This is a genomic window from Jannaschia seohaensis (assembly GCF_900116765.1).
Taxonomy (GTDB): domain Bacteria; phylum Pseudomonadota; class Alphaproteobacteria; order Rhodobacterales; family Rhodobacteraceae; genus Jannaschia; species Jannaschia seohaensis.
In genome coordinates, this window is sequence record NZ_UETC01000011.1 from 54,899 (window position 1) to 110,690 (window position 55,792).

The 55,792-nt window shown below is 68.6% G+C and carries 53 protein-coding genes (1 of these 53 only partly in view); 23 read left to right on the forward strand and 30 right to left on the reverse strand.

What is annotated here, in order from left to right; translation table 11 throughout:
* Positions 1-174, reverse strand: the 5' end (the start) of a protein-coding gene (locus DTQ71_RS17780; RefSeq protein WP_146204890.1) for an SHOCT domain-containing protein. 258 nt of this gene lie to the left of the window's left edge; the window shows 174 of its 432 coding nt (coding positions 1-174); its start codon is at positions 172-174; its stop codon lies beyond the left edge, outside the window.
* Positions 175-216: 42 nt separating this feature from the next.
* Here DTQ71_RS17780 and DTQ71_RS17785 point away from each other — a divergent pair, with 42 nt between their 5' ends.
* The 7 genes from DTQ71_RS17785 (at position 217) to DTQ71_RS17820 (ending at position 7,768) form a co-directional block, all read left to right on the forward strand.
* Positions 217-1,293 (forward strand): branched-chain amino acid ABC transporter permease, encoded by a 1,077-nt coding sequence (locus tag DTQ71_RS17785; RefSeq protein WP_109565651.1) that lies wholly within the window; start codon positions 217-219, stop codon positions 1,291-1,293.
* Positions 1,294-1,363: 70 nt separating this feature from the next.
* Complete coding sequence (locus DTQ71_RS17790) at positions 1,364-2,650, forward strand: ABC transporter substrate-binding protein (protein ID WP_109565652.1); 1,287 nt, start codon at positions 1,364-1,366, stop codon at positions 2,648-2,650.
* Positions 2,651-3,337: 687 nt separating this feature from the next.
* Complete coding sequence (locus DTQ71_RS17800; protein ID WP_109565654.1) at positions 3,338-4,189, forward strand: ABC transporter ATP-binding protein; 852 nt, start codon at positions 3,338-3,340, stop codon at positions 4,187-4,189.
* Entirely contained in the window at positions 4,189-4,671 is a 483-nt protein-coding gene (locus DTQ71_RS17805; protein ID WP_109565655.1) for a hypothetical protein, read from the forward strand. Before DTQ71_RS17800 ends, DTQ71_RS17805 begins: the two co-directional genes overlap by 1 nt.
* 190 nt (positions 4,672-4,861) lie before the next feature.
* Complete coding sequence (thpR, locus tag DTQ71_RS17810) at positions 4,862-5,404, forward strand: RNA 2',3'-cyclic phosphodiesterase (RefSeq protein ID WP_109565656.1); 543 nt, start codon at positions 4,862-4,864, stop codon at positions 5,402-5,404.
* Between the two features lie 199 nt (positions 5,405-5,603).
* Positions 5,604-6,602, forward strand: coding sequence for a phosphatase domain-containing protein (locus DTQ71_RS17815; protein WP_170125486.1), 999 nt, complete (start codon positions 5,604-5,606; stop codon positions 6,600-6,602).
* On the forward strand, positions 6,599-7,768 hold the full coding sequence (locus tag DTQ71_RS17820; protein WP_109565658.1) for a phenylacetate--CoA ligase family protein: 1,170 nt from the start codon (positions 6,599-6,601) through the stop codon (positions 7,766-7,768). Before DTQ71_RS17815 ends, DTQ71_RS17820 begins: the two co-directional genes overlap by 4 nt.
* Positions 7,769-7,831: 63 nt before the next feature.
* On the opposite strand, the gene DTQ71_RS17825 is transcribed toward DTQ71_RS17820, so the two are convergent.
* Positions 7,832-9,289: a trehalase family glycosidase gene (locus tag DTQ71_RS17825; RefSeq protein WP_109565659.1), complete on the reverse strand. Its 1,458-nt coding sequence runs from the start codon at positions 9,287-9,289 to the stop codon at positions 7,832-7,834.
* Positions 9,290-9,531: 242 nt separating this feature from the next.
* On the opposite strand from DTQ71_RS17825, the gene ptsP reads away from it, so the two are divergent.
* The gene (gene ptsP / locus DTQ71_RS17830; RefSeq protein WP_109565660.1) at positions 9,532-11,760 is read left to right on the forward strand and encodes a phosphoenolpyruvate--protein phosphotransferase; all 2,229 of its coding nucleotides are present in this window, start codon (positions 9,532-9,534) and stop codon (positions 11,758-11,760) included.
* A 78-nt stretch (positions 11,761-11,838) separates the two neighbouring features.
* Here the strand turns inward: ptsP and rsgA are convergent, their stop codons facing one another.
* From rsgA to DTQ71_RS17860, 6 genes are all read right to left on the reverse strand, one after another.
* Positions 11,839-12,858 (reverse strand): ribosome small subunit-dependent GTPase A, encoded by a 1,020-nt coding sequence (gene rsgA / locus DTQ71_RS17835; protein ID WP_245947637.1) that lies wholly within the window; start codon positions 12,856-12,858, stop codon positions 11,839-11,841.
* 378 nt (positions 12,859-13,236) lie between these two features.
* Entirely contained in the window at positions 13,237-14,004 is a 768-nt protein-coding gene (locus DTQ71_RS17840; RefSeq protein ID WP_109565661.1) for an FCD domain-containing protein, read from the reverse strand.
* Between the two features lie 81 nt (positions 14,005-14,085).
* Positions 14,086-14,733: a YiaD family glycine zipper/OmpA-like lipoprotein gene (locus DTQ71_RS17845; RefSeq protein WP_109565662.1), complete on the reverse strand. Its 648-nt coding sequence runs from the start codon at positions 14,731-14,733 to the stop codon at positions 14,086-14,088.
* Positions 14,734-15,042: 309 nt separating this feature from the next.
* Positions 15,043-16,227 (reverse strand): amino acid aminotransferase, encoded by a 1,185-nt coding sequence (locus tag DTQ71_RS17850; RefSeq protein ID WP_109565663.1) that lies wholly within the window; start codon positions 16,225-16,227, stop codon positions 15,043-15,045.
* Positions 16,228-17,079: a 3-mercaptopyruvate sulfurtransferase gene (gene sseA / locus DTQ71_RS17855; RefSeq protein WP_109565664.1), complete on the reverse strand. Its 852-nt coding sequence runs from the start codon at positions 17,077-17,079 to the stop codon at positions 16,228-16,230.
* A 112-nt stretch (positions 17,080-17,191) separates the two neighbouring features.
* The gene (locus DTQ71_RS17860; RefSeq protein ID WP_109565665.1) at positions 17,192-17,854 is read right to left on the reverse strand and encodes an MOSC domain-containing protein; all 663 of its coding nucleotides are present in this window, start codon (positions 17,852-17,854) and stop codon (positions 17,192-17,194) included.
* Between the two features lie 181 nt (positions 17,855-18,035).
* Between DTQ71_RS17860 and DTQ71_RS17865 the strand changes: the two genes are divergently transcribed.
* Positions 18,036-18,683 (forward strand): 50S ribosomal protein L25/general stress protein Ctc, encoded by a 648-nt coding sequence (locus DTQ71_RS17865; protein WP_109565715.1) that lies wholly within the window; start codon positions 18,036-18,038, stop codon positions 18,681-18,683.
* A gap of 299 nt (positions 18,684-18,982) precedes the next feature.
* Here the strand turns inward: DTQ71_RS17865 and DTQ71_RS17870 are convergent, their stop codons facing one another.
* The 3 genes from DTQ71_RS17870 to DTQ71_RS17880 all read right to left on the reverse strand — a co-directional run bounded on the left by DTQ71_RS17870 (position 18,983) and on the right by DTQ71_RS17880 (position 21,875).
* The gene (locus DTQ71_RS17870) at positions 18,983-20,059 is read right to left on the reverse strand and encodes a YeeE/YedE family protein (protein ID WP_109565666.1); all 1,077 of its coding nucleotides are present in this window, start codon (positions 20,057-20,059) and stop codon (positions 18,983-18,985) included.
* Positions 20,060-20,146: 87 nt separating this feature from the next.
* On the reverse strand, positions 20,147-20,839 hold the full coding sequence (locus tag DTQ71_RS17875; protein WP_245947639.1) for an NAD(P)-dependent oxidoreductase: 693 nt from the start codon (positions 20,837-20,839) through the stop codon (positions 20,147-20,149).
* Between the two features lie 49 nt (positions 20,840-20,888).
* A complete protein-coding gene (locus tag DTQ71_RS17880; RefSeq protein WP_109565667.1) occupies positions 20,889-21,875 on the reverse strand; it encodes a Gfo/Idh/MocA family protein in 987 nt (328 codons plus the stop codon).
* Positions 21,876-22,041: 166 nt separating this feature from the next.
* Between DTQ71_RS17880 and DTQ71_RS17885 the strand changes: the two genes are divergently transcribed.
* Positions 22,042-22,497 carry a GAF domain-containing protein gene (locus DTQ71_RS17885; RefSeq protein WP_146204892.1) on the forward strand — a complete coding sequence of 152 codons (456 nt, stop codon included), beginning with the start codon at positions 22,042-22,044 and terminating at the stop codon, positions 22,495-22,497.
* 331 nt (positions 22,498-22,828) lie between these two features.
* On the forward strand, positions 22,829-23,344 hold the full coding sequence (locus DTQ71_RS17890) for a VPLPA-CTERM sorting domain-containing protein (protein WP_170125487.1): 516 nt from the start codon (positions 22,829-22,831) through the stop codon (positions 23,342-23,344).
* Between the two features lie 54 nt (positions 23,345-23,398).
* On the opposite strand, the gene DTQ71_RS23600 is transcribed toward DTQ71_RS17890, so the two are convergent.
* The 9 genes from DTQ71_RS23600 to DTQ71_RS17935 all read right to left on the reverse strand — a co-directional run bounded on the left by DTQ71_RS23600 (position 23,399) and on the right by DTQ71_RS17935 (position 32,727).
* Positions 23,399-23,563 carry a hypothetical protein gene (locus DTQ71_RS23600; RefSeq protein WP_170125488.1) on the reverse strand — a complete coding sequence of 55 codons (165 nt, stop codon included), beginning with the start codon at positions 23,561-23,563 and terminating at the stop codon, positions 23,399-23,401.
* Between the two features lie 3 nt (positions 23,564-23,566).
* Positions 23,567-25,024 (reverse strand): NAD-dependent succinate-semialdehyde dehydrogenase, encoded by a 1,458-nt coding sequence (locus DTQ71_RS17895; RefSeq protein ID WP_109565670.1) that lies wholly within the window; start codon positions 25,022-25,024, stop codon positions 23,567-23,569.
* Positions 25,017-25,985 carry an aldose epimerase family protein gene (locus tag DTQ71_RS17900; protein WP_109565671.1) on the reverse strand — a complete coding sequence of 323 codons (969 nt, stop codon included), beginning with the start codon at positions 25,983-25,985 and terminating at the stop codon, positions 25,017-25,019. Before DTQ71_RS17900 ends, DTQ71_RS17895 begins: the two co-directional genes overlap by 8 nt.
* 209 nt (positions 25,986-26,194) lie before the next feature.
* Complete coding sequence (locus DTQ71_RS17910) at positions 26,195-27,097, reverse strand: hydroxyacid dehydrogenase (protein ID WP_109565673.1); 903 nt, start codon at positions 27,095-27,097, stop codon at positions 26,195-26,197.
* 99 nt (positions 27,098-27,196) lie between these two features.
* Complete coding sequence (locus tag DTQ71_RS17915) at positions 27,197-28,291, reverse strand: Gfo/Idh/MocA family protein (RefSeq protein WP_109565674.1); 1,095 nt, start codon at positions 28,289-28,291, stop codon at positions 27,197-27,199.
* Positions 28,288-29,616, reverse strand: a complete 1,329-nt coding sequence (locus tag DTQ71_RS17920; protein ID WP_109565675.1) for an L-fucose/L-arabinose isomerase family protein — start codon at positions 29,614-29,616, stop codon at positions 28,288-28,290. Before DTQ71_RS17920 ends, DTQ71_RS17915 begins: the two co-directional genes overlap by 4 nt.
* Positions 29,613-30,641: a tagatose 1,6-diphosphate aldolase gene (locus tag DTQ71_RS17925; protein WP_109565676.1), complete on the reverse strand. Its 1,029-nt coding sequence runs from the start codon at positions 30,639-30,641 to the stop codon at positions 29,613-29,615. The genes DTQ71_RS17920 and DTQ71_RS17925 overlap by 4 nt, the downstream gene beginning before the upstream one ends.
* Positions 30,638-31,474 carry a PfkB family carbohydrate kinase gene (locus DTQ71_RS17930; protein WP_109565677.1) on the reverse strand — a complete coding sequence of 279 codons (837 nt, stop codon included), beginning with the start codon at positions 31,472-31,474 and terminating at the stop codon, positions 30,638-30,640. The genes DTQ71_RS17925 and DTQ71_RS17930 overlap by 4 nt, the downstream gene beginning before the upstream one ends.
* Entirely contained in the window at positions 31,471-32,727 is a 1,257-nt protein-coding gene (locus tag DTQ71_RS17935) for a cytochrome-c peroxidase (protein ID WP_109565678.1), read from the reverse strand. Before DTQ71_RS17935 ends, DTQ71_RS17930 begins: the two co-directional genes overlap by 4 nt.
* Before the next feature lie 33 nt (positions 32,728-32,760).
* Here DTQ71_RS17935 and DTQ71_RS17940 point away from each other — a divergent pair, with 33 nt between their 5' ends.
* Complete coding sequence (locus tag DTQ71_RS17940; protein WP_109565679.1) at positions 32,761-33,231, forward strand: tetratricopeptide repeat protein; 471 nt, start codon at positions 32,761-32,763, stop codon at positions 33,229-33,231.
* A 117-nt stretch (positions 33,232-33,348) separates the two neighbouring features.
* Positions 33,349-34,857 (forward strand): methyl-accepting chemotaxis protein, encoded by a 1,509-nt coding sequence (locus DTQ71_RS17945; protein ID WP_170125489.1) that lies wholly within the window; start codon positions 33,349-33,351, stop codon positions 34,855-34,857.
* Between the two features lie 34 nt (positions 34,858-34,891).
* On the opposite strand, the gene DTQ71_RS17950 is transcribed toward DTQ71_RS17945, so the two are convergent.
* The 8 genes from DTQ71_RS17950 to DTQ71_RS17985 form a co-directional block, all read right to left on the reverse strand.
* A complete protein-coding gene (locus DTQ71_RS17950; RefSeq protein WP_245947641.1) occupies positions 34,892-35,962 on the reverse strand; it encodes a TRAP transporter substrate-binding protein in 1,071 nt (356 codons plus the stop codon).
* A 196-nt stretch (positions 35,963-36,158) separates the two neighbouring features.
* On the reverse strand, positions 36,159-36,737 hold the full coding sequence (locus DTQ71_RS17955) for a c-type cytochrome (protein ID WP_109565681.1): 579 nt from the start codon (positions 36,735-36,737) through the stop codon (positions 36,159-36,161).
* The gene (locus tag DTQ71_RS17960; protein WP_170125490.1) at positions 36,734-37,999 is read right to left on the reverse strand and encodes a PQQ-dependent sugar dehydrogenase; all 1,266 of its coding nucleotides are present in this window, start codon (positions 37,997-37,999) and stop codon (positions 36,734-36,736) included. The genes DTQ71_RS17955 and DTQ71_RS17960 overlap by 4 nt, the downstream gene beginning before the upstream one ends.
* 113 nt (positions 38,000-38,112) lie before the next feature.
* Positions 38,113-39,405, reverse strand: coding sequence for a TRAP transporter large permease (locus DTQ71_RS17965; protein WP_109565683.1), 1,293 nt, complete (start codon positions 39,403-39,405; stop codon positions 38,113-38,115).
* A gap of 76 nt (positions 39,406-39,481) precedes the next feature.
* On the reverse strand, positions 39,482-40,060 hold the full coding sequence (locus tag DTQ71_RS17970) for a TRAP transporter small permease (protein WP_109565684.1): 579 nt from the start codon (positions 40,058-40,060) through the stop codon (positions 39,482-39,484).
* 86 nt (positions 40,061-40,146) lie between these two features.
* Positions 40,147-40,908, reverse strand: a complete 762-nt coding sequence (locus tag DTQ71_RS17975) for a DeoR/GlpR family DNA-binding transcription regulator (RefSeq protein ID WP_109565685.1) — start codon at positions 40,906-40,908, stop codon at positions 40,147-40,149.
* 92 nt (positions 40,909-41,000) lie between these two features.
* A complete protein-coding gene (locus DTQ71_RS17980) occupies positions 41,001-42,056 on the reverse strand; it encodes an ABC transporter ATP-binding protein (RefSeq protein WP_109565686.1) in 1,056 nt (351 codons plus the stop codon).
* A 3-nt stretch (positions 42,057-42,059) separates the two neighbouring features.
* Positions 42,060-42,842, reverse strand: a complete 783-nt coding sequence (locus DTQ71_RS17985; RefSeq protein WP_109565687.1) for an IclR family transcriptional regulator — start codon at positions 42,840-42,842, stop codon at positions 42,060-42,062.
* A 154-nt stretch (positions 42,843-42,996) separates the two neighbouring features.
* Here DTQ71_RS17985 and DTQ71_RS17990 point away from each other — a divergent pair, with 154 nt between their 5' ends.
* Entirely contained in the window at positions 42,997-44,247 is a 1,251-nt protein-coding gene (locus tag DTQ71_RS17990) for an ABC transporter substrate-binding protein (protein WP_109565688.1), read from the forward strand.
* A gap of 127 nt (positions 44,248-44,374) precedes the next feature.
* Positions 44,375-44,827 carry a hypothetical protein gene (locus DTQ71_RS17995; protein WP_109565689.1) on the forward strand — a complete coding sequence of 151 codons (453 nt, stop codon included), beginning with the start codon at positions 44,375-44,377 and terminating at the stop codon, positions 44,825-44,827.
* 287 nt (positions 44,828-45,114) lie between these two features.
* On the opposite strand, the gene DTQ71_RS18000 is transcribed toward DTQ71_RS17995, so the two are convergent.
* On the reverse strand, positions 45,115-45,387 hold the full coding sequence (locus DTQ71_RS18000) for a hypothetical protein (RefSeq protein WP_170125491.1): 273 nt from the start codon (positions 45,385-45,387) through the stop codon (positions 45,115-45,117).
* Between the two features lie 194 nt (positions 45,388-45,581).
* Here DTQ71_RS18000 and DTQ71_RS18005 point away from each other — a divergent pair, with 194 nt between their 5' ends.
* From DTQ71_RS18005 to DTQ71_RS18040, 8 genes are all read left to right on the forward strand, one after another.
* Positions 45,582-46,520, forward strand: a complete 939-nt coding sequence (locus DTQ71_RS18005) for a carbohydrate ABC transporter permease (protein ID WP_109565691.1) — start codon at positions 45,582-45,584, stop codon at positions 46,518-46,520.
* A gap of 125 nt (positions 46,521-46,645) precedes the next feature.
* Positions 46,646-47,494, forward strand: a complete 849-nt coding sequence (locus DTQ71_RS18010) for a carbohydrate ABC transporter permease (protein WP_109565692.1) — start codon at positions 46,646-46,648, stop codon at positions 47,492-47,494.
* Positions 47,495-47,496: 2 nt separating this feature from the next.
* Entirely contained in the window at positions 47,497-49,626 is a 2,130-nt protein-coding gene (locus DTQ71_RS18015; RefSeq protein ID WP_109565693.1) for an alpha-galactosidase, read from the forward strand.
* A gap of 175 nt (positions 49,627-49,801) precedes the next feature.
* Positions 49,802-50,569: an SDR family NAD(P)-dependent oxidoreductase gene (locus DTQ71_RS18020; RefSeq protein ID WP_109565694.1), complete on the forward strand. Its 768-nt coding sequence runs from the start codon at positions 49,802-49,804 to the stop codon at positions 50,567-50,569.
* Position 50,570: 1 nt separating this feature from the next.
* Complete coding sequence (locus tag DTQ71_RS18025) at positions 50,571-51,443, forward strand: 2-dehydro-3-deoxygalactonokinase (protein ID WP_109565695.1); 873 nt, start codon at positions 50,571-50,573, stop codon at positions 51,441-51,443.
* Entirely contained in the window at positions 51,440-52,045 is a 606-nt protein-coding gene (locus tag DTQ71_RS18030; RefSeq protein ID WP_109565696.1) for a 2-dehydro-3-deoxy-6-phosphogalactonate aldolase, read from the forward strand. Before DTQ71_RS18025 ends, DTQ71_RS18030 begins: the two co-directional genes overlap by 4 nt.
* Positions 52,042-52,908 (forward strand): SMP-30/gluconolactonase/LRE family protein, encoded by an 867-nt coding sequence (locus DTQ71_RS18035; RefSeq protein ID WP_109565697.1) that lies wholly within the window; start codon positions 52,042-52,044, stop codon positions 52,906-52,908. Before DTQ71_RS18030 ends, DTQ71_RS18035 begins: the two co-directional genes overlap by 4 nt.
* A complete protein-coding gene (locus DTQ71_RS18040) occupies positions 52,905-54,800 on the forward strand; it encodes a beta-galactosidase (RefSeq protein ID WP_109565698.1) in 1,896 nt (631 codons plus the stop codon). The genes DTQ71_RS18035 and DTQ71_RS18040 overlap by 4 nt, the downstream gene beginning before the upstream one ends.
* Here DTQ71_RS18040 and DTQ71_RS18045 read toward each other — a convergent pair.
* Positions 54,778-55,770 (reverse strand): type I glyceraldehyde-3-phosphate dehydrogenase, encoded by a 993-nt coding sequence (locus tag DTQ71_RS18045; protein WP_109565699.1) that lies wholly within the window; start codon positions 55,768-55,770, stop codon positions 54,778-54,780. The genes DTQ71_RS18040 and DTQ71_RS18045 overlap by 23 nt on opposite strands.
* Positions 55,771-55,792: the final 22 nt, after the last annotated feature.

The window sequence follows — 55,792 nt, forward strand, 5'->3', positions numbered from 1 at the left end:
TCCGGCGTCGCGCAGCTGCAGCAGCTTCTGGATCTCGGTGGCGAGGGTCGACATGGCGGGCGCCTCCTTCGGGAACGGATCCTCAGTAGATAAGGACCGTGCCAGTTTCATGGCGTCCCTGGGACGGAGATGGACCGGCGCGGAATTGGAAACGGCGACGGCGCGGATGCGCATGCGGATCTCTCCGAGACCGCGCGAAGACATGGGAGGCAAGTGATGCTCTACAGGGAAGCGGGCGACTTCAAGACGTCCTACGGCGCCGACAACCAGACATTCCCGATCGCCTTCGACCGGCGAGCCTATTGGGTGATGCTGCTGGTGGCGGCGGTGATCCTGCCCTTCCTGGTGAACGACTACTGGGCGAACGCCTTCCTGGTGCCGTTCCTGATCTACGCCATCGCGGCACTGGGTCTGAACATCCTGACGGGCTATTGCGGGCAGGTCTCGCTCGGCACCGGCGGGTTCATGGCGGTGGGGGCCTATTCCTCCTACAAGCTGATGACGGCCTTTCCCTGGATGGACATGATCACGGTCACGATCCTGTCGGGGGTCATCACCGCCGCTGTCGGCGCGCTGTTCGGGCTGCCATCGCTGAGGATCAAAGGGTTTTATCTGGCCGTGGCCACGCTCGCCGCGCAGTTCTTCCTGGTCTGGATGTTCAACCGTGTGGGCTGGTTCTACAACTACTCCGCGAGCGGTCAGATTAGCGCGCCGGAGCGGACGATGTTCGGCATCGAGGTGACCGGCCCCAATACCGAAGCCTGGGCGCAATACCTCTTCTGCCTGTTTTTCGTAATCATCCTCGCCTGGGTTGCGCGCAACCTGACCCGAGGCACGGTCGGCCGCCAATGGATGGCGATCCGCGACATGGATATCGCCGCCGAGATCATCGGAGTGAACCCGCTGAAGGCCAAGCTGACGGCCTTCGCGGTCTCGTCCTTCTTCGTCGGCATCTCGGGCGCGCTGTTCTTCACCGTCTATCTGGGCGCGGTCGAGGTGGGAGAGGTCTACGGCATCCAGAAATCGTTCCTGGTGCTGTTCATGGTCATCATCGGCGGGCTCGGCTCCATCTTCGGAAGCTTCGCGGGCGCGGCCTTCCTGGTGCTGCTGCCGGTGATGCTGAAGCTGGTCGGCGTGGACCTGCTGGGCTGGCCCACGGACATCGTGGCGCATCTCAATCTGGTCATCGTCGGGGCACTCATTGTGTTCTTCCTCGTGGTCGAGCCGCACGGGCTGGCGCAGCTGTGGCGACTGACCAAGGAGAAGCTGAGATTGTGGCCGTTCCCGCATTAGGGGCCGCCACGGGAGGCGGCGGGGAAACCCCCGCCTTACGACATCGGATAACCAAGGGAGGAAACAACCGATGAAGAAACTAGGAACGCTCACGGTGGCCGCGATTTGCGCCGCCGCTCCGGCGATGGCGGACCTCGTGTTCCCGTCGCTCAGCTACCGCACCGGCCCCTATGCCGCGGGCGGCATTCCCTTCGCCGACGGCTATGCCGATTATTTCACCCTGCTCAACGAGCGTGACGGCGGCATCGGCGGCGTCATGACCCGCGTGCTGGAATGCGAGACCGGCTACAATACCGAGAAGGGCGTGGAGTGCTACGAGTCGACCAAGGGCGAAGGCTCGCTGGTTTATCAGCCGCTCTCGACCGGCATCACCTATCAGCTGATCCCCAAGACAGCCGCCGATGGCATTCCGCTGCACACGATGGGCTATGGCCGGACCTCGGCCGCCAATGGCGAGGTCTTCAACAACGTCTTCAACTACCCGGCCAACTACTGGGACGGCGCCTCAGTCGCGATCAACTACCTGCTCGACGAGAATGGCGGTGACATCTCCGGCAAGAAGATCGCGCTGGTCTATCACAACTCCGCCTATGGCAAGGAGCCGATCCGCACCCTGGAGGAGCTGTCGGCGAAGCATGGCTTCGAGCTGAGCCTGCTGGCCGTCGACCACCCGGGCCAGGAGCAGAAGTCCCAGTGGCTGCAAATCCGGCGCGAGCGCCCGGACTACGTCATCATGTGGGGCTGGGGCGTCATGAACCAGGTCGCCATCCAGGAGGCCGCCAACATCCGCTTCCCGATGGAGAACTTCATCGGCAACTGGTGGGCCGGGTCCGAGAACGACGTGACGCCGGTGGGCGAGGCCGCCAACGGCTACAAGTCGCTCGCCATGCACAATGTGGGCGACGACTTCCCGATCTTCGCCGACATCCAGTCATATGTCGTCGACAAGGGGCTGGCCGCCGGAAACGGGGATCAGATCGGCACGGTGCTCTATAACCGGGGCCTCTATGCCGCGATGCTTGCCGCCGAGGCCGCGAAGAACGCGCAGGAGATCCACGGCGTGGCCGATATCACGCCCGCGATGATGCGCGACGGCATGGAAGCGCTGGTTGTCGATGAGGCGCTGATGGAGAACCTGGGCATGCCGAACTTCGGCCCGGCCTTCAGCGTATCCTGCGAGAACCATGGCGGCTCCGGCCAGGCCAAGGTGCAGCAGTGGAACGCCGCCACGGGCGAGTGGGAGATCCTGACCGACTGGATCAGCTCCGACCGCGACGTGATCGATCCGCTGATCGAGGAAGACTCGATGGCCTATGCGGCGGAGAACGGCATCACCCCGTCCTGCGCCGATAGCTGACCCCGTCCCGCCGGGCCCTGCCCGGCGGACCCGATCCAGGCCGGGGCGTCCGCGCCCTGGCCGACCGGACCGCCTACGGTCCGGCAACACACTCCCGGAGCCCTACGTTCCGCAACCGCCCCGATGAAGGATCCGATGAGACGGCTTGGCCTGCCCCTCCGCGCGACGCTTCCGGCCTCCGGCTGCATCTCGGAGCGAGCCGGGGCAACGGCGTTCGGCCCGGTCGTCGGGATGACGCCCGGGCCACTGGTTTGCGCCGAAACCCGGATACTGGACGCTATTCCCGCCGACATGAAGAATCCTATGGCAGCGGACGCCCTGGCCAGCCGTAAGGGCGCCGACCGCGCGCAGGACGCCGGCGCGCGCGGCAACCGTCGGCCTGTCCCCTGCCCCTCCGTGACCCTGCCCCCCGTCACTGGCCCGCGTGTCACCCGCCCTGACGGGAGCCCGTCAGGTGCCCCCGATGCGAATGTCCTGGGCGGCCCCGCCCTCATCGGCGGGAGCGGCTCCGGGGCGCGGCCCGATCTCGCGGCTTACCGACCCGACATGCCGCGCGACGCTGCCCCCTCCGCCCTGGCCAGTCTGTGTTTTCTGCCGCCGCGCAGCATCGACGGCCGCCCTCCCATCGCCTCGCCGAGCGCCGCTGCCTCGCGCGCGCCGGCACCCGAACTCTGAAGGAGAAATCGCATGCTCGACGCCGAGGCCGAGAAGGCCCCAAAGACCGAAGGGATGGAGGGCGCGCGCCTTCTGGAAGTGAACAATATCGAGGTGATCTACAATCACGTGATCCTGGTGCTGAAGGGCGTCTCGCTCAGCGTCCCCAAGGGCGGGATCACCGCCCTGCTGGGCGGCAATGGCGCGGGTAAGACGACGACGCTCAAGGCGATCTCGAACCTGCTGCGCAGCGAGCGGGGCGAGGTCACAAAGGGCTCGATCACCTATCACGGCGAACGCATCCAGGATCTCAGCCCCGCCGATCTGGTCGAGCGCGGCGTGATCCAGGTGATGGAGGGCCGCCACTGCTTCGAGCATCTCACCATCGAGGAAAACCTGCTGACGGGCGCCTATACCCGCAAGGACGGCGCGGCCGCGATCAAGCAGGATCTGGAGATGGTCTATGACTACTTCCCCCGTCTGCGCGAGCGCCGCGCCTCCCAGGCAGGCTATACCTCGGGCGGGGAGCAGCAGATGTGCGCCATCGGCCGCGCACTGATGTCCCGACCCGAGACGATCCTTCTGGACGAGCCGTCCATGGGGCTGGCGCCGCAGCTGGTCGAAGAGATCTTCGGCATCGTGAAGTCGCTCAACGAGGAACAGGGCGTGAGCTTCCTGCTGGCCGAGCAGAACACCAACGTCGCGCTCCGCTTCGCCCATTACGGCTATATCCTGGAATCGGGCCGCGTGGTGATGGACGGCCCCGCGCAGGAATTGCGCGAGAACCCGGACGTGAAGGAATTCTATCTCGGCATGTCCGACGAGGGCCGGAAGTCGTTCCGCGACGTCCGCTCCTACCGCCGCCGCAAGCGGTGGCTGAGCTGATGGAGGCACTGGCTTCCGAATACGAGCTGCTCTGTCAGACCTATGAGAGCTTCAACGCCCAGAGCCTCGAGATCAAGGAATGGGGCGTCACCATCGGCGTGGCCGCCCTGATCGCGGCCTATGCCGCCAAGCCCGCCGAGCGTCCGGGCCGCCCCTTGGTCCTGCTGGCCGCCCCGGCCGCCCAGCCCTTCTGGATCACGGATGCGTTGTGGAAGGTCGTCCAGACCGGCTACCTCGCCCGGATCGGCGAGATCGAAGCGGCTCTGCGGGAGGAGCGCCCGATCGCGGCCCTCCAATCCTTTTCGACCTTGGCGGCCAGCGCCGAGGGGACCTTCACGCCGCGCGCCTTCTGGGAGGCGCGGATCAATCCCACCGTCTTCCTGCCCCATGCGCCGATCTTCGCGCTCGGGCTGCTGCTGGCGCTGATCTATCCGCCGAAGGCCGTCTCGCCGCCCGCGCCGCGCGGCGGGCTTCGCAGATGACCCGGAGCGCGGCAGGACGACGCTGGCCCGGCTTTGGCAATCAGCGAAGGAGGTGCGGCTGCCCCATACCCGGTGGGGCCAAGGTCGGTCCGCTGGCCCGTGGCACGCCTGTATTCGGACGTGCGCCCTGCCCGCTCTCGGGCTACCATGAGCGTACAAACCCCCGACAGGCGCGGCCGCGCCCGACCCCATGAGAACCTTCCTCGCCCTTCCCGTCCCCGAAAGCTGGATCACGCCGCTGGCCCGCGTGCAGGCCCACCTTCGCGGCGGACGCAAGGTGGACCTGGACGATCTGCACCTCACCCTCGCCTTTCTCGACGATCAGCCCGAGGACAGGTTGCAGGCGCTCCACGAGGAGTTGGAAGCGCGCGCGCTCTTCCCCGCGGAGCTGATGCCGACGGCCTATGGGGTGATCGGCGGAGGGAAGCCGCGAGCCGTCGTGCTCGATATCGCCCCGACCCCGGCCTTGACCGCTCTGCGCGAGAATGTGCGCCGCGCCGTCCGGGCCGCGGGCATCGACCTCCCGAGGGAGCGGTTCCGGCCCCATGTCACGCTCGCCCGCTACCCGGCCTCCGCACCGGGGGACGACCGCCTGCCGGAGCGGCTGGCCAGGCTCGGCCCGCCCGAGATGGTGCCCGACATGGCCGGCCCCGTCACGCTTTGGTCGTCGGTCCTGACCCCGCAGGGGCCCATCTACGAGGTCTTGTCCGCCTATCCTGGGGTGCCGGCATGATCGCGCGCGACCCATGCGGGACATCGCTCGGAACAGCGGATTGCGGCGGCGCGCTGTCCGTCCTCTCCGAGGGCGCGGCCATTGCGGCGCGCGGCGAAACCGGGCACCTCTCTCGCGCCGCCCTCCGACCGGGTCCGTCGGATCCGGCCCCAGCCCCACCGCGTTGACTTTGCGACAGACCGACCCGCAGGAGACGCCCATGCCCCGCGCCGCCCTCAAGTCCATCGCTCTGCCCCTCGCCCGTCGCGCCGAGGGCCTACTGGAGCGGATCGGAGACCGGGACGACGACGCGCCCGTGCTTGAGCCCTATCTCGGCTATGCCACGCCCGACGGCCTTGTCCTGCGCGGCCGGGTTCTATCCCATATCCGCCGCGACACGCCCGACGCGACGCAGTCCAAATGGACGAATGTCCGCCAGATGGTGCAGCTTTTCGTCACCGACGAGGTGGCGGATGTCGCGGTCGAAGCCGAGGGCGTCACCGCCGTCAGCGACACCGAGGGCTATATCCGCCTTGTGGTCGCGCGCGCGGCCTCCGCCGGCTGGACCGACGTGCCTGTCCGGATCGTCGGCTCCGAAGAGCCGGCGGTTGCGTTCCCCGCCCGTGTCCCCGGGCCGGACGCGGCCCATCTGGTCATCTCAGATATCGACGACACGGTGATCGAGACCGGCGCCCATTCCCTCGCCCGCAACCTCTGGACGACCTTCACCGGCTCCGCCCTGACCCGAACGGCCCACCATGACGCCAAGCGCCTGATGGAGGCCCTGGTCGAGGAGGACCGAAACCCGGTCTTCTATGTCTCGTCCAGCCCCTGGAACCTGCACGACTTTCTTGAGGCGCTGTTCGAGCGCCACGACCTGCCGCGCGGGCCCAAATTCCTGCGCGACTTGGGCATCACCGAGGAGGGCGTCGGCGCGAGCCACGGCACCCATAAGGGCAGCGCCATCGACGAGATCCTGGCCGCCAACCCGACCCTGCCCGCCTATCTGATGGGCGATAGCGGCCAAAAGGACGCCATCGTCTACCGCGACGCCATCCGCCGCCACCCGGGCCGCATCCTAGGCGTCGCGCTCCGCGAGCCCGCGCCCGGCGAGGGCGACGACGACGCGCAGGCCATCGCCGAGATCGAGGCGCTCGGCGTGCCCTGCTTCCACGGGCCCTCTTTCGACGGGGCCAGACATCACTGGGGACTGCAATGAGCCATTACGACGATCTGGAGACGCGATCAGCCGACGAACGGGAGGCCGCGCAGCTTGCGGCGCTCAAAGCGCAACTGGCCCAGATCGACGGCGCGGCCGAGGTCGAGAGCCTCGCCGACCTGACCAAGTTCCCGGTCCTGCGCAAGTCGCGGCTGGCCGAGTGGCAGGCGGCACAGCGCCCCTTCGGCGGCATCCGCGCCTCCAATGTCACGCATATGTTCCAGAGCCCGGGTCCGATCTACGAGCCGGGCTCCGTCGCCTCCGCCGATTGGTGGCGCATGGGCCGCTTCCTGCACGCGGTCGGCATCGGCACGACCGACGTGGTGCAGAACTGCTTCGGCTATCACCTGACCCCGGCGGGCCACATGTTCGAGAGCGGCGCGCGCGCCGTGGGCGCCGTGGTGATCCCGGCGGGGACCGGCCAGACCGACCTGCAAGTCCGGGCCGCCGCCGATCTGGGCGCCACCGCCTATGCGGGCACGCCCGACTACCTCAAGGTGATCCTCGACCGCGCCGCGGAGATGGGCGAGACGCTGGGCATCCGCCGGGCCGCCGTGGGGGGCGGCGCGCTGTTCCCCAGCCTGCGCCAGGACTATGCCGATCGCGGCATCCTCTGCCTGCAATGCTACGCGACCGCCGATCTGGGCAACATCGCCTATGAGAGCGAGTCGCAGGAGGGGATGATCATCGACGAGGGCGTGATCGTCGAGATCGTCCGCCCCGGCACCGGCGACCCGCTGCCCGAAGGCGAGGTGGGCGAAGTCGTCGTCACCTCGCTCAACCCCGACTACCCGCTGATCCGCTTCGCTACCGGAGACCTGTCCGCGATGATGCCGGGTCAATCGCCCTGTGGCCGCACCAATGCGCGCATCAAGGGCTGGATGGGCCGGGCCGACCAGACCACCAAGATCAAGGGCATGTTCGTCCGCCCCGAGCAGGTGGCCGAACTCGTCGCCCGCCATCCCGAGATCACCGCCGCCCGGGTGATCGCCACCCGCGACGGCGAAATGGACGCGATGACGGTGCAGGTGAAGGCCGAGGGCGGGGAGGAAGCGGCCTGGGCCGCAAGCGTGACCCAGGTGCTCAAGATGAAGGGCCGTGTGGAGCGGGTCGACACGCTACCCAATGACGGTCTCGTGATCGAGGACCGGCGCGACTACGGCTGAGGCGGGGGCGCCCTGGCCCGCCGCGCCGGTCGCCGGTCCTCGCTCGGATTGCGGGCACGATCATCAGCGCGCGGCGGGCGTCTCCTCCAGGGAGAGATCCTGGTAGACGCCGTTCGTCCAACCGAAGCCGTCCTGCAAGGGATATTCGCCGCCTCCGGCCGCGTCTCCGGGCGACAGGACGTTGTATTTTTCGACGAATTTCCCGGTCTTGCGGAAGATCAGGTCGCAGGTGTTCAACCAGCGGCGCTTGAGATCGTCGGCCAGGGCGTCATGCCCGTAGCGGCGCAAGCCCTGGATGGCGATCCATTGCAGCGGCGCCCACCCGTTCGGGCTGTCCCATTGCTCCCCGCTCTCGATATCGGTCGTCAGCAATCCACCCGGCGCGAGCAAGGTGCGCCGGACCCAGTCCGCAGAGCGATCCGCCTGGGACTGCGTGGCGACACCGGCCCAGAGCGGAAAGAGGCCCGCAGCCGTGTTCCGGTCCGACAGCGTGTCGCGGCTGATCCGCCGGTCGAAGAAATAGCCCTTTTCGTCGTCCCACATGCCGGCGCGGATCTTCTCCGCCCGCGCGTCGGCCGCCGCGCGATAGCGGCGCGACAGATCGGGGTCGTCCGAGGCCGCCTCGGAAAGGATCGTCTCGGTCACGAAGAGGATCGAATTCAGATCGACCGGCCAGATGTCGGTGGCGTGGATCGTGGCGAGCTCGCTAGGGTCGGAAAGCCAGCGCGAGGAGAAATCCCAACCGCTTTCGGCACCGGCCCGGAGATTTCGGAACAGCGCAGCCGGCGCCTCGACCCGTTCGGCGAGTTCCAGATCGGCCCCCAGCATTTCGGGCCGCGGCGTCTCTTCCTCGTCCCAATAATGCGCCAACCCGTTCACCGTGCGCTGAGGCTGCAAGAAGAAGCGGTGCTCCATCCGCATCGCGTCGAGATACTCCGCATAGACGGATTGCAGGTCGCCGGTCGCCCGACCGTAATCCCGCACCATGCTCGCGAAGAAGGGCGGCTGCGAGCGCGACAGCAAATAGGTTCGGAACCCGTTGGGGATGTGGCCGACCGACCGGATGGTATCGGCGAAATTGTCCAGCATGTCCCGGACCGGTGCGAACTGGCCCGTTCGGAGCAGGCCCAGATGCGAGAAATAGCTGTCCCAGTAATAGCTTTCCTGGAAGCGCCCCCCGACGACCACATAGGGCCTGGTCAGCGAGATCCGGCTGGAGAAGGCGTCCGGGCGATCCGGGGCGCGAATCAAGACCGGCCAAAGCCGCGCCAGGTGCTCCAAAGGCCCGTGGCGCGGATCGGTGCGGAAACTCTCGTCAGGGGTGCGCACAGGACGGAAATGCGCGTCATAGAATGCGGACAGGTCGACAGGCCCCACCGCCTTGGCTTCACGATAAGCCGCGAGAATCTCGGCCGGATCCGACAGGAGAACCGAATCCGCGATCGCCTTTCCGTCGGCCCAATGGCCGGATGTGTGAAGATCGACGAACAGCTCCTCGAGAGCGATTTCTGGCCGCAGCATGATTGATCCTTACTGTCAGGTCGGCGGCCGCTTTCTGCAACAAGCCCCCTCGAAGTTAAAGCAATCCCCCCGGGGGCGGGCTTTGCGCGGTGCGGCAAGGGTATGCGGCCGTCGGCCCGGGGTGGCCGCGAGTCGGGTCACGCGCGGTCCGCAAGACCGGCTGGCCTGTGCGGATGGCCACGATCCCTTTGCCCCCCTCCCCCCGCTCGCCTATAGATCGGACGCAAGGCAAGGAGCGCAGAATGCCGATCAGGGACACCGAAAGCCGCAATCTCTTGCGGCGGCTCCAGGCCGTCATGGCCGAGGCGGCCCAGGGTCAGGAGCGGCTCGACCGGATCGTGAATCTGGTGGCGACCTCGATGCGGACCGAGGTCTGCTCGATCTACCTGCATCGCGACGCCAACACGCTGGAGCTTTGCGCGACCTTCGGCCTGAAGCCCGAGGCCGTTCACGTCACCCGGATGCGCGTGGGCGAAGGACTGGTCGGCCGCGTCGCCCGCTACCGCCAGGCAATCAACACGCCCGACGCGCCCTCGACCAAGGGCTTCCGCTACATGCCCGAGACCGGCGAGGAGGTCTATTCGTCCTTCCTCGGCGTCCCGATCCAGCGCCTGGGCGAACGGCTGGGCGTGCTGGTCGTCCAGTCCAAGGACGCGCGCGACTATTCCGAGGACGAGATCTACGCGCTCGAAGTCGTGGCCATGGTGCTGGCCGAGATGACCGAGCTGGGTGCCTTCGTGGGCGAGGGCGAGGCCCTGCGCCCCCGCCACCGCGAACAGGTGCTGATCCGGGGCATCACCGGGCAAGAGGGTTCGGCCGAGGGCGTCGTCCATCTCCACGACCCCCGCGTCGTGGTCACCAACCCGGTAGCGGAGGATCCCGAGCAGGAGAAGGCCCGCCTCTCCGAGGCGATCGAGAAGATGCGCCTGTCCGTCGACAAGATGCTGACGGATATCGGCCACGACCGGGAGCAGGCGGAAGTGATCGAGGCCTTCCGCATGTTCGCCTATTCCCGCTCCTGGCTGAGACGGATGGAGGCGGATATCGACGCCGGTCTCACGGCCGAGGCGGCGGTCGAAAAGGAACAGACGGCGGCCCGCGCGCGCATGGCCGCGGCCGATCCCTATCTGCGCGACCGGCTGGCCGATCTGGACGACCTGTCGAACCGGCTCCTGCGGATGCTCACCGGCCAGGGGCGCGCGACCTCCAACCTGCCCGAAGGCGCGGTGCTGGTGGCGCGCAATATCGGCCCCGGAGAGCTGCTGGAATATGGCCGCCGGCTCAAGGGCGTCGTACTGGAGGACGGGGCGGTCGGCAGCCATGCCGCCATCGTGGCGCGCGCCTGGGCGATTCCGCTGGTGCTCCAGGCTAGCGGCATCACCACCGAGGCGCTTTCGGGCGATCCGATCCTGGTCGATGGCGACCAGGGGGTTGTCCATCTGCGCCCCGACGAAGCGGTCCGCGCCGCCTTCGCCGACAAGCTCGCCATGCAGGCCGAGGCGCAGAAGCGCTACGCCTCCATCCGCGACCGCTCCTGCGTGACCGCGGATGGGCACAGGATCGAGCTGTTGATGAATGCCGGGCTGATGGCGGATTTGCCCTCACTTCCCTCTTCGGGGGCGGAGGGCGTGGGCCTCTTCCGCACCGAATTGCAGTTCCTGACGCGCAACAAGGTGCCTCGCCGGGCGGAGCTGGCCGCGCTCTATGCCACCGTCATGGACGCCGCCCAGGGCAAGCCGGTCAACTTCCGCACGCTCGATATCGGGTCGGACAAGGTGCTGCCCTACATGAAGAAACAGGACGAGCCGAACCCGGCGCTCGGCTGGCGCGCGATCCGGGTGGGGCTCGACAAGCGCGGCGTCATGCGGATGCAGTTGCAGGCCCTGCTGCGGGCCGCCCAAGGGCGGCCGCTCTCGATCATGTTCCCCTTCATCGCCCAGCTCGAAGAGTTCCTCGCCGCCCGCGCGCATCTCTACCGCGAAATCCATCGCGAGAAGTCGCTCGGCCATGTCCTGCCCGAATCATTGCGCATCGGCGCCATGCTGGAGACGCCATCCATGGCCTTCTCCCCGCGCAAATTCTTCGAGGAGGCGGATTTCATCTCTATCGGCGGCAACGACCTGAAGCAGTTCTTCTTCGCCGCCGACCGCGAGAACGAACGCGTGCGGCGGCGCTACGACACGCTCAATGTCAGCTTCCTGTCGCTGATCGAGCAGATCGTCGGCCGCTGCGCCGAGACGAATACGCCGGTCAGCTTCTGCGGCGAGGATGCGGGACGGCCCGTCGAGGCGCTCTGCTTCGCGGCGATGGGACTGCGCTCGCTGTCGATGCGGCCGGCCAGCATCGGGCCGGTCAAGCACATCCTGCTGCGCTCGAACCTGGCCGAGGTGAAAGCCGTGATCGCCGAGGCGCGGGAAGCGGGCGAACAGACCGTGCGCCCGGCGGTGATGGAATATCTGCGCAACCGCTGACGGGCGCCGGGCGCGGGGCATATGTCTTGCGCGCCACGCCGGGCAAAGGCGTTACGGGCGCCCGCAGCTCCGAATGCGTCAGCGGCGCTTGGCCCGCGTCGCGGCGCGGACCTTCTTGCCGAACGCCTTGTCGCGCCGACGTCGCTCGGCAATGTCGGCGGTGTTATGCGCGTCCTCGGCGGCCAGCTTGCGCCAGCGCTCCAGACGGTCCGGGTCCAGATCGCCCGCGGCGACGGCCGCGCGGACAGCGCAGCCGGGCTCGCTCAGATGGGCGCAATCAGAAAAGCGGCAGCCGCCGGCGAGTTCGGCGATGTCGGCGAAGACTTCCCCGATCCCCCCCGCCGCGTCGGTCAGTTGCAACTCCCGCATGCCGGGCGTGTCGATGACGCAGAAGCCCCCCGGGACCACATGCAGCTCCCGCCGCGTGGTGGTGTGCCGGCCGCGGGCGTCATCCTCGCGGATGGCGCCGGTCGCGGCGGTCTCGACCCCTGCCAGCGCGTTGAGCAAGGTCGACTTGCCGACCCCGGACGTGCCCAGAAATGCCACTGTGCGCCCCGGCCCGCACCAGGGCATCAGCGCCTCGCGCGCGGCCGCCGCCTTGGCGTTCACGGCAAGCACCGGAACCAGCGGAGAGAGCGCGGCGGCCCGGGCCACATAGTCATCGACCTCGTCGCTCAGATCGGCCTTGGTGAGCACGATCACCGGATCGCAGCCCGCCTCGAAGGCGAGCGCGAGATAGCGTTCCAGCCGGGCGACGTTGAAATCGGCATTGCAGGAGGTGGTGACGAAGACCGTGTCGACATTCGCCGCGACCAGCTGCACTTCGCGGTCGCGCCCAGGCGCGCGCCGGCGGATGAGGGAGCGGCGCTCCAGCGGCCGCCCATCGCCGCCGAGCAGCAGCCAATCCCCGACCGTGACCTCCGCATCGGGCGGGAGCGTCTCGGCCCGCCCCTCCCCCTGCACGTCGAGCCCCGAGCGATGCACGCGCATGACCCGAACCGGCGGCGTCTCCGTCAGCGCGTCGGCATCGATCTGCGCGGCGAAGAATGGATGCCAGCCGAGTTGGGCGAGGGTTAGGGCAGGAGGGGGCGTGGTCACTCCCAAGGCTCCGTCGATATTGGCCCGTCCGGGACGGGCAAGACAGGATCTATCGGAGGCCGCCCCGTCGCACAATTACGTTGCTCAGGACCGGACCCAAGGCGGTTGATCGCTTGCGGCAAGACGTCGGTCACGCGGGGGACTCCCCTGAGCGACCGCGCGACGGCTTTGGCTCTCCGGCGCGGGGGCCGAGGCTTCGACCGATACGGTGGGGGCGTTCGCTGGAGCCAGGTCGATGGACGCGATCTCATGCGCGGATGCCTTCGAAAGCTCAATCGCCGGCCAGGGCGGCGGAGGCGCGGGTTCCCTTGGCTGACACGGCCACGCGCGCCGCCGGAGGCTCCGATCCCCTGCGCGCGGCTGCGCCCCCCTCGGAGCCTAGCGCTCCACCTCATGCGCGAGCCGCAACCGCGCCGTGTCCTCGTGCCGCTCGGCCTCCCGCTGGCTGCGCAGGGCCATGCGGACGAAGTCCAGATGCGCCTCCACCGCGCCGCGCGCCGCGTCCGGGTCGCGCGCGTGCAGCGCGGCGTCGATCGCGCGGTGCTGGTCCAGCAGCATGTCGCGGGTGTCGCGGTGATGGAACATGACGGAGCGGTTGTAGAACACCCCCTCGCGTAGCAGATCCATCATCGCGCGCATCATGTGCAGCATGATGACGTTATGGCTGGCCTCGATGATCGCCATGTGGAAGTCGGCATCCAGGGCCGCTTCCTCGCTGGGATCGCGCTTAAGATGGGCGGCTTCCATCTTGCGCAGGATCGTGCGGATCAGTTCCAGATCCGTGGCCGATCCCTGCATGGCGGCGCGGGCCGCGGCCAAGCCCTCCATGTCGCGGCGAAAGGCGATGTAGTCGTCCAGCGCGTCGTCCTGCGAGGCGAAGAGCTGGATCAGCGCGGGCGAGAAGGCGGACCCCAGGACGTCGGCCACGAAGATGCCCGCGCCCGCACGCGGGGCCAGCAGGCCGCGGGCCTGAAGCTCCGCCACGGCTTCCCGCAGGGACGGGCGCGAGACGCCGAGACGGTCGGCCAATTCACGCTCGGGCGGCAGGCGCTCGCCCGGGCGGAGGATGCCGTGCAGGATCAGACGCTCGATTTGCCGCACCACGGCGGTGGCCAGCTTCTCGGATTCGATCCTGGTGAATGGCATCGTCGGCGCCCCTTTTGGTCAAATAATATGACCGGACGTGGCGGTCCGCCAGTCCGGTCATGTCATGGGGCGCGACGGGCGTCAGGCGTTCGGCGTGATGACGATCTCGACCCGGCGGTTGCGCTGCTTGCCCTCGGGGGTGTTGTTGGTCGCGATCGGCTGGCTCTCGCCCCGGCCGATGGCCCGGATGCGGAAGGCGGGCACGCCCGTCTCCAGGAGAACACCGGCCACCGCGCGAGCGCGGCGCTCGCTCAGGTCCTGGTTATAGGCGGCGGAGCCGTCGCTATCGGTATGGCCGATCACCTGCACGGTCGTGTCCGGATATTGCTGGAGGTTGCGGCCCAGCGCACGCAGATCGCCTTGCAGATCGGCGCGCAGGTTGGCGCTGTCGGTCGCAAAGAGGATGTCCTGCGGCATCGTCACGATCAGCTGCTGGCCGGTGTTCGTGATCACGATCCGGTCGTCGCCCAGCTGGCGGCGCAGATCGGCGGCCTGCCGGTCGAGCGCGTTGCCGATGGCCGCGCCCACGCCCGCGCCGACGGCGGCACCGATCAGGGTGGACCGGGTGTCGCGGTCGCCGGTGGCATTCCCGATGGCAGCGCCGGCCAAGCCGCCAATGATCGCGCCGCTGGCGGTGCGGTTCGGCTCTCCGGTGGGCGTGGTCACGCAGCCCGCCAGCATCAGAGAAGCGGCGGCGGCAATCACGGGGGTCTTGGCGAGAAGCGTCATGAGTCTCTTTCCATTTGTTCGGGCCGCGCAACGGCGCGCCTTCGGGCGCGGTAATACCGGGTCGGACGGGCGACAGGCAATGCGCCGCCCGCGTTATCGCATAGCGCGCGGAGGTTTGCCAGTCGCGCGACCCCGCCCGGGGGATAGGCTATCCTCCGCTAGCGGGTCCGTCCGACAGGGCGCACGAGGTACAGCCGCGGCCCATCGGACGACCCCGCCAATCCCGGCGCTGGCCGGGCCGAATGGGCCCGCCCGCGCGCAGGCGTCCGTCGGCAAGGCGATGAGCCACCGGCGGGACGGCGCGCCGCCCTAGACCCCCGCCGCCACGATGGCATCCGCGAGCAGCGGCACCGTCGCGCTGTTGAGCCCGGCGATGTTCATCCGCGAGTCGCCGACCATGTAGACGCCGTGATCCCGCCGCATCGCCTCCACCTGCTCGGGCGTGGCGCCCAGGCGGGAGAACATGCCGCGATGCGCCGCGAGAAAGCCGAAGCGGTCCGATCCGACCCGGTCGCGCAACGCAGCGGCCAGTTGCTCGCGCAGGCCGAGCATGCCCAAGCGGACCTCCTCGAGTTCCGCCTCCCAATCCGCGCGCAGCGCGTCGTCGGTCAGGATCGTCGTGACGACCCGCGCCCCGTGATCGGGCGGGAACGAGAAGTTCATCCGGTTGAGCATGGCCAGCGCGCCCTGCGTCACGGGAACCGCGTCCGTCGACGGGGCGATGGCCATCAAGAGACCGGTCCGCTCCCGGTAGATGCCGAAATTCTTGGAGCAGGAGGCAGCGATCAGCATCTCGGGCACCGTCCGGGCCAGGATGCGCGTCCCCTCGGCATCGGGCTCCAGGCCGTCGCCAAAGCCCTGATAGGCGATGTCCACGAAGGGCACCGCGCCCCGCCGCGTCAGCAGCGCAGCCACATCCCGCCATTGGTCCGGCGTCAGGTTCGCGCCAGTGGGGTTGTGGCAGCAGCCATGCAGTATCACCGCGTCGCCCGGCGCCACCTCGGCCAAGTCGGCCATCATGCCGTCGAAATCGACGCCGCCGGTCTCGGCGTCGAAATAGCGGTAGCTGGGCGTCTCGATGCCGAGATAGGCCGCGATGGCCGGATGGTTCGGCCAGGTCGGGTTCGACAGCCAGAGGCGTGCGCCCGGCGCCGCCATGCGGATCAGCTCCAGCCCCTGACGGATCGCGCCGGTCCCGCCGGGCTGCGCGGCGCAGGCGAGGCGGTCGCGCGGCGCGTCCGGGCCGAGGATCAGCGCCGAAAGCGCGTCGGCGAAGGCCGGGTCGCCCGCGAGGCCCGTATAGGTCTTGGTCTCCTGCGTCTCGACCAGCTGCCGCTCGGCCGCCTTGACCGCCCGCATGATCGGGGTCCGCCCGCTGGCGTCCTTGTAGACGCCCACGCCCAGGTCGATCTTGCCCGGCCGCGGATCGTCGCGGAAGGCGGCCATCAGCGCCAGGATCTTGTCGGGGGCCTGCGGTTTCAGGTCGGTCAGCATTCAGGCGTCTCCGGTCGCGATCTTGAGGTCTGGATACATGCCCCATTCGGCCCAGGAGCCGTCATAGAGCGCGTGATCGGTATGGCCGATGCGCGCCAGGGCGAGGTTGAGGATGGCGGCGGTCACGCCCGAGCCGCAGCTGGTCACGATCGGCCGGTCGAGATCGACGCCCGCCTCGGCGAAGGCGGCGCGCAGCGCGCCCGGGTCCTTCATGGTGCCATCCGCGTTCAGGAGCGTGCCGAAGGGCAGATTGCGCGAGCCCGGGATATGGCCCGCCCGCAGACCGGGCCGCGGCTCCGGCGCCTCCCCGCGGAAGCGGGCGGCGGCGCGGGCGTCGACGATCTGGGCAAGGCCGAGCTTGCTGGCGCGGGCGACCTCGGTCACGTCGCGCATCAGTTCGGGGTGGCGCGTCACGGTCATGTGGCGGTCGCGGATCTGCGGCGGCTCCGACGTGACCGGCCGCCCCTCGGCCCGCCACTTGGGCAGGCCGCCATCCAGAACGGCCGCCCGCTGCCCGAAGAGCCGGAACAACCACCAGAGCCGCGCCGCCGAAAACAGCCCCGCCCCGTCATAGACGACGATCGTATGCCCGTCGCCCACGCCCAGCCGCCGCATCCGCGACATGAACTTCTCCAGCGGCGGAGCCATATGGGGCAAGCTGGAGCGGCCATCGCTCACATCGTCCAGCGCGACGAAGCGGGCGCCCGGGATATGCGCCTTGGCATATTCCTCCAGCGGGTCGCGCCCGGCATTGGGCAAGTACCAGGAGGCGTCGAGTATGCGCAGATCCGGCGCGGTCAGCCGCGCGGCCAGCCATTCCGTCGAGACCAGGGTGGCGGGATCGTCGATCATCGGGTTCCTTTCATCGGTCTGCGCATCGGTGCTCGCTGGCCGCCCAGAGGCCTGCGCAGCGCCGTGAGGGGTCGAGACCCGGGACAGCGGAGGACTGTGCGGGCCGTATCGGTCATGCGCCCGCCTCCGCCCGCTGGGCCCGCTCGGCGAAGAGCTTACGCCAAGTCGGGTCGAGATCGGCAAGGCCGGCCAGTTCGGCCAGGACGGCTCGCTCGGCCCCCGGATCGAACAGCGCTGCCGCGGCCCGGCGCACGGACCAATCGCCATGGGGTCGCTCCAGCAGCGACACCTCGTCGCCCGCCGCCACCGCGCCCGGCTCGATCACGCGCAGATACCAGCCGGTGCGCAGCGTCTCCCGTACGCGCAGGACCATATCTTCGACGCCGACATGGGCGGCCAGCTTCCAGCAGGGCTGCCGCCCCTGGCTGATGGCCACCGTCGCGGTGCCGAAGCGCAGGACGTCGCCGATACAGACATCCTCCTCGGTCCAGTCCGGCAGAGAGACGTTCTCGCCGAAGCCGCCAGGGGCGAAGCGGGGGTTGGGGCCCAAATCCGCCTCCCAGGCAGGGTAATGCGCGGCGGGATAGACATGCACGGCCTTGCCCTCCCCGCCATGGACGCGCAAATCGGCCTGGGCATCGCCATCGAGCCCTGTGGCGCCCAGCGCGACGGGTCCGTCCACGGCCCGCTTGCCGATGGCCGAGGGCGGCTTGCCGGGCCACCGCGCCTCGACGCGGCCCAGATAGATGACCGTAACGGTCGTTCGGTCGGTCATTCGGACCCCTCGGCTGGCCTGTCACGGATTAGACCCCGCGCGCCTGCGACGCAACGCGCGGCACGCGCGGAAAAGGGGAAAACGGGGTTGCCAGACTTCTCCCTCTCTTCTAATGGGCGGCCTTCACCCCGGGCGGACACCCTTGGAGGCCGCCCGAATCTACGAATTGGAGTATAACGACATGGCTGGTGAGATTCCGGATCTCGTGGCAATGGCACGGACGGGGACGGGCAAGGGGGCCGCTCGTCAGGCACGCCGGGACGGCATGGTCCCGGGCGTTGTCTATGGCGGCGGGGCCGACCCGATGCCGATCCAGATCCCCTTTAACGAGCTTCTCAAGAAGCTGAAGGCCGGGCGCTTCCGCGCGACCCTGTGGAACCTGAAGATCGAAGGGCAGGAAGACGTGCGCGTCATCTGCCGCGACGTTCAGCGCGACGTGGTCAAGGATCTGCCCACCCATCTGGACCTGATGCGCCTGCGCCGCACGTCCAAGGTCAACCTGTTCATCCCCGTGGTCTTTGAAGGCGTCGACGGCTCGCCCGGCGACAAGCAGGGCGGCGTCCTCACCGTCGTGCGCCCCGAGGTGGAACTGCGCGTGACCGCCGGCGACATCCCCGAGCAGATCGTCGTGGATTGCTCCAAGATGGAGATCGGCGACACGATCCACATCTCGGATGCGACCCTGCCCGAAGGCGTCAAGCCGACGATCGACCGGGACTTCGTTCTGGCCAACATGCAGGCGCCTTCGGGTCTGGCCTCGCAGAAGGACGAAGAAGAGACCCCCGAGACCGAGGTCATCAATCAGTCCGGCGAGAGCGCCGAAGACTGATCGTCCTGCCCTTGCAAGAAAAGGGGCGTGGATCCGACCGGATCCACGCCCCTTTTTCGTCCGATGGAGAGATCGGACGGCTGATCGCTGGCGCGCTAAGGCGTCATGGCTGCCGACGGCCATAAGGGGATGACATCGGCAGGCCGTGACCCGCACGGACCCGCCCTGCGCCAGCCCAAGGACGAAAGGCTGCGCAGCCGAGGCTGCGGCGAGACGGAAGGTGCTGAGAAAGAGCCGGAGCAATCCTCGGCAGACCGGCCATCGGTTCCTCCTTAGGCATGGCGCGGTGGGGCTCTGCCTCAAGCCCCTGCGCTCGGGAGGGGGGCCCGGCCTTCCGCCGCTCCATCGATCAGCCGATCCGCCGCCATGCCGCCCACCCACATCGCCGTCAGCGCGGCCCAGGCCGTCAATGCGAAGGTCGAGGCGCCGGTCACCCCCGCCCCGATGGTGCAGCCTCCGGCTGTCATCGCGCCAAAGCCCATCAGCGCCGCGCCGGCCAGATAGCGCCGCATCGCCCCGGCCCCGTCCCAGCCCTGCCAGGCGAGCCGCCCCGCGGCCCAAGCCGACAGGAAGGCCGCCAAGGCCACGCCGGGAACCAGACCGATATCGAAGTCCAGCCCGTGCCCCTCGGCCAGGAGATACATCAGCACATCGGCCGACGGGCCCGAGAAGGTGAGGCTCCCGAGCGCGACGGGCTCGAAGCTGACCCGGCCAAGCATCGCCGTCAGCCCCCAACCGAGCGCCACGGCAAACCCCACGCCGCATGCAAAGACGAGGGTCGAGAACGACACCCGGGCCCGCCGCGCGATGATCAAGGCGAGCACGGCGAAGGCCAGCCCCACCAAGAGACCGCCGCGTTGCCCCAGGCCGGACTCGAGCAAGAGGTCCGGATTCGTTCCATCGGTGACCCAGAACCCCGAGACCGCCTGACGCAAGGGGTTCAGCGCACCGTGCAGGCTCATCTGCGCCACGACAGCGAACACGAGGCCGGACAGGATCGCCCGCAGATTTCCCGTCGCCCCGAGCACCAGCAGCCGCCCCGGACAGCCCCGCGCCAGGACCATGCCGACGCCGAAGACCAGCCCTCCGATCACCGCCCCCGAGAGCGTTCCCGGCGAGGCCAGCCAGCGGCTTTGACCGAGATCCACGAAGCCGGTGGCGTCCATCGCCTGGGTCCACACGACCCCGGTCGAGAAGGTCAGCAGCCAAACCGCCGGCCGCGGCCCCAACGAGCCCCGCGCGGTCTCGACAGCCGCGGCGCGCAGGCAGAAGCCGCTCCGCTCGGCGGAGAGACCGAAGACGATCCCCACGAACAGACCGGCCAGGGCGGCCGCCCTCGGTTCACCCAGCGCGTCAACGATGCCGATCAAGTCCATGGGGTCCCCTCCGCGAGCCTCGGGAAGCGGTCAGCGCAGGGCCGCGCCCCCGTCGTTGATCTGCATCAGGCCCGGAGGGCGCGTCCGCTATCGGACGATTTCCCTCAGCACCGCATCCGGCCCGGACTTCGCCGGGTCCTCGGGCCGCGCGATGGCGGGGGTCTTGCGGATATGCAGGTCACGCTCGGCGCAGGCCAGCATGAAGGCGGCGAGGTCGCCCGTCCGTGTGCGGATCAGATCCTCCGGGATCACCTCGGGAAAGACCCGGTAATCGCCCGAAGGCCCCTCGTCCAGCAGCCAGCCGGGGCGCACGGCCGTCCAGCGCAGGGTCTCGGTGGCTCGCAACAGGCGCTCCATCTCGCCCAGCTGCTCGAAGATCGCGCGCAGGCCCGTCTCGGCGGCGGCCCGGAACCAGATCGGCCCCCGCGCCCGGGTCTCGACGAAGCTGGCCGAGATCGTCACCAGCCGGTCCACCCCGACGGCGCGCATCGCCAGGATCAGGTTCAGAGTCCCCTGGCTGTGCAGCTTGGGCGGGTCGATCACGGCGCGGGGCCCGGCCTCGATGCCCACAGCGTTCAGTACGGCGTCGGTTCCCTGCAGAAGGGCCTCCAGGCCCTCCCGCTTCATCAGGTCGCCCTTTTGCCAGCTCAGGCGATCATGTCGCCGTTCTGGCATGGAAGTCGCGTGATAGATGGCCCGGACAACGTGGCCCGCCGCCAGCGCGGCATCGACAAGACGGGTGCCGGTGGCGCCTTGGGCGCCGAAGATCGTCAGGTGCATCCGCGGGTCCCCCTTCGCCGATCAACCGCGCAGCCCGCCGCCAGTTCCCTCAGGCCGGGGGGCGCCCGCCGGCCGCCGCATAGGCCATGTCGATCACCCGTTGCGTGCCCGCCGCGTCCTCCAGCGTCCAGGGGAAGGCCGCCTCGCCCCGGATCGCGGCCCCGAACGCCTCGACCTGATGGACATACTGGTTCAGACCCGGCCAGGTCCGCCGGTGGGTGACGAAGTCCCGCCCACGCCATTCCACCACGGCTTCGCCGAACTTCGCGGCGTTGAACGGGGCGGTCACGCGGATGATCCCGGCATCGCCATGGAACAGCATGAATTGCTCCGGCAGCATCCGCATGGAGTTGACCCAATGGGCGGTGAAGCCGGGGAAGCGGGCCGAGACCCGCGCGACCACGTCGCAGCCGGCCTCCCAGTCGAGATCGGCATGGGTGATCGCCTCCGGTTCCGCCCGGGTGGCCCAACGGGTGGAGCCATAGGTGTAGACGCCGATATCGGGCAGCGCCCCACCGCCCATCGCGGCCGTGTTGCGGATATTGCCCGGGTCGGCGGAGTTGTTATAGGTGAACACCCCCTCGACATGGCGAAGCTGCCCCGGCACGCCGTCGTCGATTAGCTCGCGGACGAACTGCCATTGCGGGTGGTGGACGATCATATAGGCCTCCGCCGCCTGGAGCCCGGTCGCGTCGCGCGCCGCGATCAGGGGGGCGATGCCCGCCTCGGTCATGGCGAGCGGCTTCTCCACCAGGACGTGCTTGCCCGCCTCAAGCGCCTTCACGCCCCATTCGACATGCATCGTATGCGGCAGCGGCACGTAGACCGCGTCGATCCCGGGATCAGCCAACAGAGCATCATAGCTCTCATGCACCCGCAGACCCGGCGCGAGATCCGCGAAGGGCGCGGCCTTGGCCGCGTCCCGCGTGGCCAGGGCCGCCAGGACATGGCCTGACGCCGCATGGATCGCGGGCGCCATGGAGCGGCGCGCAAAGTCCGAGGCGCCCAGCACCCCCCAGCGGATCGGATCGGTCATGTCGGAACTCCCTCGCGTCTTGGCTCGCCGCGGACAGTCGGCACGCCACCGGGCCGCGTCAAGCCATCGGAGAAGAGAACCGGTGCCGGATGACAAACCGGCCGGCGCGCAGTAGCGTGCCCCGGTCGGGGCCAATTTCCGGGCCGACCCGCGACAAGAGTAGTGAATGCGTATGTTCGAGGATATCGCCTCGCAGGTGGATTTGATGCGGGTGCTTCGAGAAAGACTCTCGGTCTTTTACGTCTTTTCCAACGAGATCCTCGGGGACATGCTGCATGTCCGGGCCGCGTCCTTCGCCGGCCCCAACCGGCTCGACCCTCGCGACAACCCGGGCCGCTACGCCGTCCCGCTCGATCTGACATTCTGCCGGGAGACGCTGTCACTCGGCATGTCGCTGGCCATTTCCGAGACCCACACCCATCCCCTCGTGCGCAACAGCCCGGCGCTCGGCGGGTGCGGGGCCGGGGTGGCGGCCTATCTGGGCGTGCCGGTCCCCGGCGCCAAGCGCACGCTCTGCGCGATGCATGTCCAACGCCGGCCCTGGAGCGATGGCGACATCCAGATGATGCGAGAGGCCGCGCGGACCAGCGCGACCCTGCCCTACTACCCGCCGGAGGATTGAGCCTCGGGCGGCGGTGGGCCGGCCTCTGTCGGATCCGTTCGCCCGGACGCGATCCAAGCCGACCCCTCTAACCGGTCCCGCGGGCACGCTCTGCAAGATGCACGGACGCCGCAGGCCCCGAGGCCGCACGACATCCCTCGGATGCAACTGGCGGAGCGGGTCCGCTAGAACCTTGCGCCCAGGCGGCGGGCCTTCCCGCGCAGGGCCGCGCAGTCAGCCGGATAAGTCTGCATGTCGGCATCAGCCCTTCGGAGACGGCCCGTGCCTGCTTGACAGCCGAGGGCGACCCTATGCCGTCCTGCGAGGGATACACCGACGGCTGAAGGATCATATGAAATACGTCAAGCTCGCGGCGATCCTCGGCCTTCTGGCCTCACCTGCACAGGCGGTCACCTTCAACATCGACTTCGGCAGTTCCGGCGGCGCCACCGGCACTGTCTCGTTCGACGATCTGGGCAGGACGGGCACTTTCGATTTCTTCGCGCTGACGAACCGGACGTTCACCGCAACGTTCGGAGCGGTGACCTACACGCTGGCCGATGCCACGACGACCGCGGTAACGCAGGTCCTGATCACCGGCCTATCGGGCAGCCGCAGCCTTGTCTTCAGCGGAGACGGCAATGGGCCGCAGACGGGGTCGATCGAATTCCTGGCTCCGGGAGGCGGACGCCTTCTCACCTTCGGTCCGACCGGTTTCGAAGGTCTCTATGCCGAAACCAATGTGACCTCCGTCCCGCTGCCCTACACCGCGACCGAAGCAGCGGCTGCCGTCCCGCTCCCGGCCTCGGCGCTGCTGCTTCTAGCTTCGCTCGCGGGCCTCGGCATCGCCGCGCGCCGCCGCGCCTGACCTCGGCCAAGCCGGGCACCCTGCCTGTCGGAGCCCCCGGCCAGCGCCGGAGGCTCAGTCCTCGTTCGACTCCCGCTCCTCGCGTTCCTCACGCTCCCAGCGCTTGATCCGCCGACGCTCCATGAACCAGAACACCGCCGCGACCAACAGGACAGTGCCCCAGATCCAGGGCGCGGCTGCGTTTTCGAAGCCGCGCCCCATCGTGGGGAAGTCGAACACCGATCAGATGCCGTCGATGCAGACGTATTTCGTCTCCAGGTAGTCCTCCAGACCCTGCGAGCCGCCCTCCTTGCCGAGACCGCTCTCCTTGACGCCACCGAACGGCGCCTCGACCGTGGTGATGAGGCCCGAGTTGATGCCGATCATGCCATAGGCCAGCCCCTCGTTGAGGCGGAAGGCCCGGCCCAGATCCTGGGTATAGGCATAGCAGGCGAGGCCGTAGACCGTGGCGTTGGCCATCTCGATGGCCTCTTCCTCGGTCTCGAACTTGAAGACCGGGGCAAGCGGGCCGAAGATCTCCTCGGTGGCGAATTTCATCGCCTGGGTCGCGCCGGTCACGACGGTCGGCTGGAAGAACGTGCCGCCATTGCCGTGGCGGCCGCCGCCGGTGACGACCTCGCCGCCCTTTTCCTTGGCGTCGGCGACGAACTCCTCGACCTTCTCGACCGCATCCATGTCGATCATCGGGCCCTGCTCGACGCCCTGCTCGCGCCCATCCCCCACTTTCAGCGCCTCGGTCTTCTCCACCAGCCGCTTGACGAAGGCGTCATGGATGCCCGCCTGCACATAGATGCGGTTGGCGCAGACGCAGGTCTGGCCCGCGTTGCGGAACTTCGACACCATCGCGCCCTCGACGGCGGCCTCGATATCGGCGTCGTCGAAGACGAGGAAGGGCGCGTTGCCGCCCAGCTCCATCGAGACCTTCTTGACCGTGTCCGCGCTCTGCCGGATCAGCTCCTTGCCGACCTCGGTGGAGCCGGTGAAGGTGATCTTGCGGACCTCCGGCGCGGCCATCATCGCGCCCGCGATTTCGCGCGCCGAGCCGGTTACGATATTCACCACGCCCTTCGGATAGCCCACCTCTTCGCACAGCGCGCCCCAGGCCAGCCCGCTATAGGGCGTGGCCGTCGCGGGCTTGGCCACGACGGTGCAGCCCACGGCGAGCGCGGGCGCGATCTTGCGCGCCAGCATCGACGAGGGGAAGTTCCAGGGCGTGATCATCCCCACCACGCCGATGGCGTGCTTGGTCACCAGGATGCGGCGCCCGTTCACGCCGGCGGGCACGATCTCGCCCTTGGCGCGGCGCGCTTCCTCGGCGAACCAGCGGACATATTGCGCGCCGATGGCGATCTCGCCCTTCGCCTCGGCCAGCGGCTTGCCCATCTCGACGGTCAAGAGCTCGGCCAGCTCCGCCTGATTGTCCATCAGCGCGTCATGCAGCTTCCACAGCAGGCCGCAGCGCTCCATCAAGGGTAGCTCGCGGAAGGCGGGGAAGGCGGCAGAGGCGGCGGCGATGGCGCGCTGCGTCTCGGCGGTTCCGGCCTTCGGGACCGTGCCCAGCACGCTGCCGTCGACCGGGTTGGTCACGTCGATAGTCGCGCCGCTATCGGCGCCCACCCAGGCGCCGTCGATCAGATTGGCCTGCTTCATCCAGGCTTTGAAGTCGGTTCCGTCAAGCATCGGGCTCTCCTTTCGAGAAGCGGAAGGTTGTGGTCTGCGCATAGGTCTCGCCAGGGCGCAGGACCGCGTCGGGAAAATCGGGGCGGTTCGGGCTGTCGGGCCAGAGCTGCGGTTCGAGGGCAACGCCTGCATGGGCGCGATAGATCCGGCCCTCCAGGCCCGGAACCTGGGTATTCAGCTTGCCGCCATCGTAGACCTGCAACCCCGGCTCGGTCGTGGCGACGGTCATTGTAACGCCGGACGCCCGGGAGCGCAGCCAGGCCACGTCGCGCAGCGCCGTGCGGTCGTCGGACAGGCAAAGATTGTGGTCGAGCAGCCCTGGCTGCGCCAAGGCGCGGCCCTGGCGGAAGTCGAAATCCGTGCCGTCGACCGGGGCGACCCCGGTCGGGATCATCCCGTCATCGACGGGGGTATAGCGGTCGGCGGCGACGGTCAGGACGTGGTCGCCCACGGTGGCCTGCCCGTCCAGGTTCCAGTAGCTGTGATGCGCGAGGTTGCAGATCGTCGGCGCGTCCGTCACCGCCCGATAATCGGCCAGCAGCGTCGCGCCGGGCGCGCAGGCATAGCTGGCCTCGATCCGCATCGCGCCGGGATATCCCATCTCGCCATCGGCGAGTTCGATGGCGAAGATGATCCGGTCGGACTCGTGCGCGACCACGTCCCAGACCCGCTTGCCAATCCCGAGGCTGCCGCCATGCAGATGGTGCCGGTCCTGGAAATTGACGTCCAGCCGGTACTCCACCCCGTCCAGGGTGAACGACGCATTCCCGATCCGGTTGGCATAGCGCCCCGCCACGGCCCCCATGTAGTTCGAGAACTCTGGATAATGGTCCAGATCGGCCAGCCCCAGCACCAGCGGCGGCGCATGCCCCTCCAGACGCAGATCGTGCAGAACCGCGCCGAGATCGGTGAAAACCGCCGTCAGCCCATGGCCCGCGATGGTGTAGATCGGTCTTGCCATCACTCCCTCTCCTGCCCGGTTCCCTGCCCCCACCCTGCGGCCGGGTCAAGCGCGCCCACCGCAATCCTCATCTTGCCGGAAATACCTCGGGGGGCGGTCGGCGCAGCCGGCCGGGGGGCTGGCCCCCCTCCGATGCCGGGGCGAGCGCCGGCCTCCGCCCTCTTGACCTGCATCTCGGAGCGCATCGCCGGCATGACGTCTGCGCCCCCTCACACAAGGCCCAGATGGGACGCGACCTTGCGGGCGGTCATCTCCGAAACGCGGGTGTTCGCCTCCCGCGTGACCCCACCGATATGCGGAGTGAGGATCAGGTTCGGCACGTCGGTGAAGGGGTGGTCTGCGCCCAGAGGCTCGTCCGCGAAGGTGTCGAGCGCCGCGCCGCCCAACCGCCCGGCCCGCAGCGCCTCGCAGAGCGCGGCCTCATCGACCACACCGCCCCGGGCCGCGTTGACCAGCACCGCACCCGGTCGCATCGCGGCCAAGGCGCCCGCGTCGATCAGGTTCTTCGTCGCCTCGGTCAGCGGCACGTGGAGCGAGACGATGTCGGCCTGCTCCAACACCTCCTCCAGCGTCGCCTCCCGCGCGCCGTCGAAATCCGGGGCGAAGGGATCGGAGGCGATCACCTCCATGCCAAGCGCCCGGCCGAGGCGGCCCGTCACCCGCGCGATTTCGCCATAGCCGACGAGGCCGAGGATCTTGCCCGCGATCTCCCGTCCCTGCCCGGCCTGTGCCCGTGGCCACGCGCCCGCTTCCATCTGCGCGCGCAGGCCGTAGGCCCCGCGCAGCAGCATCGCGGCGGTGGTGACGACATATTCCGCCACCGAGAGCGTGTTGGCGCCGGTCGCGGGAAAGACCTCGATCCCGCGGGCGTGGCAGCCGTCGAGATCGATATTGTCGAGCCCGACGCCAAGCCGTCCGACACAGGCGAAGCCCGCGTCCAGGAGGTCCCCTCGCACCTGCGTGCGGTTGCGCACGATCAGCGCGCGCGCCTCCCGCGCGAGGCGCGCCAGGTCGTCCGGGCGGTCGGGGAGGTCGGGTTCGTAAGTGACGGGCGACCGTTCTCGGAGCCAATCGACCCAGGTCTCGTCCATGAATTCGGTGATGAGGATCATTCTGTCAGTGCCTGCTGTGAGGGCAGGACCGGGGGTTTCACACCCCCGGACCCCCGTGGGATATTTGAACAGGGAAGAAGGACGCAGCGCGCGCCCCCGTCACGGGGCGCGGCCCCGGAGATCGATGGCCTGGCCGGAGCGGGCGGATTCTTCGGCGGCCTCGCCCACCAGAACGGACCAATAGCCGTCTTCCAGCGTCACTTCCGGCGTGCCGGAGCCGCGGCGGACGAGATCGAGGAAGCGTTCGTGCTGGTAGAAGGTGGAGCCATGATGGTCGCCCGCGATCAGAAGCTCGGGTGGCGTGTGGACCACTTCCCGCACCTCCTTCTTGAGCGCGCGGATGGAGGTCACGAACTCCGCCTCGCGGGGGGCGCCGTCGGGCGCGAAGCGGGCGGGGCCCGGGATCAGCGCGTCGCAGCGGGCGCGGGGGCCGGTGACCGAGACGGACTCCTGCCAATGGCTGCCCTCGGCGAACATGCACAGATCGAGCATGCCTCGGGTGCCGTTCTCGAAATCGACGATCACGAAGGCGTTGTCGACGATGTCGGGAATGCCGCCGGCATAGCGCTCGTCCCGGTGGTTCACGTCGACCCCCGCGGAGGCGTAGACGCGGATCGGATCCGACCGCATGATGAGGCGCATCAGGTCCCAGAAGTGGCAGCACTTCTCGACCAGCGTGCCCCCGGTGCGCGCGTTGAACCGGTTCCAGTCGTTAACCTTGGGCAGGAACGGAAAGCGGTGCTCGCGGATAGCGACCATGCGGGGATCGCCGGTCGCGCCCTGCTCGATCGCGCTGAGCAGGCGCTGGATCGGAGGCATGTAGCGATACTCCATCGCCACCCAGATCGGCGACGGGCGCCCCTTGGCCATATTCAAGAGGTCCCGGCAGGCGGCGCTGGTGGTGGCCAGGGGCTTTTCGACCAGGATCGGCTTGTCGGTGGCCATCAGGCTCTGCAGCATCTCCGCATGCAGGTCGTTGGGCGCCGCGATCAGGTAGACGTCGCAATCGTCCCGGCGGATCATCTCGCCCGGGTCGGCATAGGCCGTAGCCTGGCCCGCGGTGGCCAGCGAGAGAGACCGCATCCCCTCATCCGGATCGGCGATGGCGGTGACAGCGGCGTCCGGAAGGAGGTTGATGTTGCGGATATGCTCCTGCCCCATCATGCCCGCGCCAATCAGTCCGTAACGGATCATGCCCCCAACTCCAGAAGGTCGATGCCCAAGCCGCGCGCGACCCCGGCCAGCGCGGGGCCGTGGTCGCCATAGGCGAGGGCCATGTGGTGCTCCAAGCCGCTGGCCATCACATCGGCCAGCACCGCGTCAGCGCCCCGGTCAAAGCGCAGCGTGCCGGAGGTGCCGGTGAAGGCCATCGGCGCCTCGATTATCTCGCCGGTGGCGATGATGACCTGCTGGCGCCCCCGCGCCTGGGACAGCCGAAACAGCGTCACGCGGCCGGGCTTGAGCGGGAATTCCAGCAGCAGCGCCTGTTTGCGGTTGGTGTGGACCGTCGCGGCCATCTCCCCCGCGGCCATCGAGGCGGGCGCCTGGCCGCAATGCCAGACCACGCCGGTCTCGCCATCCATATCGACGAGGTCGGCGAGGAAGACGGGCGCGTCGGCCACTTCCTGAAGGATGGCCTGGGTGACGGCGCCGTAGACATCGGCTTCGCAGGCGCAGGGGGTCCGGGCCTCGCCCAGCATCGAGACGGGGCCGCAGACGGCGCCGCCATATTCGGTGAAGGTCTCGGGCCAGCAGCGGATCGCCATGGCGTCGAAATGGTGCTCGTCGCGCAGACCCTCCAGCGCACCGGCAAGGCGGAGGGAGCGGTCGAGCTCGCCCCGGTCGAGCGTCTCGACGCCCGCCAGCGACTCGGCCTGGGCGACGTGGCGGGGGTCGGGGCCCTCCATCGCCCGCGCGCGGTCGAACAGGTCCGGCAGCTCCAGCTCCATCACCTCGGCGCCGGTCAGGGCGCGGAGCGCGGCCTTGTCATAGGCGCAGGTGTCGAAGCCGCCGGGGCGTTCCCCGATGCGGGCGATGCGCAGGTCGCGGCGGATCTCACGGGCAGGGGCGGTCGAGGGGGCACCGAGCTTCGGCGCCTGGACCGGACCCAGCAGCAGCGCGTCGAGGTCGGGGGTATCGCCATAGGCCCAGGTGAAGGGCCGGTCATTGAGACCCAGCGCATGGCTGAGCAGGTTCAGCCCACAGAAGGCATTGAGCCGCAGACGCCCACCGACCCGCGGCTCGGGCACAGCCCAGACAGCCACGGGGCCGGCGAAGCCGGTGGCGGCCTGGGTGGCGAAGGCCGCGTCGGTGAAGGTGACCTGAAGGATCAGAAGCGCGTCGGCCTCGGCCCACAGCGCCGACGGATCGGCCTCCATCAGCAGATGGCGCGGCCCGGTGATCTCATGGCCCGCGGCGTCGGCCCAGGCGTCGAGATGCGCCAGCATCGCGGCCAGCTTCTCTTCGGCATAGGGCACGTCGAAGGTGGGCCGCCCCAGCGGCAGAAGCGCGATCTTCATCGGATGTCCTCATAGCCGTGGCGGAAGCCCGCCGTGGGGTCGACAAAGGCGAGCCCGTCGCCGCCGTAGCAGGCATGGGTGTGCCAGGGCGTGGCCTTCTCGTCGGTCAGGGCGTTCAACCGCTCCATGTAGGGGACCGAGTCGCGGGTCAGCCCGGCGCGCATCGCCTCCATGTCCGGCCATTCGCGGAACGCGTCCAGCCAGATCGCTCGGCCCGCCAGATAACCCGAGGCGCCCGCCGCGTAGGCGTAGTCGAGCACGGTGGCGAAATCGTCCTTGCCCGCGCCCGCCGACAGCATCACCCAGGGCCGCGCGGCCAGCTTGCCCATCTCGTCGAAAAGGGCTTGGATCGAAGCGTCGCCGGCCGTGATGCCCTTGGCCGGGACCGGGCTCTCCAGCTTGAAGACGTCGACACCGTACTCGGCCCCGGCGAAATGCTCGACCGACTTCAGCACGTGGTCGGCGTGCTTCGTCGCCATCTCGGTATATTCGGAGGTCTGCTCCGCGTCGCTTTCCACCGGGTGGACCAGAAGTTCGAACAGGAAGGGAATGTCGTAGCGGGCGCAGAGATCGCCGGTCCGCTTGACGAAGTCCTCCTGCGCCACGCGCACCGTGTCCGAGATGTCGGGGCGGAACCAGGCCAGGACCTTCACCGCGTCGCCGCCCATGCGCTTGATCTTGCTCACGGACCAGTCGTCGATCTCGGCCGAATAGCGGCCCTGCCCCGTCTCCTCGAAGAGCGAGTCCTCCAAGGTCACGATCAGCCCCTTGCGTGGGTCGAAGACGCGCCAGCCATGGGGGATCGCGTAATGGGGATCGAGCAGCATGGCCGTCGAGGCGGGTTGCAGCGCCTCCAGCAAGGCGGTCTTGACGGCGGCCACGTCCTCCCAGGGGGCGTATCCGCCGCGCGCCTCGGCGATGGGGGCCTTGATCGGCGGGCGCTGATCGACCGCGGTCATCTTGAAGCGGCCTTCTGAGTCGGACATGCGGCGGAAGCCAAGCTGCTTGCCAGGGGTGAGAGTCATCGGAGGTCCTTTTCGGTCGGATAGGCGTCCCAGCCACCGGGCCGGGTGCATTTGAGCGCCGCGGCGCGGTTGGCGTAATCGGAGGCGGCGGCGCGGTCCTGGCCGCGCCCCAAGGCGAGCGCGAAGGCGCCGTGCCACAGATCGCCCGCGCCCAGCGTATCGACGGCGTCGATGGCGGGCGCGGGGACATGCAGGCCGTCGGCCCAGACGACACCAATCGGGCCGTCGGTATAGGCGACGTGCCCCGGCAGACGGCGCGCGGCCTGGGCAAGCGCCTCCCCAAGATCTTCGCATCCGGCAAAGTCGCGGAGGCCCGGTGCGCTGAAGACGGTGTGGGTGGCCAGGGCGGCGAGCGGCTCGGGCGTGTATTTCTCCCCGTCCAGAACGGCGGGCCGTCCGGCCTCGCGAGCGCTGCGCAGGACGGCCTCGGCCGCCTCGGGCCAGCGGCAATCGACGAGGGCGGCGTCGAAGTCCGGCAAGGCGGGCGGCGCGGTGGGCAGGTCCTCGCCAGGGAAGTTGACGATCATCCGCTCGCCTTCCGGGTCGACCATCACCGAGGAGAGCGGCGTGCGTCCGCCGCGCGCGAAGGCGGGGGTAACGCCCGCGGCCTCCAGCATCGCGGCCAGCTCGTCCCCGGTGGCGTCCGTGCCCATCCGCGTGACCAGCGTGACCGCCCCGCCCAGCCGCGCCGCGCCCACGGCGGCGTTGGCGGCGCAGCCGCCGCCGATCCGCTCGAAGCTGCGAGAGCGGTGCTTGCCTTCGGTCCGGGGCAAGGCGTCGACGCGCTGGACATAGTCCATCACCGCGATGCCCGCGACGAGCAATCGAGTCATCGCTCCACCTCCAGTCCCGAGGGCACGGCATCCGGCGGCCCGAGCCGCCCATGGCGGCTCGCCCCCCCTTCCAGCGCGCCCAGAAAGGCGACGAGATCGGCGATCTCCGCCTCGTTCAGCGCGACCGGTTCGATGGTGATCGTCGCCCGCACCCGCGCCATCTCCCGGCGGTCCTGCTGGATCACGAAGTCGATCGGTCGGAGCCAGTCCGCCGCGGGCAGCTTGGCCATCTGGGGCGTCCAGGCGTCCAGCGCCGCCAGCGGGTCCGCGTGATGGCGGATGATCCCCTCCAAGGTCGGGTAGGCGCCGTTATGGCCGTAGGGCGCGGTCAGCGTCACATTGCGCAGGCTGGGGGTCCGGAACTTGTAGGCATCCTCCAGATCGTCGGTCTCGGCCATTCGGCCCACATCGCGCGGCATCGGATCGAAGCGCCGCGTGCGGCCCGGGCCGAAAGGCGGCAGGCCCAGCGCGTGGAAGCCGTGATCGGTGAAGAGCGGCCCGGAATGGCAGGTGGCGCAATTGGCGCGCCCGAAGAACAGCTCGCGCCCGCGCTCCTGCGCCGGGGTGAGCGCGCCCTCTCCGGCGAGCCAGGCATCGTAGGGCGAATCCAGCGACCGCCACTCCGCGTTCATGAAATCTGCGAGCGCGATGGCGATATGCTCGATCCGCACGCCCTCGGTGCTCTCCAGGTCGAAGGCCGCCACCAGCGCATCGCCATAGGCGGGGATGGTCCGCACCCGCTTGGCGAGGATCGGCCAGCCCAGGTCGATCCGGTCCTGCACGGCGCCGATCACTTCGTTCTCGCCGGTGTTTCCGGCCATCTCGAACTGCGCCGTCATCGGGAAAAGGGCTTGCACGGTCAACAAGTTGGGCAGGCCGTCGGGCAGCCATTCCTCGGCCGGCGTGATCCAGCCGCGGCCATAGGCGTCCCCGCGCGAGATCCGCCCGTCATGGAAGAAGCTCTCGAACTCCACCGCGCCCAGGTTCCAGAGCGCGGGCGCGTTGCGCGGCACCCGCTTGCGGATCGCGTCGGGCCCTTCGCCGGCCGTCCGCTTCGTTCCGACGCCGGCGCCGCCCTCCCCGATCCCGAGGCTGAGCCCGTCGGCCGAGAACGTGTCGTGGTGGTGGCAGGTCGCGCAGGAGATGTTGCGGTTGCCCGAGAGGATCGGATCGTAGAACAGCAGCTGCCCGATCGCGGCCCTGTCCTCGCGGAAAGGGTGGAAGGCGACCTCTTCCGCCTTGGCAGGCGTCATCGGCCCGGCCACACTGAGCGCGAGGAGGAGCGCATGAAACGGATTGCCTTGGCCCTGGCCCTGCTGGCCCTGCCGGCCGCCGCCGATATCGAGGAGGCGCGCGACCTGATGGAGGCGAACCGCTTCGAGGAAGCCTATGACGCGCTTTGGCCCGCCGCCCGTTCGGGAAATGCCGACGCGGAAGAACTGATCGGCGTGATGTACGCCCTGGGCCTGGGCGTGGAGCGCGACGAGATGCGCGCCTTCGACTGGTATCTGCGCTCGGCCATGAAGGGGCATCCGGGCGCGCAATCGGGTGTCGGCTGGTATTACGAGGTCGGCACGGGCATGCCCGCCCCGGACCTGGTGCGCGCCTATATGTGGTATGCTCTCTCGGCCATCGGCGGCGACCCGGACGCGGCGATCAGCCAGGAAGAAGTGGTCAAGAAGATGACGCCGGAGCAGATCGCCCAGGCCCATGCGATGGTCGACGACTACAAGGTCTGGATGTACCCGTTCCGCTAGCCGCCTTAAGGAATCCTTCAACCAAGCGCGATAGCCCGGTCGGGTCCTGTCCCCGCCAGAGATCGCGCGCCGATGCCCAGATTCACCCGATCGCAGCCGCCGCAAACCGCCCCTGAGGTGTTCGCGATCTGCGCGCTGGACCTGGACGCGCATCTGACGACCGTCCTCTCCCAGGCCTTCGACGTCCCCGCCGCCGAGGTGCCGCGCCCGGTCTTCGACATGGCCCGCGCGCGGATCGAGGCAGCCTTCCTCGGCACGCCCGAAGAGCGGATCGAACATCAGGACAAGCTGGCCCGTCGCATGACCGATCGGGGCGAGAGCTTCGAGACCTATGCGGACACCCATCAGTTCCTCCAAACGCTCATGCTGGGCACGCTGTTGGAGCGGACGCAGCGCTTTCTCGGGCTGGGCGAAACGGGGGCCAGGATCTTCCTGGGCGCGATGAATGCGGACCTGATGGGCGTGATGCGCGCCTTCGGCCGTCTGGACGAAGCCGCCCGCGCGGCGGAGCGGCGGGCGCTCCAGGAGCGGCTGCGCGACGGGCTGGGCGCGGTGCTGCGCGCGGCACGGGCCGGGGACCTGTCCTGCCGGGTGGAGGGTCGGTTCGACGACCCGGCACTGGCGGCGATCGGAACGGATCTGAACGCGCTCATGGACGCCTTGGGCGCGGGGCTGCGCGCGGCGATGACGGCGCTGCGGGCCCTGGCGCAGGGGCGGCTGGACGCCCGGATGGAGGGCGGGTTCGAGGGCGACTTCGCCGCGCTGCAGACGGATCTGGCGACCTCGATCTCGGCCATGGCCGAAACGATCTCGCGCATCCGCGACATCTCCCAGCAGATCGCGCGCGCGGCCGACGAGTTGCATCTCACCGCCGACGCTCTGGAGGACCGCGCAGGGGCGGAGCGGGACAATCTCGACGTGCTCACCGATGGCGCAGGCGCCATGCGCGATGCGCTCGACGCCAACCGCGCCGCCGCGGAAGAGGCGGGCGAGGTGCTCCGCCTGCTCGGCGAGGAGGCGCAGCAGGCCGGCGCGGGTATCGCCGCCGTGGCGGAGGGGATGGGCCGGATCGAGGAGGGAAGCGCCTCGGTCCGCGAACTCGCCGATCTGATCGACGCCATCGCGCACCAAACCCATCTGTTGTCGCTGAACGCCGCGGTCGAGGCCGCGCGCGCGGGCGATGCCGGGCGCGGCTTCGCCATCGTCGCGACCGAGGTCCGCTCCCTGGCGACGCGGGTGACGAAGGGGGCGGACGACATCCGCGCCCATGCCGAGGAGAACGCCGAGCAAGTCCTGCGCAGCCGCCGCATGACCGACGACACCGGCGCCGCCCTGTCGAAGCTGCGGGAGCGGCTGGTGGAGATCGGCCATGTCGTCGACGGCATCACCCGCTCGGGCGAGGCGCAGGCGGACCGGTTCGGGGTCATCGAGCAGACGGTGGAGGCCATGTCGGATCTGGTCGAGCGCAATGTCGAGGCGTCCCGGGGCGGGGTCGCGTTGGCGCAGGGGCTGGCCGACGCCACGCGCGATCTCTCCGACTTGGTGGAGAGTTTCGAACTGGCGGAGGTCGCCCCCCCGGCGGACGCGAGAGAATCGGAGGAAAAGGGCGACATCTGGGCCGCCTGACGGGCCGGGCGCGAACGCCCGGCCCGGGTTCAGATCAGTTCAGCTCCGCGTCGCGGCGGGCGTTGATCTCGGCCTCGGCCTCTTCGATGGCCGCGCGGAAGTTGGCGAGCATCTCCTCGCCGCCATCCACATTGTTCGCGAACCAGTCGTAGACGGGGGCCGCGGCGTCCTGGAAGGCCTGCTTCTGCTCGGGCGTGGGCACGTAGAGGTTGCCGCCGCCGGCCACGAACTCCTCATAGGCCTGGATCGACTTGCGCTTGGGCGAGGCGAAGGTGGCTTGCTGGAGCGCAGAGAAACCATCGACGATCACGCGCTTCATCGCGTCGTCCATCTCCTGGAACTTCTGGTTGTTCATCACCCAGATGGCGGCCATGTAGGCGTGCCCGTCCAGGGTGACGTATTGCAGGCCCGCATCCGGGAACTTCATCCCCATGATATCGGTGATGCCGTTCTTGGAGCCCTCGACGACGCCCGTCTGGAACGAGGTGAACAGCTCGGGCCACGGGATCGGCGTCGGCGAGGCGCCCAGCGCGCGAACCAACTCCTGCGGGAGGTCGGCCACGACGGTGCGGATCTTCAGACCGGCCAGATCCTCGGGATTTTCGACCGGGCGCACGGTGTTGGCAAAGTTGCGCCAGCCGCCGGTATTGCCCACGGTCATGATCCGGATGGTGTCGCCGGAATCCTCCAGCGCCTTCGCCCGCAGCTGCGCGACCAGATCGGTGCCCGTCAGCACCTCCTCGGCGATGCGGTCATCGGCCATCAGGTAGGGCAGGTCGAAGATCTGGACGTAAGGAAAGATCCCCGCGGCGCCGCCCGAAGTGGTCACGAAGATGTCGATGGAGCCGTCGGCCACGCCCTGAAGGCACTCCGCCCCGTTGGAGCAGAGCTGCGTGCCGATGAACAGCTCGACGGTGATCGCGCCGTTCGAGGCGTTCTCGACATAATTCTTGAACACGACGAGGCCGTCATAATCCTCGTCGTTCTCGTTGGAGTTCGCCGTGGCGCGCAGATTGATCGTATGCGCGTCTGCCCAGGCCGCGGCGCCCGGCAGCGCGACGAGCGCGGCCAGAGCCCCGGCCTTGAGCATGGATGCGAGTTTCATGTCTTTCCTCCCTCTGGGCGCATCCCAACGATGCCCCCGTTCTCGCCGCAAACCGCGGGTGTCCCCCCGCGCATTCGGCCTTTCCCAGTCCGAGGCGGCCGATCCGGCCGCCTCCCTTCTCGAACGGGGGCACCTGGCGCGATGCCCCTGCTTGCGTCCATCGCCCGAGGGCGAAGGAAAGCGCCTCTGCCCACCGTCACTCCGGCGGCGTGATCTCCAGCACGATCTCGGCGTACCAGTTGGCCACCTCGCGGATCTCCTCGTCGGTCAGGTCCGCGGCGATGCCGGACATCACCTCGTGTTCCCTCCGACCGCTGCGGAATGCCTTGAGCTGGGTGTCGGTGTAGACGTTGACCTCCCCCGCGAGGTTGGGCGCGTCCGGCACGACGGCCAGTCCGTTCACCCCGTGGCAGCCGGCACAAAGCTCCGGCGCGTCGTCCTCCGAGACCCCCTCGGGCAGGGTGGCGACGACATCATGGGCGGCGTACCAGGCGGAAACGTCGGCGATCTGTGATTCCGAGAGGCCGCCCGCGACGATACTCATCATCTCGTGCTCGCGCGCGCCGGTCTTGAAGGCCATAAGCTGCGCGGCGAGATACTCCGCCGGTTCGCCGCCGATATGCGGCGCGATGGGGATGGCGGCATAGCCGTCCAGCCCGTGACAGGTACGGCACATATTCGCCACCTGCCGACCCGCGGCCGGATCGCCGGCCTGGGCCGGGATGCCCCCGGCGAGCGTGAGCCCGCCGAGGATCAGTGTGAGGGGTCGGATCATCCGTCCTCGCTCGGGTTGTAGGCGATCCGCCAGATCGCGCCCGCGAAGTCGTCCGACACCAGCATGGAGCCGTCCGGGAGGAACTCGATATCCATCGGGCGCCCGCGATATTCGCCGGTGTCCTCGTTGAGCCAGCCATCGGCGAAGACCTGGGCCCCGACCGCATCGCCCGTCTCCGGGTCGAGCGCGGTGAACATCACCCGCGCGCCCACGGGCGTCGTGCGGTTCCACGATCCGTGCTGCGCCCAGAAGATGCCGCCGTGATACTGCTCGGGGAACGAGTCGTCGTGGTAGAAGCGCATCCCTAGATCCGCGGCATGGGCCGTGAGCTCAAGCTGCGGCTCGATGAATTCCACGCCCTCGGGACGGGGATGCTCGCTCTCCGATACGATCTCGACGCGCGAGTTCGTCCAGGGGAAGCCGAAATGCTGGCCCGCCGCCGTCTGGCGGTTCAGCTCGCCCGGCGGGATGTCGTCGCCCATGCCGTCGACCTGGTTGTCGGTCCACCAGAGTTCGCCCGTCGCCGGGTTGAAGTCCTGGCCGACCGAGTTGCGCACGCCGCGGGTATAGACCTCGCGGCCCGATCCGTCGGTGTTCATGCGGATGATGCCGCCGATGCCGATCTCGTCATACATCTCGATCTTGTCGACCGGCTGCACGTTGTGAGGTTGACCGAGCGAGACATAGAGCATGCCATCCGGACCGATATCGCAGACCCGGGCGGAGTGGTTGAAGCTCTCCTCCTCCGGCGGGATCAGCTCGCCCTGCGCAACCACCGTGCCCACCGCGATGTCCGGGCTCTCGAAGAAGAACTCGGCGGCCGGGAATACCAGGATGCGGTTCCGCTCGGCGATGTAAAGGAACCCGTCGGGCGAGAAGCAGGGCCCGTTCGGAATGTCGAACGACACCGACGGCGCGAAGTCCTTCACCTCATCGGCGACGCGGTCGCGGTCGCGGTCGACGATCGACCACACCTTGTCCTTGCGCGTGCCGGCGAAAAGCACGGTGCCCTGCGGCGCCATGGCCATGGACCGCGCATCGGGCACGACGGCGTAGAGGCTGACCTCGAACCCGTCGGGCACGTTGATATGCGGGACGATGTTCCGAAGGGCCTCGGCCCGGTCTCCCTCCTGATCGATATAGGTGAAGGTCGCATCCGTCCGCTGCATGTTGGACAGCTTGTCCATGTTGTCCTGAGCCAGGGCCGGCGCGGCCAGGGCCGTCGTCGCCGCCAGAACAGTCAGCATGTGGGATCTAGTCATGTAAGGTCCTCCCTTGGTGCGGGACCTCGCATCACCCCTCCTCCGAGGCGCGAGGCCCGGACCCAGAGCCTGACCGTTTCTCTCATGGCAAGTCAACGGCTTCCGCATCGCCATCACAGGAACCCGAAGAAGCGCGGCAGGGCGAGGGAGATCGGCGGCACGTAAGTTATTAGGAATATCACGAGGATCTCGACGGCCAGGAAAGGCAGGATCGCCTTGGCGATGGTTTCCACCCGTTCCCCCGAGACGGAACTCGCAACGAAGAGCACAAGCCCCATTGGCGGTGTCGCCAGCCCCACCGTCAGGTTGACGGACATGATGATGGCAAAATGCACCGGGTCGACGCCAAGCTCGACGAAGATCGGTCCCAGGATCGGCCCGAGGATGATGATCGCGGGCCCCGCATCCAGGAACATGCCGACGATAAACAGCAGCAGGTTGATCAGCAGCAGCAGGACCAGCGGGTTCTGCGACAGCGACAGGATGAACTCCGCCAGCGCCTCGGGCGCGTGGCTCAGCGCGACCACAGTCTTGAACGCCAGAGCCGCGCCGACCAGCAGCAGCACCACCGAAGAGATCAGCGCCGCCTTGCCCAGGATGTCCGGCAGGTCGCGCCAGGACATCTCCCGCAGGATGAAGAGCGAGACGAGCGCGGCGTAGGCCACGGCCACCGCAGATGCTTCGGTCGGAGTGAACCAGCCCAGCAGGATGCCGCCCAGGATGATGACCGGCGTCATAAGGGGGAAGAACGCCTTGAGAGAGGCCCGCCCCTTTTCGGGCCAGGTGGCGCGGCGCTTGAGCGCGGGCATCGCGTCCGGGTTGCGGCGGGCGATGATGTTGGTGACGATCATCAGGCCGATGCCGACCAGGGCACCGGGGATGATCCCGGCGAGGAACAGGGCGGCGACGGACTGCTCCATCACGTAGGCGTAGATGATCATGATCCCCGAGGGCGGGATAATCGGCCCGATCACGCTCGACGCCGCGGTGACGGCGGCGGCGAAGCGGCGGGTGTAGCCCTCCTTCTCCATGGCGGGGATCAGCATCGACCCCAGCGCCGAGGTGTCGGCCACGGCCGAGCCCGACAGACCCGCGAACAGCATCGACGACAGGATGTTCACCTGCGCGAGCCCGGCGCGGAAATGGCCGACGCAGGCCTGCGCGAATTCGACGAGACGCAGGGTGATCCCGCCCCGGTTCATCATCTCACCCGCCAGCATGAAGAATGGGATCGCCATCAGCGGGAAGCTGTCCATCCCGTTATAGGTATTGCGGTAGAGCAGGACGAAGTCTTTGGCATCGCCATTGAGCCAGAGCATCACCCCGGGCGCGGCCAGAAGCGCGAAGAAGACCGGCAGCCCGACCATCAGGAGCAACAAGAAGAGCGGCAGGAACCAGACTAGCACGACGCGCTCTCCTTCGCGGACTGGGTGGGATCAGACGTGACGCCGAACGGCAGGGCGGCGGAGCTTTGGGCGCGCATCATTCCGCCCCCACCGTCGACGCCTCGGGAATGACCGGCAGATCGTTCCCGGCGCCTGCCATGACCGCGATCTGGCGCAGGATCAGCTCCACCGTCACCGAGACCATCATGGCCAGTCCAACGACAAGCGAGGCCATCATCCACGAGCGGGGCATCTTCACCCAGCCCTCGAGGGTCGGATAGTAAAGCGACGATGTCTTGAACCGGCCGGAAAAGCCCGTGACCTCGGCAAAGCCGATCTTGACCCCAACGACCAGCACGACCAACGACAGCAGAAGCAGGAACAGCGTCAGCAGGCCGCCAGCGATGCGCGGCAGGACGAGCTGGATCATGTCGATAGCGACGAAACCGCCCCGCCGCAGGCCCGTCGGCGCCACCACCATCAGCCACAGCATCAGAAAGCGCGCCGCCTCCTCGGGCCAGGGCAGCGGGTTCGAAAGCACGTAGCGCCAGAAGACCTGCACGAGGATGAAGACGACCATCAGCGCCATGCAGACGATCCCGACCCCGCGCCCGAGCGTGAGCACAGGCGCGTTGACCAAGGCGAGCACGCGCGCGCCTGTGACATGCCAAGCCATGAGACCTCCCTGTTCGCGCGGACTTTCGATCTCGCGCGCCTCCAGCTTCGACCCTTTCGAAATCGAAAGCGTGTGTCAAGCGCCGATCAGACCGGAACCACCACCAGATCGACCTCGCACCGGGCGCAGAGCGTCGAGACCCAGTCCGGCGCGCCGGAATCCGTCACCAGCGTGTCGACATCGTCCAACGCGCCGAATCGGACCGGGGCGCTGCGGCTGAACTTGGACGAATCGACCGCCAGGACGACATGGCGCGCATGGGCCATCATCGCGCGGCAGACCTGCACCTCGGCGAGGTCGAAATCGAGCAGCCCGCCATCTTCGGCCACGGCCGCCGCCCCGATCACCGCATAATCGGGCCGGAACTGGCGCACATAGTCCACGGCTTCGGCCCCCAGGATCGCGCCGTCGCTGCGCCGCACCGCGCCCCCGGGCACGACTGCTTCGATCCCCGGCAAAGCACGGATTTCCGCCGCTAGATCCACGTTGTCGACGATGATCCGAAGCTGCCGGGCCCCGGTCATCATACGCACGGCCTGCGCCGTGGTGGTGCCCGCGTTCAGAAACACCGCGCCCGTCGGCGGCAGCCGTGCCGCAACGGCGGCCCCGATGGCGCGCTTGGCGTCGCGGCCCGTGCCCTCCCGCTCGGACGGAGGCGTGTATTCGACGCCACCGAGCAGGGTCGCCCCGCCGTGGAAGCGGACGACCCTGTGCATGTCGGCCAGAACTTGCAGATCCTTGCGAATCGTCTGCGGCGTCGTGGCGAATCGCTGCGCCAGGTCTTCGACCCGCACGCGGGACGTCTCCTCGATCAGCGTCAGGATCTTCTGTTGGCGTTGCGAAAGCATCGGCCCCCCTCCCGACGGGGAGCTTGACGCAAAACCGAAAGAAACGAAAGCTCAGATCGTCCGGACGCTCCGCTTCGAAAGCCGCGCGCGTTTCAACGGATCCGCCGCTCCGTCGCCGCGTCGAACACCATGATCCGCTCCGGCGCGATCGTTAGCCCGACCTTGTCGCCCTCGGAGGACCGGATGTCGCCGCGCTCCTCGACGATCAGCTTCTCGCCGGTCGACGCCGTCAGATAGGCATAGCTGACCCCGCCCAAAGCCTCGGTCAGATCGACGGTCAGGGATCCGCCTTGCGACAGTTCCAGATGTTCGGGCCGCATGCCGACGACGACCTCCGCCCCCTCGGAAGGCAGGGTGACAGGCGGGGACACGCGCGTGCCGAGCGCCGCTACCTCGACCGCGCCCTCCGTGACCACGCCCTTGAGGAAGTTCATCGAGGGCGACCCGATGAAGCCCGCCACGAAGCGGTTATCCGGGTCGCGATAGAGATCGAGCGGCGCGCCCACCTGCTCGATCCGGCCGCTGCGCAGCACGACGATCTTGTCGGCCATGGTCATGGCCTCGACCTGATCGTGGGTGACGTAGATCATCGTCGCGCCGATCTCTTTGTGGAGCCGCGCGATCTCGACCCGCATCTCGACGCGCAATTCGGCGTCGAGATTCGACAGAGGCTCGTCGAACAGGAACACCTCGGGCCCGCGCACGATGGCCCGGCCGATGGCGACCCGCTGCCGCTGGCCACCGGACAGGGCCGCGGGCTTGCGCTTGAGATATTCGTCCAGCTTCAGGATCCGGCTGGCTTCGCCGACCTTCTGCTTGATCTCGGCCTTGGGGTGCCCGTTCATCTTCAGGCCGAAGCCCATATTCTCCTCGACGGTCATATGCGGGTAGAGCGCATAGGTCTGGAACACCATCGCCACGCCGCGCTGCGACGGATCCTCGCGCGTCACGTCCCGCGGCCCGATCATGACGGTCCCGTCCGAGGTCTCTTCCAGCCCGGCGATCATCCGCAGGAGCGTGGACTTCCCGCAGCCCGACGGGCCGACGAAGACGCAGAACTCGCCCTCCTCGATGTCCAGGTCGATGCCGTGGATCACCTGAACGTCGCCATAGCGTTTGATCACGCCCTTCAGTTCGACGCCTGCCATGCCTCACTCCTCCCCTTTGTCCGGAAAACGCCAATCGCGCAGATCGCCGGATATCTTCGTGACCGCCGCCCGAAGCGCCGGCAGATAATCGTCGAGCGGCCCGGGCCCGTTGGTCGTGACCGAAACCGCTCCCTGCACCCGCCCCTTGGCCGACAGGACCGGCATCGCGATACAGCGGATGCCGGGCTCGTGCTCCTCCCGGTCATAGGCGTGGCCGGCGGCGCGGATCTCGGCCAGTTCGGCGCGCATCGCCTCGGGCGTGGTGATGGTATTGGGCGTGAAGCGGTGCCAGCTCTGCTGGGCCAGCACCGGCGCAAGCTCCGCCTCGGGCAGAAAGGCCAGCATCGCCTTGCCCACGCCCGTGCAATAGGCCGGCCCGACCTTGCCCGCATCCGAATACATCGGCACCCGCGTCGTCGCGTTCCGCTTGTCGACATAGAGCACCTGCGCCCCGTCCAGCTGCGCCAGGTGGACGGTCTCGCCGACCGCCTCGCTCAACTCGTCCAGATACGGCTGCGCGATGGGGGCAAGGCTGGACTGCGCCCAGGCGGCATGGGCCATGCGCACCAGGCGCATCCCCGGCGCGTAGGTTCCCGAATCGGGGTCCAGCCGCAGCATGCCCTGGTTCGTCAGTGTCTGGAGCAGGCGATAGGTCGTCGCCTTGGGATAGGGCGACTGATCCATCACTTCCGAAAAGCGCACGGGACGACCCAGCGCCGCTACGCGGTCGAGCACCTCCAGGGCCTTGCCCACGGTGCCATCGCTCCCCCCCCGCTGGACGTTCACGCGATCCTCCTTGCGTCAAACCGTTTGACGAGCCGGGCCGTCAAACTGGTTGACAGGCTAAGCGGAACGGGGGACAGTTTTCAACATAAGAAACCCGGTTTCACTATTTGGGACACCAGATCGACCGGGTCATGGACGCAACTGGGAGGAAATCATGCGATCCATCCTGACGGCCCTGGCCGCCACCACCCTATTGACCGCCCCGGCCCTAGCCGATGGCCACGTGTCGCTCTCGGGCGACTTCAAGATCGTTTCCGACATGTCCAACCCGGCGCCCCGCGCCGTGATGGAGGGGCTCGCCGCCCAGTTCGGCGAGTTGCACCCGGAGCTGAACGTCGAGCTCGAGGTCGTCGACCGCGAAGCCTGGAAGAGCCAGATCCGCAACGTGCTGAGCGCGAACCCGCCCGACGTGGTGAACTGGTACGCGGCCAACCGGATGGGGCCCTATGTGAATGCCGGGCTGTTCGAGGACGTCTCCGACCTCTGGAACGAGATCGAGGGGCTCGACGCCGTCAAGGGCGCGATGACCATCGACGGCAAGCAGTGGGGCGTGCCCTACACCTACTACCAGTGGGGCGTGTATTACCGCGAGGACATCTTCAACGAGCTCGGCCTGGAAGAGCCCGAGACCTGGGAACAGGAACTGGCGAACTGCCAGGCGATCCTCGACTCGGGCCGCAAGTGCTACACCATCGGCACCCGCTTCCTGTGGACCGCCGGCGGCTGGTTCGACTACCTCAATATGCGGACCAACGGCTTCGACTTCCACATGCAGCTGGCGCAGGGCGAGATCCCCTGGACTGACGACCGCGTGCGTCAGACCTTCGCGAATTGGCGCCAGCTGATCGACATGGGCGCCTATATCGACGACCATCAGAACTATAGCTGGCAGGAGGCCCTGCCCTTCATGGTCAACGGCGAGGCGACCGCCTACCTGATGGGCAACTTCGCCGTCGCGCCGCTGCGCGATGGCGGCCTCAGCGACGACCAGCTAGACTTCTACCAGTTCCCGGTCATCAACCCCGATGTCGAACTGGGCGAGGACGCGCCGACCGACACGTTCCACATCCCGACCGGGGCGGAGAACAAGGAAGCCGCGCGCGAATTCCTGAAATTCGTCACCTCCGCCGAGGTCCAGACCCAGATCAACGCGGGCGACGCGCTGGGCCAGCTGCCGGTGAACGCGAACTCCTCGGTCGATGACGACGAGTTCCTGAACCAGGGCTTCGAGATGCTGTCGCAGAACGCCACGGGCGGCATCGCCCAGTTCTTCGACCGGGATTTCCCGGCCGAGATGGCCGCCATCGGCATGGAAGGCCTGCAGGAGTTCATGGTGTTCCCGGACAACCTGGACGACATCCTCAACCGCCTGGAGCAGGCGCGCCAGCGCATCTACGCCAACTGATGCAGGGGCGGGGGCAGCCCCCCGCCCTACGGCCCCGCCCTCCCTTAGGGCGGGGATTTCCCCGCCGCCCCCGACCCATCCGCATGGCCCCCGCCATCCGCATGTGCCGGAAGAGGACCGCCGCCCCATGATCCGTCTCGCCCTGATTCTGGCCTTCCTATCCGCGCCCGCGGCCGCGCAGGACCTCCGCGGGGAGTGCCGCGACGGGTCTCTCTGGTGGGCAACCGACGGCGCCGCGGGGCTCGGCCCCTGCGAGAGCCCCGAGGAAGGTTTCTTTCGCCTCACCTGCACCGCCGGCACGACGACGATGCGCGTGCTCAGCCCCTATCCCATCGCCGTGGATCAGCGCGGCACAGCGGACCTGACCATCGACGGCCGCCGGTGGCGGCTGGAGGGCATCGGGGCCGACGACCCCCAGACGGGCCAGCGCGTGCTCGTTGACATCGAGATGCCATCGGAGGTGCTCCAAGTGCTCGCGGCCGGTGCGCAAGCCCGCCTGGACATGCCGACCGAGACCCGGCTCTTCCACCTCGTCGGCAGCGGCGCGGCCATCGCTGCCTTACGGGAGAGCTGCGAATGAGGCCTGATCGACGCTCGGACCTTGGCCTCGCGCCCGGCACGATGCCTGACCAGCCCCCCCCCGAGCGATGCGATCGGCAGCCGACCGCTGGCGGGCAGCGGGGCCGCCGACATGGCGGAAACCGCGGCGAGGGTCATCGTCTCACCGGGCCGCTGCTCTTGGACATGCTCACTCTCGGTCAGCCCGAAAGCTGTGAAGGTGTCCCTCGCGAAAGCCCGGGTCCTGCGCGGCGGCTGGGCCGCGACGTCATCGGCTGCAAGCCCGATGAGATCACGTGCGGAGACCGGTCAGGCCGTGTCGCCGCTCATGGCGGAGACGAAGACGAGACCCGTTCCCACGCCGATTGCAGCCGGCTTGGCGCCGGTCGCACCGAAGAGCTCCCGGGGGCCGTTCCGAACCCCGATACGCTCTTTGGGGTCGCGGACCGCATCAGACATGGCAAAACCCTCGGTCAGAGCACCGACAGGCAGCCTGCCGGACAGGCGGATCGACACGTTGGACGCGGTCTCGTCAAGACTGATGGCGACGGGCACCGTCACCGCGCCAATCGCAGAAAGCAAGCGGCCCGCCGTGACGCGGGCCGGCGGCAACGCATCGAGCCCTGTCTTTTGCACGTATCGCAGCCCTTCCAGGACCTGAACGCGGACGAAAACTCGGGCCGAGCCCGTTCCTGCCCCCCCGCCCCACATCACCGCCGCACCGTTCCATGCCGGATCGATCCTGACGAGACCGCATCCCCAACCGGAGACGCCGCATGACCACGCCCACCCCCGCCGTCCCCGACACGCATCCGCCCGCCGACACCCGGTCCTGGTACAAGCGCAACGAGATCCGCGTGACTCCCTGGCTGTTCCTCGCGCCAGGCCTGCTGTTCTTCGCGGTCTACGTCGTCTTCCCGATCTTCCAGAGCTTCAACATCTCACTCTATCGCTGGGACGGGCTGGGCGAGGCGACCTTCATCGGCCTGGACAATTATCGAGAGCTGGCAACCGACCGCGCCTTCGAGGTCTCGTTCTGGAACAACCTGAAATGGCTGGTCCTCTACCTCCTGGCGATCCCTCTGGGCCTGGCCATCGCGCTGTTCCTCAACCAGACGGTGACCGGCATCCGTCTCTACAAGTCGCTGTTCTTCTTTCCCTTCGTGATCTCCCAGGTCGTCGTGGGCCTGGTGTTCAGCTGGTTCTACCTGCCGCAAGTGGGCCTTCTGAACGTGGTGCTTGGCTGGTTCGGGACCTCGATCAACATCCTGGGCGACCCGGATCTCGCCACCTATGGCATCATCGCGGCCGGCCTCTGGCCGCAGACGGCCTATTGCATGATCCTCTACCTGACCGGCCTCAACGCCGTTGACCCCGAGCAGGTCGAGGCCGCCCGCCTCGACGGCGCCAAGGGCTGGCGGATGCTCTGGTATGTCATCATCCCACAACTGAAGCCCGCCACCTTCATCGCCTTCGTCGTGACGATCATCGGCGCGCTGCGGTCCTTCGATCTGATCTCGATCATGACCAATGGCGGCCCCTTCGGCTCCACACGGGTGCTCAGTTTCTACATGTTCGAAAAGGCTTTGGCCGAGTTCGGCTTCCGCATGGGCTATGGCGCGGCCATCGCGGTCGTTCTGTTCCTCATCATGCTGGTCTTCATCGCCTACTTCCTGTGGTCGATGTATCGCGACGAGCAGGAGGCGCGGCGGTGAGCCCGGCCCGCAGGCCCCGTAGGGCGGGGTTAACCCCGCCCTACCAAGGAGGCTCCCAATGACCCGCGCCGCGTTCGACGCCCTCCGCGCCAAGCTGCCGAAATCCGTTCGCGAGGCCCTCTGACATGTTCCCCCGTCCGATCCAGACCCAATCCGCCGCGGCCCAGGCTACCTACAAGGCCGCGCTCCCGGTCGTTCTCATTCTCTGGCTGCTGCCGCTCATCGCGGTGATGCTCTTCTCCGTCCGCCCCGAGGCGGATTTCTCCAGCGGCAATTACTGGGGCATGCCGTCGAGCTTCGACCTGATCCCGAACTATTCGCGCGTGTTCTTCGACAGCGACATGCCGCGCTACCTGCTGAACTCGCTGCTGATCACGATCCCCACCGTGATCGGCACCGTCGCTCTGGCCTCGATGACGGGGTTTGCCCTGGGTGTCTACAAGTTCAAGGGCAACCTTCTGATCTTCTTCATGTTCATCGCGGGCAACTTCGTGCCCTTCCAGATCCTGATGGTCCCCGTCCGCGACCTGACAATCGACCTGAACCTCTATGACACCAAGACCGGCCTCGTCCTCTTCCACATCGCGTTCCAGACCGGCTTCTGCACGCTCTTCATGCGCAACTTCATCCGCGCCCTGCCCTATCCGCTGATTGAGGCGGCCCGGGTCGAGGGCGTCGCCGAATGGCGCATCTTCTGGTTCGTCGTCATGCCGCTGATGAAGCCCGCCATCGCCGCGCTGGCCGTGCTGGTCTTCACCTTCATCTGGAACGACTATTTCTGGGCCATCGTTCTGACCCAAGGCCCCGACAGCCAGCCTGTCACGGCGGGCATCACCGCCTTCAACTCGCAATACCGCGCCGCCTATCACCTGATGAGCGCGGGCAGCATCGTCGCGGCCCTGCCGCCCGTCGCCATGTTCTTCCTGATGCAGAAGCACTTCATCGCGGGCCTCACCCTCGGCGCGGTCAAGTAAGCATGTCCGACGCGCTTCCTCTCGGCGCGACCGGCGCCCGCACGGTCGTGCCAAATCGCTGCTGGCGGCTGGATGACAGCCACCAGACAATGATCCTGTCGGCAGTCGGCGACCGGCTGCCGGAAGTGGTCTATTGGGGCGCCCCCCTGCCCCGCGATGCGGATCTCGCAACGCTCCACGCCGCCCAGGCCATCGACGTCACCGGCGGAATGCTGGACGAGACCCCGGACCTGTCCCTCTGCCCCGAGGCAAGCCGGTCCTTCCCCGGCCAACCCGGCCTGAGCCTGCGCGCCGGGGACGGCACGCCGATCCTACCCCGCTTCGCCTACGCGTCGGAAGACGCCCATGACGGGCTGATGATCCTGCGCTACCGCGACGCGGCCCATGGCCTGACGCTCGCCTTGCACCTGCGCTCTGACCCCGACACCCGTGTCATCACGCTACAGACGGCGCTGGAGGCCGACCGCCCGGTTCATCTCGACTGGCTCGCCGCGCCCGTCCTGCCCGGCCCCCAGCAGAGCCAGGAAATGATCGACGTGGCCGGCCGCTGGATCGGAGAGTTCCAGCTCAACCGCACCCCCTGGTCCCCCGGGCTCCATGTCCGCGAGAACCGGACAGGCCGCACGGGCCACGAGCATTTCCCCGGCCTGCTCGTTCCCGGCACCGGCACAAGCAACACGCGGGGCGAGGCCTGGGCCTTCCATTACGGCTGGTCCGGCGGCCATCGAATGATCGCCGAGGAATTGCCCGACGGCCGCCGCCAGATCCAATGGGGCCACGCCACCACGACCGAGCCCCGCCCCGCCACACGGTTCGAGAGCGCGCCGCTCTTCGTCACCTACTCCGCCGCCGGCCTCAACGGCTGCGCCCTGGCCTTCCAGCGCCACGTCCGGGACCGCATCGTGCGCTGGACCTCCGACACGCCGCGCCCCGTCCATTACAATTGCTGGGAGGCCGTCTATTTCGACCACCAGCTGCCCGTCCTGACCGAAATCGCCACCCGCGCCGCCGCTCTTGGCGCCGAGCGCTTCGTGCTTGATGACGGCTGGTTCGGCCGCCGCGACGACGACACGAGCGGCCTCGGCGACTGGCAGATAGACCGGCGCAAATGGCCCGACGGGCTCCAGCCGCTCATCGATCACGTCCACCGGCTCGGCATGACCTTCGGCCTCTGGGTCGAGCCGGAGATGATCAACCCCGACAGCGACCTCTACCGGGCCCACCCGGACTGGGCGCTGGGCGCCGCCGACCAGACTCTCGGCCGCCAGCAGATGGTGCTCGACATGGCGCAGGCGGAGGTGCGCGACCACCTCCACGCGGCACTCTCCGCGATCTTCCGCAACCACACCATCGACTACGTCAAATGGGACCATAATCGCGTCCTGCCTGCCCCGGATGCGGACCAGACCCGCGGCACCTATGCCCTGCTCGACCGCCTCCGCACCGACTTCCCGAAGATCGAGATCGAGAGCTGCGCCTCCGGCGGCGGCCGCATCGATTTCGGCATCCTTCAGCGGACCCAGCGCGTCTGGCTCAGCGACTCGAACGACGCACTGGAGCGCTTGCGCATACAGCACGACGCCGCGCTGTTCCTGCCGTTCGCCGTCACCGGTTCCCATGTCGGCCCGCGCCGCTGCCACACCAGCGGTCGGACCCTCGACATCTCCCTGCGCGCCTGGGTGGCCGCCCAGCGCCATATGGGCTTCGAGATGGACCCGCGCGAGCTGACCGAGCACGAGGCGCAGGTCCTGCGCGACGTGACCGCCTGGTGGAAGCGCAATCGCGATTGGATGACCCGCGCCGACATCCACCGTCTCGACAGCCCCGACCCCGCCGTGATCGCCGAGCAGCAGCTCGCCCCCGACGGCGCGCGCTTCGTGGTCTTCGCGGGCAAGGCCGCGACCTCCTCTCAAATCCTGCCCCGCCCTCTGCCCCTAACCGCGCTCGACCCGGAGGCGACCTACCGGATCGAGCTGATCAATCGGGCCGACGCCCCCGCGCTCAGCCGCGGCATGCCCGCGCTCAAGGACGGCCCCGTCGACCTGCCCGGCGCCTGGCTAATGGGCCATGGCCCGGTCCTGCCCTGGCACTTCCCCGAAACGATGTGGGTGCTGGAGGGCCGCCGCCTTTGACCCTCCCCTCGCCCGCAACCGCACCCACGGCCACTCCCTCATCTTGCCGGAAATACCTCGGGGGGAGTCGGCCCCGCCGACGGGGGGCAGAGCCCCCCTTCCCCCGCTCCGCGCCCGCAGCGCCCCAGTCCCGCCCGACTCGCCCCCCGTCCCGCCCGACTCGAAAGGTCCGATCATGACTGCCCCCACCTATCCCGACCTCCGCGACGCCTCGGTCTTCATCACCGGCGGCGGCTCCGGCATCGGCGCCAGCCTGACCGAGGGGTTCCTGCGCCAGGGGGCCCGCGTCGCTTTCATCGGCCGCTCCGACGCCAGCGCCTTCGTCGATGAGATGGAGCAGGCCACCGGCAATCGCCCGCTCTTCCTCCAGGGCGACGTCACCGACATCGCCGGCCTGCGGGCCGCGATGGACCGGGCGGCCGAGGCGCATGGCACCATCACCCGCCTCGTCAACAACGCGGCCAACGACCAGCGCCACAAGACGCTGGAGGTCGACGAAGCGTTCTACGACTGGTCTCAGTCGATCAACCTCAAGTCCTATTTCTTCGCCTGCCAGCACGCGATCCGGGGGATGCAGGCGGCGGGGGGCGGCCATATCGTCAATTTCAGCTCGATTTCCTACATGATGGGGAATGCGGGATACCCGATCTACACCGCTTCCAATGGCGGCATCACCGCCATGTCGCGCAGCCTTGCGCGGGAGTTCGGGCCCGACGGCATCCGCGTCAATGCCCTGGCCCCCGGCTGGGTGCTGACCCAGAAACAGCTCGACATGTGGGCCGACCCCGAGGGCCTCGCCGCCCATCTCGACCGGCAATGCCTGAAGGAGCACCTGAAGCCCGAGGACATCGTGAACCCGACCCTGTTCCTCGCCTCCGACGCGTCCCGTATGATGACCGGACAGGCCATGGTCGTCGATGGCGGCGTCGTGGTAACGGGGTAGCATGACCCGCTGGATCGCCGTCGATTGGGGCACGAGTACCCTGCGCGCCACGCTGATGCCCGACCGGGAGACCCGGGCCAGCGGCAAGGGCATGGGCGTGCTCGCCCCCGGCGCCTTCGAGGCCGCGTTGCTGGAGCTGGTCGGCGACTGGATCGAGGGGCCGACCCGGATCGTGGCGTGCGGCATGGTCGGCGCGCGGCAAGGCTGGGCCGAGGCGCCCTATGCCGCCCTGCCCGCCAAGCCGCTGGGCGCGGGGCTGACACGCGTGGCGACGCAGGACGCCCGGCTCGATGTCCGCATCGTGCCTGGCCTGAAGCAGACCGCCCCCCACCCGGACGTCATGCGCGGAGAGGAGACGCAGATCGCGGGCATCCTGGCCGAAAAGCCCGATTTCGACGGGATCGCCTGCCTGCCCGGAACCCACACCAAATGGGCCCATCTCTCGGCCGGTGAGGTGATCAGCTTCCGCACGGTGATGACCGGAGAACTCTTCGCCACCCTCTCGACCCACACCGTCCTGCGCCATTCCCTGACCGGTGACGGCTGGGAAGAGGCGCCCTTCCTGGAAGCGGTCTCCGACGCGCTCTCCCGCCCCGAGACGCTGGCTGCGCGCCTGTTCGAACTCCGTGCCGCGGATCTGCTCTATGGACAGGATGCCGCCATCGCCCGCTCCATCCTCTCCGGCCTGTTGATCGGGGCGGAGCTGGCCGCGACCCGGCCCTGGTGGCTGGGCCGCGACGTGGTCATCACCGGCTCCGAGCGCACGACCCGCGCCTACGATGCCGCGCTACGCGCGCAGGGACTCATCCCGAAACTTCTGCCGGCCGAGGCCATGACTCTCGCCGGACTGACCGCCGCCAAGGACTTGCCATGACCCGACCGCTCATCGCCATCCTGCGCGGGATCGCGCCAGACCAGGCCACCGAGGCCTGTGCCGCCCTGATCGAGGCGGGCATCACCACGATCGAGGTGCCGCTCAACTCGCCCGACCCGCTCCGCTCCATCCAGGCGATGGCCGAGGCCCATGGCGACCGTGCCAAGATCGGCGCGGGCACCGTCCTGACCGCCGGTCAGGTCGACGCGGTGGCCGATGCGGGTGGGCGCATCATCGTCTCGCCAGACGCCAATCCGGCCGTCATCGCTCGAACCGTCGCGCGCAAGCTGGAAAGCTGGCCCGGCGTGTTCACCCCCACCGAGGCCTTCGCCGCGATCCGCGCGGGCGCCACGGGGCTCAAGCTCTTCCCCGGCAGCATGGCCGGGCCCGGCGGGCTCAAGGCGATGCGCGCCGTGCTGCCGCCCGAGATCCCGGTCTATGCGGTGGGCGGCGCGGGGCCCGAGAACTTCGCCGACTGGATCGCCGCAGGGGCGGCGGGCTTCGGACTGGGCACAGCGCTCTATTCCCCTGGCATCTCCACCGAAGAGATCGCCGCCCGCGCCGCCGCCATCGTCGCCGCCTATGACGCGGTTGCAGCATGATCGCCGCGCGGATCTACGACGAGACGGTCTGCCGCTTGGGCGAGGGCCCGCTCTGGCACCCGGAGCGCGAGCAATTGTTCTGGTTCGACATTCTCGAGTCGACCCTGCTGACCCGCGAAGGCGACGAAACCCGCCGCCTCCCCGCCCCGGAGATGGTGAGCGCGGCAGGCTGGGTCGACCGCGACACGCTGTTCGTCGCGGGCGAAACCGGGATCTGGCGCCTCGACATTCCTTCGTGCCGCTTCGACCGGCTGGCGGAACTGGAGGCCGACAACCCCGTCACCCGCTCCAATGACGGCCGCGCCGACCCGGTGGGCGGATTTTGGATCGGGACCATGGGGAAACAGGCCGAACCGGGCGCGGGCGCGATCTACCGCTATTTCCGGGGTGAGATCCGCAAGCTCTTTCAGGACCTGACGATCCCGAACACGATCTGCTTCTCCCCTGACGGGCTGACAGCCTATTTCGCAGACACCCATCTCGGCGTCGTCTGGCGTCAGCCGATCGACCGGGCCGGCTGGCCCTCCGGCAAGCCCGAGGTCTTCGCCGATTTCTCGGGCGTGGGCCTCGCGCCCGACGGGGCCGTCTGCGACGCCGAGGGCAACCTGTGGATCGCGCAATGGGGCGCATGGCGCGTGGCCTGCCACGGACCGGACGGCAGCTTCCGTCGGGCGCTCTCCTGCGGGGCGGCGCACACGACCTGCCCGGCCTTCGGCGGACCAGACCTGACCCGGATGTTCGTCACCTCCGCCACGCAGGGCGTGCCGGTGGAGTCCCTGGCAAATCAGCCTGGCGCCGGGCGCACCTGGGTCGCGGATCTGGGCGTCGCCGGCCAGCCCGAGCACCGCGTGGTGCTGCCATGACGCGGACCCTGGGCACCTGTTATTACCCGGAGCACTGGCCCGAGGCCTGGTGGCCGGAGGACGCGCGCCGCATGGCCGATCTGGGCCTGACCTGGGTCCGCATCGGCGAATTCGCCTGGTCGAAGATCGAGCCCGCGCCGGGCGCGTTGCGCTGGGACTGGCTGGACCGCGCGGTCGACGTGCTCACCGGCGCGGGGCTGCGCGTCGTCATGGGCACGCCGACCGCCACACCGCCGCGCTGGATGCTGACCAAGCATCCCGACATGCTGGCCGTCGACGCCCAGGGGCACCCGCGCGGCTTCGGCTCCCGCCGGCATTACTGCTTCAGCCATCGCGGCTACCGCAAGGAAGCGGTGCGCATCGCCACGCTGATGGCCGAGCGCTACGGCGACCGGGTGGCGGCCTGGCAGACCGACAACGAATACGGCTGCCACGACACCGTGCTCAGCTATTCCGACGCCGCCCGTGACGCCTTCCGCGACTGGCTGCGCCGCCGCTACCAGACGACGGATCAGCTCAACGCCGCCTGGGGCAACGTGTTCTGGTCGATGGACTATGCCTCCTTCGACGAGATCGACCTGCCGAACCTCACCGTGACCGAGCCGAACCCCTCCCACGCGATGGCCTTCCGCCGTTTCGCCAGCGACGAGGTGGTGGCCTTCAACCGTGCCCAGGTGGACGCGATCCGCGCCCATTCCGATGCCCCCATCGCCCATAACTACATGGGCCGCGTGACCGAGTTCGACCATTACGAAGTGGGCGCCGATCTCGATATCGCCTCCTGGGACAGCTACCCGATGGGGTTCCTTCTGGACCGGGTCGGCGCGTCTGAGGCGGATAAGCAGGCCTATCTCCGCCAGGGCGACCCCGATTTCCAGGCGTTCCACCACGACCTTTACCGCGCCGTCGGACGGGACCGCTGGTGGGTGATGGAGCAGCAGCCCGGACCGGTGAACTGGGCGCCCTGGAACCCCGCGCCTCTGCCCGGCATGGTGCGGCTCTGGTCCTGGGAGGCCTTCGCCCATGGGGCCGAGGCGGTCTGCTGGTTTCGCTGGCGCCAGGCGCCGATGGCGCAGGAGCAGCAGCATGCGGGGCTGTTGCGCCCCGACAGCGCCCCCGCTCAGGGCTTCCACGAGGCGGCGCAGGTCGCGCGCGAACTGGCCGAAGCCCCCGAGGTCGCGCCGGTCCGAGCGCCCGTCGCGCTGGTCTTCGACTACGCCTCGCAATGGGCCTGGGAGGTGCAGCCGCAGGGCCAGGGCTTCGACCATTTCGGCCTGTGCCTGGACCTCTATCGCGGGCTCCGGGGCCTGGGCCTGTCCGTCGATATCCTGCCTCCGGACAGCGCGGACCTGTCGGGCTATGCCCTGACGCTGGTGCCCGGCCTGCTGAATTTGAGCGACGCCCTGCGCGCCGCCATCGCCGCCGCGCCGGGCCTCGTCCTGACAGGCCCGCGCACCGACCTGAAATCGCCCGAGATCGCGATCCGCACACCGCTCGGCCCCGACCTGCCTGGCCTCCCAGCCCAATCGGTCATGGAGGAGACCTTCCCCGACCGGCGCCAGTTGGAACGGGGCGGGGCGATCAAGCTCTGGCTCGAACATCTCGAGACGGAGGCCGACGTGATCGAGCGGACCGCGGACGGCACCCCGGTCCTGCTGCGCGCCGGGCGACGCTTCCACCTGACCGGTTGGCCGGACCGTGACGCGGCGCGGCGCCTGCTGGGCATGCTGGCGCGGGAAGCGGGGCTGGGAACGATCGAACTGCCCGACGGGCTGCGCGTGCGCGACACGGGAACGGAGCGCTTCGTCTTCAACTATGCGGCCCACCCGCAGGAGTTCGAGGGCCACCTCATCGCGGCGGCGGATCTCCTCAGGCTCCCGCGCCCATCCTGAGCGCCATCTCGATCATACGGTTGGCGAAGCCCCATTCGTTGTCATACCAGCCGAAGACCCGGATCAGCCCGCCCGCGGCGGCCCGGGTCTCGGCGGGCATGTGGATGAGGCTCTCGGGGCGGCCACGCAGATCGGACGAGACGACCGGATCCCGCTCCACCCCGATGACGCCGCCCGCCCCGGCAATGGCGGCGTTCGCCTCATCGGGCGTGACCGCCCTCTTCGGCAGGAAGACGAGATCCACAGCCGACACACTGGCCACAGGCACCCGGACCGACTGACAGGGCACCCGGCCCGCGAGATGCGGCAAGACCTGGGCCACGAGCCGTCCCGCGCTGGTCGTCGTCGGCACCATCGACAGCGCCGCCGCCCGGCTGCGCGCGGGCGGCCCGCCCATCGCCATGTCCACGGTCGGCTGGCTGCCGGTATAGCAATGGATCGTCGTCATCGACCCGCTCTCGATCCCGAAGGCCCGGTCCAGCACCGCCAGCAGCGGCGCGACCGCATTTGTCGTGCAGGAGGCGTTGGAGACGATCCGGTGATCGGAGCGCAGCTCGCCCTCATTGGCCCCCAGCACGATGGTCGCATCCGCGATCCCGGATGGGCCAGACATCAGGACGCGGCCCGCCCCCGCAAGCAATCCGCGCTCGGCCTCGGCGCGCTGTTCGGTGCGGCCGGTGCATTCGAGCACGACATCGACCCCGGCCAGCGACAGGGTCCGCAGATCCGGCGTGCGGTGGAACGGGATCGCGCGGCCCGCGACACGTAGCACCGCGTCGCCCCCCCGCACCTCACCCGGATAGGGCCCGAACACGCTGTCATAGCGGAAGAGATAGGCGCAGGTCTCTAGCGGCGCGATGTCATTGATGCCCACGACCTCCAGATCCGGCCCCGCCCCGGCCAGATGCGCCCTGAGGATCGACCGGCCGATCCGCCCGAACCCGTTGATGAAAACCTTCATGGCCGCCATAGACCGCGCCCCGCGCGCGGCT

Bases quoted from the DNA above. Each gene is read 5' to 3' on its own strand.
- DTQ71_RS17785 (WP_109565651.1), top strand. From the start codon at position 217: ATGCTCTACAGGGAAGCGGGCGACTTCAAGACGTCCTACGGCGCCGAC.
- DTQ71_RS17790 (WP_109565652.1), top strand. From the start codon at position 1,364: ATGAAGAAACTAGGAACGCTCACGGTGGCCGCGATTTGCGCCGCCGCT.
- DTQ71_RS17800 (WP_109565654.1), top strand. From the start codon at position 3,338: ATGCTCGACGCCGAGGCCGAGAAGGCCCCAAAGACCGAAGGGATGGAG.
- DTQ71_RS17805 (WP_109565655.1), top strand. From the start codon at position 4,189: ATGGAGGCACTGGCTTCCGAATACGAGCTGCTCTGTCAGACCTATGAG.
- thpR (WP_109565656.1), top strand. From the start codon at position 4,862: ATGAGAACCTTCCTCGCCCTTCCCGTCCCCGAAAGCTGGATCACGCCG.
- DTQ71_RS17815 (WP_170125486.1), top strand. From the start codon at position 5,604: ATGCCCCGCGCCGCCCTCAAGTCCATCGCTCTGCCCCTCGCCCGTCGC.
- DTQ71_RS17820 (WP_109565658.1), top strand. From the start codon at position 6,599: ATGAGCCATTACGACGATCTGGAGACGCGATCAGCCGACGAACGGGAG.
- DTQ71_RS17825 (WP_109565659.1), bottom strand. From the start codon at position 9,289: ATGCTGCGGCCAGAAATCGCTCTCGAGGAGCTGTTCGTCGATCTTCAC.
- ptsP (WP_109565660.1), top strand. From the start codon at position 9,532: ATGCCGATCAGGGACACCGAAAGCCGCAATCTCTTGCGGCGGCTCCAG.
- DTQ71_RS17840 (WP_109565661.1), bottom strand. From the start codon at position 14,004: ATGCCATTCACCAGGATCGAATCCGAGAAGCTGGCCACCGCCGTGGTG.
- DTQ71_RS17845 (WP_109565662.1), bottom strand. From the start codon at position 14,733: ATGACGCTTCTCGCCAAGACCCCCGTGATTGCCGCCGCCGCTTCTCTG.
- DTQ71_RS17850 (WP_109565663.1), bottom strand. From the start codon at position 16,227: ATGCTGACCGACCTGAAACCGCAGGCCCCCGACAAGATCCTGGCGCTG.
- sseA (WP_109565664.1), bottom strand. From the start codon at position 17,079: ATGATCGACGATCCCGCCACCCTGGTCTCGACGGAATGGCTGGCCGCG.
- DTQ71_RS17860 (WP_109565665.1), bottom strand. From the start codon at position 17,854: ATGACCGACCGAACGACCGTTACGGTCATCTATCTGGGCCGCGTCGAG.
- DTQ71_RS17865 (WP_109565715.1), top strand. From the start codon at position 18,036: ATGGCTGGTGAGATTCCGGATCTCGTGGCAATGGCACGGACGGGGACG.
- DTQ71_RS17870 (WP_109565666.1), bottom strand. From the start codon at position 20,059: ATGGACTTGATCGGCATCGTTGACGCGCTGGGTGAACCGAGGGCGGCC.
- DTQ71_RS17875 (WP_245947639.1), bottom strand. From the start codon at position 20,839: ATGCACCTGACGATCTTCGGCGCCCAAGGCGCCACCGGCACCCGTCTT.
- DTQ71_RS17880 (WP_109565667.1), bottom strand. From the start codon at position 21,875: ATGACCGATCCGATCCGCTGGGGGGTGCTGGGCGCCTCGGACTTTGCG.
- DTQ71_RS17885 (WP_146204892.1), top strand. From the start codon at position 22,042: ATGCGTATGTTCGAGGATATCGCCTCGCAGGTGGATTTGATGCGGGTG.
- DTQ71_RS17890 (WP_170125487.1), top strand. From the start codon at position 22,829: ATGAAATACGTCAAGCTCGCGGCGATCCTCGGCCTTCTGGCCTCACCT.
- DTQ71_RS17895 (WP_109565670.1), bottom strand. From the start codon at position 25,024: ATGCTTGACGGAACCGACTTCAAAGCCTGGATGAAGCAGGCCAATCTG.
- DTQ71_RS17900 (WP_109565671.1), bottom strand. From the start codon at position 25,985: ATGGCAAGACCGATCTACACCATCGCGGGCCATGGGCTGACGGCGGTT.
- DTQ71_RS17910 (WP_109565673.1), bottom strand. From the start codon at position 27,097: ATGATCCTCATCACCGAATTCATGGACGAGACCTGGGTCGATTGGCTC.
- DTQ71_RS17915 (WP_109565674.1), bottom strand. From the start codon at position 28,291: ATGATCCGTTACGGACTGATTGGCGCGGGCATGATGGGGCAGGAGCAT.
- DTQ71_RS17920 (WP_109565675.1), bottom strand. From the start codon at position 29,616: ATGAAGATCGCGCTTCTGCCGCTGGGGCGGCCCACCTTCGACGTGCCC.
- DTQ71_RS17925 (WP_109565676.1), bottom strand. From the start codon at position 30,641: ATGACTCTCACCCCTGGCAAGCAGCTTGGCTTCCGCCGCATGTCCGAC.
- DTQ71_RS17930 (WP_109565677.1), bottom strand. From the start codon at position 31,474: ATGACTCGATTGCTCGTCGCGGGCATCGCGGTGATGGACTATGTCCAG.
- DTQ71_RS17935 (WP_109565678.1), bottom strand. From the start codon at position 32,727: ATGACGCCTGCCAAGGCGGAAGAGGTCGCCTTCCACCCTTTCCGCGAG.
- DTQ71_RS17940 (WP_109565679.1), top strand. From the start codon at position 32,761: ATGAAACGGATTGCCTTGGCCCTGGCCCTGCTGGCCCTGCCGGCCGCC.
- DTQ71_RS17950 (WP_245947641.1), bottom strand. From the start codon at position 35,962: ATGAAACTCGCATCCATGCTCAAGGCCGGGGCTCTGGCCGCGCTCGTC.
- DTQ71_RS17955 (WP_109565681.1), bottom strand. From the start codon at position 36,737: ATGATCCGACCCCTCACACTGATCCTCGGCGGGCTCACGCTCGCCGGG.
- DTQ71_RS17960 (WP_170125490.1), bottom strand. From the start codon at position 37,999: ATGACTAGATCCCACATGCTGACTGTTCTGGCGGCGACGACGGCCCTG.
- DTQ71_RS17970 (WP_109565684.1), bottom strand. From the start codon at position 40,060: ATGGCTTGGCATGTCACAGGCGCGCGCGTGCTCGCCTTGGTCAACGCG.
- DTQ71_RS17975 (WP_109565685.1), bottom strand. From the start codon at position 40,908: ATGCTTTCGCAACGCCAACAGAAGATCCTGACGCTGATCGAGGAGACG.
- DTQ71_RS17980 (WP_109565686.1), bottom strand. From the start codon at position 42,056: ATGGCAGGCGTCGAACTGAAGGGCGTGATCAAACGCTATGGCGACGTT.
- DTQ71_RS17990 (WP_109565688.1), top strand. From the start codon at position 42,997: ATGCGATCCATCCTGACGGCCCTGGCCGCCACCACCCTATTGACCGCC.
- DTQ71_RS17995 (WP_109565689.1), top strand. From the start codon at position 44,375: ATGATCCGTCTCGCCCTGATTCTGGCCTTCCTATCCGCGCCCGCGGCC.
- DTQ71_RS18005 (WP_109565691.1), top strand. From the start codon at position 45,582: ATGACCACGCCCACCCCCGCCGTCCCCGACACGCATCCGCCCGCCGAC.
- DTQ71_RS18010 (WP_109565692.1), top strand. From the start codon at position 46,646: ATGTTCCCCCGTCCGATCCAGACCCAATCCGCCGCGGCCCAGGCTACC.
- DTQ71_RS18015 (WP_109565693.1), top strand. From the start codon at position 47,497: ATGTCCGACGCGCTTCCTCTCGGCGCGACCGGCGCCCGCACGGTCGTG.
- DTQ71_RS18020 (WP_109565694.1), top strand. From the start codon at position 49,802: ATGACTGCCCCCACCTATCCCGACCTCCGCGACGCCTCGGTCTTCATC.
- DTQ71_RS18025 (WP_109565695.1), top strand. From the start codon at position 50,571: ATGACCCGCTGGATCGCCGTCGATTGGGGCACGAGTACCCTGCGCGCC.
- DTQ71_RS18030 (WP_109565696.1), top strand. From the start codon at position 51,440: ATGACCCGACCGCTCATCGCCATCCTGCGCGGGATCGCGCCAGACCAG.
- DTQ71_RS18035 (WP_109565697.1), top strand. From the start codon at position 52,042: ATGATCGCCGCGCGGATCTACGACGAGACGGTCTGCCGCTTGGGCGAG.
- DTQ71_RS18040 (WP_109565698.1), top strand. From the start codon at position 52,905: ATGACGCGGACCCTGGGCACCTGTTATTACCCGGAGCACTGGCCCGAG.
- DTQ71_RS18045 (WP_109565699.1), bottom strand. From the start codon at position 55,770: ATGGCGGCCATGAAGGTTTTCATCAACGGGTTCGGGCGGATCGGCCGG.